Genomic DNA, 45,318 nt, shown 5'->3' with positions numbered 1-45,318 from the left:
GCAAAAATAAATATGTAGAAAAGCGCTACATCTTTCTTATCTGGACCCGGGCGGCCGCCGCGCGGTTCGACTCCCGGCGGCTCCACCAGAAGAGTGTCTAAAGCCCTCAATTACACTGTAGTTGGGGGTTTATTTTTTTCTAAGGTTGAATAAAGTGCCCCGTAAACTGGCGCGCTTGCATGTCATGTAGCTACGGTCCTGACGTATGCGGGAGGACGGAGAACGCCAACATAATTGTCACAGGTTCGGAACGGCCCCACGCTGGGCGACCCACGCTGGGCGACCCACGCTGGTAACCTGCAACAGGCAGAGACTGCCCTTGGCAAGCCAGGCAAAACTAATTATGCAACATTGTTGCGAGTATAAGAAACGATTCCCTATCTTTGATAAAACACTGTAATAGCAGGAATATGCGGGATCGTTTTTTTTCACTTCATCTGGATTCGGCCGGATTTTTTGCCTCCATTGTCTGTGCACTGCATTGTGCGTTTCTTCCGCTGCTGCTGCTGGCCCTGCCCCATGCTTCTCTTCCGCTTCTGCACACGCCAGCGGCTGAATTTTTAATGATCGGGGCTAGCTTTGGTCTGTCTTTGGCGGCGCTTTCCAGCGGCTTTGGAAAACATAAGCGCAAGCGGGTACTGCTTGCTATGCTGGCAGGTTTCAGCATTATCCTGCTTGGTATCACTACTGCCCTGCCCCAGGGGGCAGAAATTCTGGCTACCAGCAGTGGGGCTTTGCTGGTATCGCTGGGCCATTACCTAAACTGGTACTATACGCATAGAAAGTAACCAGTAGCACTAGTCCGTTGGCTTTTTTCGCAGCAGGCGGCCGATCACAGTGGCTTTTCTTCCCCCTTCAAACTGCACCAGCATGGTGCCGTTGCGGCCCCTGATGCATTTGCCATCGGGTCGCTCTACGGCGGTGCAGGCTTTTCCTTTTAGCGCCGGGTCGGTAAGCCGGTCGCCCAGGTAGGTGTAGTGTCTCATTGGGGGGTGGGAGAAAAGGGCATGCTAAGCAGGCTAGGGGCTGAAAGGTGCTGGCGCACATAGGGCAGGCCTATGGTAATACGTTCCTGGGGTACATCCAGCCGCAGACTGCCATGGAGGCGGTCCCAAAGGGTAAAGATCACCGAGTAATTGCTGTTGGTTTCCTGCTCTACCACCGAGTGATGAATGCCATGCATGCGTGGGGTCACAAACAGTCTGGCCAGCGACCTGTCCGTTTGTTCGGGCAGGCGCAGGTTACTATGATGAAAGCAGTTAGCGGCTTCAAAAGCAACTTCGTACAGCAGGGTGGCCCGGGGAGAGGCCCCTATCAGCAGCACCCAGGCCCCCTTGCCCGGCACAGAGGCCAGCAGCTCCCCTATATGAAAGCGCAAAGCGGTAGAAACATCCATGTCCAGATCAGCATGGTGCACCTGGTGGAAGCGCCAGAGCAGCGGCCAGCGGTGGTTAGCCCAATGCCAGAGGTAATTGCCCCAGTCCAGGGCCAGAAAGGCCAGCAGGGTAGTGGCCGCAGGGGGCAGGGGCAGCAGGCGCAGCACGCCCAGCCTTTTTTGCTCGCCCAGCCGGGCCGCCCTTACCATGGCCGGGATCAGGGCCAGACGCAGCACCGGCATGGCTGTGCTTACCACGGCGGCATTGGTACTTAATCGCTTCAGGAGCGGGAGCTGCTGCCGGCGCAGGGCATAGCGCTTTTCAAGCACAAAGAGCACCCCAATGGTAAGGGCAATGAGGGGCGTGCCCCTGAGGTCATACACGTTTCTGATCAGCTGGGAGATGGTGCCCGTCATGGGGATAAGAGGTTTAGAAGAAGGTTATAGGATGTTAAACTGCTCTTTCAGGCGTTCGTCCAGCTGATAGAGATCTTCCCGAAAGTTTAACCGGCCCTCAGTATCCTCAAAAGCAGTGAGATAAAAGATATAGACCGGTACTTTGTTCTTTAGCTGCACTACCTCCCGCCTGCCTCCCTCTAATTTGCTGCGTACCTGTTGGCGATTCAGCTGCGGCAGCAGCCAGTCGGCCATCCAGTCCGGCTCCTCAATTCGGATACAGCCATGGCTAAAGGCCCGCTCGGAGCGCTCAAACAGATGCTCCTGGGGGGTATCATGCAGGTAAATGGCAAAATCATTGGGGAACATGAATTTTACGCTTCCCAACGCATTCCAGGGTCCGGGCTTCTGGCGTATGCGGTACTCATCAAAATTTTCAAGGGCCTGCCGGGAGGGAACCACAGGCTTGCCGCCAGCATTCAGGAGCTCATACTTGTTTCGCTCCAGGTAGGAGGGGTTGTTTCTGGCTTTGGGGATAATCTCTTCCGTGGCAATGCTGGTGGGCACATTCCAGTAGGGAGAAAATACAACATGATCAATCTGGTCGCTAAAAATAGGGGTAGCGTTCATCTGCTTGCCCACTACCACTTTCATCTTCTTTATTTCCCGTCCCCCCTCATACACCCGCAGGCGGTATTCGGGGATGTTTACCAGCACATAGGTCTTGTCCATTTCGCCGGAGGCAAACCAGCGAATACGGTCCAGGTTTAGCATGAGCTGTTGCAGACGCTCTTCGGCAGGCACATTCATGGCCGCAATCATCTGGCTGGTGATCTCGGGCTGCACCGGCAGGCCGTTTCTGGCCTGGTAGCGGTTTACGGCATTTTCCAGGGCAGCATCGTAGTAGGTGCTGCTTTTTCCCTGTGCGGGGGCCGTTTCCAGGTCGCCGGTCAGGTGCAGGCGCTGGCGAATGGCTACCAGCCGCTGGCTGGAGTCGCCGGGGGCCAGTGCATTGCCCTCATCTATGCGGGGCCAGCCCCCTTCATTCACCAGGCGGGTATAGCGGTTCAGGTAGTGCTGCAGCTTTTCATACTGATCAAACTGCGGACGGAAATAGTCCAGCGAAGCATCTACATGGCCGGCAACGGCATCCTGCAGATGGGTGTAAAGGGTATCCGGTTCCAGGGGTTTGATGTGCCAGGAATTAAAAAAGTCACCGGGTTTTACCTTGCCGGTCGCAATCACATCGGCCAGCTTCAGGTAGGTGGCCGACAGCAGTATGTCCAGCTGCGCCCCTGTTTTAGGATTTTCTTGGTCGGAGGCCTGGCGAACAAGCAGGCGCAGGGAGTCAAGGGGGTACGAATTGGGGTTGAGGCCTTCCTGCTGTATGTTTTCTATACGCGTAACCAGTTCATCAGCTCGCTCAGGAGTCCAGGCCGGCTGAAAATTTCGCTCGCTGTAAAAGATGTGCAGATCTTGGGCAACGGCCCCTTCCTCAATTTTTGGCAGGTCAATCGCCAGCCCGCTTGAGTCCAGCCACTGGCGGATGTGCTGGCTGGCCTGCTCGGGAGCGTAGGCAAATTGCTGTTGCACCGGCTTGGGGGTCTCCGTTTGATCTGTGCTTCTTTCTCCGCTCTGCTCTTCGGTTTTGCGCTGGTCGGTACAGGCCATCAGCAGGGAGATCAGGGCTAAAAGGATGGTGTAGGATTTAAACTGTTTCTTCATAATTAATTCCAAAATCTGCCTATAAGCTGCCGGGCCGGGCTGTACTGTAGTAGCTGGTCAGCTCCGGGCTACAGGTTAATAGACTGCGGGATAGTTATTCTGGTCTACGCAGCCCTGGGGGGCAGGTTATAAAGCAAATCATGGGTTTTTAGAAGGAAAACACCTTTTTGCCCTGCCGGGCTGGGGAGGCGTAGCTGAAGAGGAGAGGGCTAACTGCCTCGCTGTACAAAGCAATCTGGGCATGGGGTGTAGAAGGTCTGCGGGAAATTCCACACTTTTCAGCAGATTTTTTCCCCATCTGTAGAAGATTTCTACATGTAAGAATTGCGTGCGTAAATGAAAAAAATGCGTTTAGGGCCTATTCAGCCCTGTTTTCAGGTTTTTATCCTTTTGGCACGGTCTTTTCCTATTGTCTGCATAGAACAGCAATGTTCAGTTAATTTTTGAACCCATTTTTTTTAAGTAAAACCAATATGAAAAAGACAGCATTAACATTTGTTGCAGTTGCTTTTGGAACCTGTGTGGCATTTGCCCAGACTACTCCTGTTGAAGAGAAAAAAACCACTGAAACCCAGCAGGGTGTTACTATAGATAGAATGTCTAATGAGTCCGAAGAGGACGCCATGATGGGCCGCCGTGTGATCCAAAAAGAGCAGCTTCCTGCCGCTATCCTGGAAAAACTGGAAGCCGATGAGTTTGAAGACTGGAAAATTGCTTCTGTAACTGTACTGGACGGCAACGCTATTCAGCGTCTGTCGAATACCGAAGGTGTAGAAGGTGAAGTAGCTACCGAAGGCCAGGTTGGTACAGAGGGTGAAGCCACCGTACCTGCTACTGAAGGCGAGCTGACTACCGAGAGTGGTGTGCAGTATGAGATTGTCCTGATCCCAGAAGATGTAAAGGACGAGGCTAAGGAAGCCAAAGAAGATATCAATGACGAGATCGAAGATGCCGTAGAAGACGGTGAACTGACCGAAGGCGAAGCTGGTGTAAAAGTACCCGGCATCGTAGTGCGCTTCGATGAGCAAGGCAACCTGCTTTCTCGTACTGAGCAAAGTGAAATAGAAATCAACAAGCATAAAAAAGACAAAGCTGATTATTAATCAGCCCCTTGTCTGGTAAAGAGCAAATCGCAGATCGCTCAATGTCGGCACCTGAGGGCTCACCCCCCTATTTTTTACAGGTAATCGAAATTTTTTAACCTACGTATTTTCGACCAGAAGCAACGGGGCACAGGATTTGTGCCCCGTTTTTTTATTTTCTGCCTAATTTTGTACCTTGATCAATTAACGACTTTTTTTGCCTAGAATGAGCCACATTCTCGTTGTCGACGATGACCCCATGTTCCGCCTGATGCTGCGGACCTTTTTGAATAAAAATAAATTTGCCGTAACAGAGGCCTCTACCGGAAAAGAAGGCATTAAGCAAATCCGCGAAGGCGCTTTTGATATTCTGCTGACCGACCTGCGACTGCCCGACCATGATGGCATAGAGCTGCTGGGCGAATCCCGCCGCCTGCATCCCACTACCCCGGTAATTCTCATGACCAGCTTTGGCGATGTGAAAACAGCCGTGCGCGCCATTAAGCTGGGGGCTTATGAATATGTGACCAAGCCTGTAAATCCGGATGAGATCCTGATGACCATACAGGCCGCCCTGAAGAATGCCCGGGAAGATGCCGCCCCAGCCGGTGATGAGCTGGAGTTTGTGCAGGGCCAGTCCGATGCCGCCGATCGCATCCGGGAGTTTATTGAGCTGGTGGGTCCTACCCGCATGTCGGTGCTCATACAGGGCGAAAGCGGTACCGGCAAGGAATACATTGCCAAGATGATCCATCTGCAAAGCAAGCGCAGCCAGCGCCCCTTTGTAGCGGTAGATTGCGGTACCCTTACCAAAGACCTGGCCGCCAGCGAACTGTTTGGCCACCTGAAGGGCTCCTTTACGGGCGCCTATGCCGATAAAAAGGGGCAGTTTCAGGAGGCCCATACGGGCACGCTTTTTCTGGATGAAGTTGGCAACCTGCCCTATGAGGTGCAGGTAAAGCTGCTGCGGGCCCTGCAGGAGCGCACCGTGCGCCAGCTGGGCAGCAATACCGATCAGGAGGTGGATGTGCGCATTATTGCCGCCACCAACGAACACCTGCTGCAGGCAGTAGAAGACGGGCGTTTTCGGGAAGATCTTTACCACCGGCTAAACGAGTTTGCCATAGGCGCTCCGGCCCTGCGGGAGCGTACCGAAGACATTGAGCTTTTTGCCCGCCACTTCTTAAAAAGTGCCAACCGGGAGCTGGAAAAGGAAATAACTGGTTTCGATACCGAGGTGATTGCCCTGTTTCAGAACTACAGCTGGCCGGGCAACCTGCGGGAATTAAAGAATATTGTGAAGCGTGCCGTACTGCTGGCCCGCAACGGACGCATTACGCTGGACCAGCTGCCCGAAGAACTGGTGCGGGTAGCCCAGGTGCCGCAGCAGCGCCAGGCCGTAAGCAGTACCCCCTCTGGCAGCCCTACGGTAGATCTTAAGGCCATTGCCGAACAAAACGAGCGGGAAATGATACGTCGAGCGCTGCAACAGGCTAATTTCAACAAGTCCAAAGCCGCCCGCCTGCTGAACATCGACCGCAAAACCCTCTATAACAAGCTAAAGCTGTACGGCATGGAAGCCTAGGCTGATGAGCCTGGCACTCAGTTGGTGCTGGGCTCAGCCTCTTTCAGCGCCTCTGCCACAAAGGCCGTTACCAGCACAATTTCCTGCTGCAGGGCGGCTATCCAGTCGCTGCAGGGGGCCGTGGCGCTTGCCTCAGTTTCCAGCCTGCGCAGGAGCAGGGCGGCTTTTTCGGCCTTCAACTGTTTAAAGGAGGGGTACATCTTGTGTGCCAGCTCCCGAAGCTCCTGCCAGTTTTGCTGCTGCAGGTACTGCTCCAGCAGCTGCACGTGCTGGCGTCCACTACTCAGAAAGGTTTCCAGCATCAGGCGCAGGGCGGCGGGATCACCAGCGGCATACTGCTCATATACCTGCAGGCTATAGCCATTGAGGGCAGGTGCGGCCTTGGGCCCTTTCAGGGGCATGGCCTCCCGCTGGGGAGGCAGGGGGCTCCGCAGAGGGGCTTTTTCCGGGCTTGGGGCGGCGGACTCCTGGTCGGTGTCGGCTTCCCACACACTGCCCATCAGCTGCAGCAGCTCTTCTTCTTTAAAGGGTTTTAGCAGGCAGGCGGTCATGCCTTCGGCTACATATCGGTCCAGGTCGGCCTTCATGGCATTGGCTGTAACGGCTATAACGGGAATCTGCTGATTTTCGCCCTCCAGCTGCCGGATCTGCCCCAGCAGCTGCAGGCCGCTCATGCCCGGCATGTTCATGTCGGTAAGCACCAATTGGTATTTTTTCAGGCGTAGCTTGTCCAGGGCATCCTGGCCGCTGGCCGCATTATCGGTTGGGATTTTTCCATTTGCGCAGGATGGTCTGCAGCAGCAGTACGTTGAGCGAATCATCATCTACCACCAGCACCCGTTTGTGCTGCCACTGCTGGGGCACATGCACCGGACGGCTCTGCTGCTTCTCAACCGGCTTGCCCTTTTGGTAGGGGATGGTGATGTAGAATACGGTGCCCCGGCCTTCGCGGGTCCGAACGCTGATCTCGCCGCCCTGCAGCTGTACCAGCTTTTTGGTAATGGCCAGCCCCAGGCCACTGCCCCCATAGCGGCGGGTAATGGAGGCATCGGCCTGGGTAAAGCTGTCAAAGATGCTGTTGACCTTATCGGCCGGAATGCCAATGCCCGAGTCAAGTACGGTAAGGTCTACCAGGTACTTGCCAAAGCCATTGTCGCGCACCCGGCAGCGCATTTTTACCTCGCCGGCATCGGTAAATTTAATGGCATTCCCCATCAGGTTATACAAGATCTGCTGCAGCCGGAAGGGGTCGCCCTTCAGGTAGGCCGGGGCAATGGGGAAATCGGTGCTGAAGTGCAGGGATTTGGCCTCGGCGCGCCCCTCCAGCAGGCTGGCCGTGTGGTGCAGAATGTCCAGCAGGTCAAAATCCACCTTCTCAAATCGTACCTGCCCGGCCTCTATCTTGCTCATGTCCAGAATGTCATTGACGGTGGAGAGCAGAAAATCAGACGAGAAACGGATGGCATCGATCTGTTCCTTTTGCTGGGGCTTCAGGTCTTGCTGCTGCAGCTGTTCTGAAAAGCCCACAATGGCATTGAGGGGGGTGCGGATCTCGTGACTCATGTTGGCCAGGAACTGCTCCTTTACATGACGGAGCTTCTCGGCCTTGTGGCGGGCTTTTTCGAGCTGGAGCTTATAGAAATTGCTGCGGCTGATATCGCGGATGATCAGCAATACAAAGATAAAGCTGGTGAGCAGGCCGGTACAGCTGATCAGAAATATGATGAGCGAGGCATCATCTACCATGCGACGCGCTTTTAAGATACGGCCGGTGGTTACGGCGGCTTCTTCCTGCTCCATCAGGCGAATCATGCGCCTGATCTGCTCCATGATCTCCTGGTCATTTGCCAGTAGGGTAAGCTCCTGCTGGCTAAGTTGCCGGCGGTTGCTGCTTTCTTCCTGCTGTAGTTCGCGCAGAATCTTGCGCATGTCGCTTACCAGCGAGTCGGCCACGGGCTGGGTCAGCACTACGGTATCTACAAATACCTCCCGGGTTGTGGCTACCAGGCTGCTATCTGGCGTAGTGATCACAGGTGATTTTTTGTCCTTGCCAAAGAGCTTGTTCAGAAAGCCCTTGCGCTCTACGGGTTCCATGCGCACATGGGGGGCAGGGGGCAGGTCCCGGCGTACCTCGGTCTCGGTTTTTTGCAGGGCCTTGTTTACCCGAATGGGGCTGGAGGTGGTTTGGTCCAGCCGCTTGAGGGCCTTATCGGTAAAGGTTTGCTGGTCCAGTTGGGCCTTTAGCTCCATGAACTCGTTGAGGCCGGCAATTTTGTTGGTGATAAGGGTATAGAGGGTATCCAGCTGGCGCTTGCCCCGCTCGCCCTGGGTTAGGTATTGCAGGGTGTCAAACTGATGCAGGATCTCGTTGGTATTCTTTTCGTAGCTGGATAAAAAACTCTCGTTCTGGCTAAGCGAATAGGCCCGCAGGTGGCTTTCGGCTTCGGCCAGGCTGGTAAGCAGGTGGCTCAGGTGGGCAGGCCGCGGATTGGGCTCTGCCAGCATTTCGGCCGAGTCGGAAATTTGCCGGAAGCTGGTAATGGCAAAATACAGGGCCACCACCAGGCCAACCGTCAGCAGGCCAAAGGCGACAAACACCTTTATCTTGGTCGAGTTCGTTAATCTGCGCAGAATAGCCAATGATTTTTTTCTGTAACGGAAAAAGAGGTAAAAACATTCACCGGGGCAGCACAAGGCTGCTGCCTATGCCCTTAACAGGCAACCAGCGGCGGCTGTTAGGGAAAAAAGAGGGCAGCCCTACGCCGCCCTCTGCTGATTTGTGCGGGCTACCCCTTAGCGGCCATACAGGGCTTTTCCGGCCTGCTCATACTTATCGCCACTGCGCCAGAAGGGGGCCTGTTGGCTATTGGCCACTTTTTCGGCGGCCAGTACAAAGGCCCGGGTGTAGCGGCTTACATACTGGTAATTAATGGTTTCGGCTTCATCGGCCGGCTGGTGATAGTACTTCGAAACTTCTGCATCAAAGGCCGTAAGCCCCTGCGAAAAGGTTGGGGCAGGGATGCCGGCCTTGGCAAAATGCACATTATCGGAACGGTCAAACAGATTCATCTGCGGAACTGGGTCCTTAATGGCTTCCAGCCCAAAAGCCTGGGCGGCGGCCATCAGATCGTCTTCAGCTTCGGTACGCTCCAGGCCTATGACGGTAACTTTGGTAGTGTCGTTGTAGCCGGCTCCATCTATGTTCAGGTTGTACACGATCTGCCGCAGGGGTACAGGGGGGTGCTCTACAAACCAGCGGCTACCCAGCAGGCCTTTTTCTTCGGCCGTCCAGGCGGCAATGATAACGGAGCGTTTAGGGGGATTCTGGGCAAAATAGCGGGCGGCCATCATCAGGGCGGTGGTGCCAATGGCATTGTCCCGGGCGCCGTTGTAAATGCTGTCGCCCTCTATGGGCTGGCCTATGCCCACATGGTCGTAATGGGCTGAGAGTAACACATATTCCTGTTTTAGCTCAGGATCGGTCCCTTCTATTAGAGCCACTACATTGGGGCTGTTGATGGCCCGATCGCTCCGGCCACTGATGGTTCCGCTTACAGTTGGCTGTTTGCTCTTGCGCAGGCGTTCCATCAGGTTGCCGGAGGCATCATTAACCCAGAAGATCGGGAGGCCTGCGGGACCCAGGGCGGCTCTATCGGCAAGGGGCTGCAGCTGAGTGCCTGTGAGGTAGCGGCTCATCTGGTCCCAGGGCAGCTGTGTGCTTGTGTAGAGTTCTATCAGGCCCAGAGCGCCCATTTCCTGCAGCTGCTTCTGCTTTTCAAAACTGGCAAAAAATACTTCCCTTGAGGTAGATTGGGGGCTTTTGCCGGCCCGGGCCAGCACCCATTTTCCTTTTACCTGATCGGCTTTCAGCTCGGCCTCGGTGCCATAATCAAGCAGCAGCACAGGCCCCTGCTGCAGCGGACCATTGGCTCCATCCCGCATCAGGAAACCTTCATTGAGGGCAAAACGCTGGGTGCCGATGGTAAGCTGGCCTTGCTGCGGTGATTTTGTTTGCCGGAAAGGCACCTGCTGAAAATAGCCCTCCAGCCCCGGTAGGGGCTGCAGACCATACGAGCGGAAGTATTCTGCCATATAACGGGCGGCTACCTCCAGTCCGGGAGTGCCTACATCACGCCCGGCCAGCTCATCAGCCGCCAGAAAGCGGATGTGCCGCTCTACTTCGGCCTGGTCAATGGTGCTGCGGATAAGGTCGCTGCTGGATACGGGAGCGGCGGGAGCTTCGGTGATGGTCTGCTGCACCGGTGCGGTAGCACAGCCGGCCATCAGCAGGCCAATAAGAAAGAGGGGGTTGTTTTTCATGTGTGGGGTAGGCGTTGGGCAGCGGGTGCCCTTAAATGGTTTCGGGTAAGGTGTAGGTGCGGCCGGCATTTACCTGCTTCAGGTAGGGCATCAGGGGTTCAAAATAATTGAGCATGGCCTTGGCGCTCAGGTCTTCGCCGGTGGTTTCGCGCAGCAGGCTGCGCCAGTCCCGGGTAGCGCCCGGCGAGAGCAGGTCTTTCAGAAACTGGCCCACCTGCTTATTGCCGTAGTAATTGGTGCTGCGCGGGTCCTGCTTTAGAATATCCCGGGCAATGTGCTCATGCATCTGAAAGAGCAGGGCGTAGCTGATGGCATAGTCATAGTACTGGGCGGCATCATCATTGATATGGGTTTTGGAGGCGGCATCGGTATACTCCTCGCCCCTATCGGCAGGGGGTACCATGCCCTGGTAGGTACGGGCAAGCTCCCACCAGCGCTGGTTCAGCTGGTTTTCGGATAGCTGGGCGGCATAAAGGTCATGCTCAAACTCGGTCATTACCCCGGCTGCAAAGGGGATAAACACAATGTAGTTCAGGGCTTCTTTCAGCAGGGTCTGGGTCTGGTCGGTCTCTACTCCGGCATCAATAAGGCCCAGGCCGGCCAAAAAGGGCTTCTGCATGGAGGCCAGCCCCAGCATGCTCCCTACAGCCTCATGAAAGGCCCGGTTGGCGCCGGAGCGCAGCAGGGGGGGCACCTCGGGATTGGTATAGCTGATGTAGTAGTAGATATGCCCCAGCTCGTGGTGGGTGGTTTCGTACCACTCTTCGTTGGGGATTACACTTTGCAGGCAGCGTACATCCTGCTCCAGGTCCATATGCCAGGCCGAGGCATGGTTGTTTTTTTGTAGGGGGCATCGGCCGGGGCGGGGTATAGGCTGCTTCTTTCCCAGAAGCTCTGCGGCAGGGGGTTAAAGCCCAGGCTTACATAAAAGCGCTCGGCCTGCTGCATGATCCATTCGGGTCCTTTTTGCTCCAGCACCGGTCCCAGGTCCAGGCCTTCCACATTCACCATGGGGCTCCAGTCCTGGCCCCAGCGGTTGGGCAGCCAGTGGGCGGGAAGCATGTCGGGCACTTCCTGCTGGCCATAGCGGCTGGCCAGCTCGTAGCGGGCATAGGTGTGCAGTTCCCGGTACAGGGGCCAGATGTCGCGGATCAGCTGCCGGTTGAGCTCCATCATTTCCTGGGTGGTCATGCCATAGTCGCTAACCTGGTAGGCAAAGTAATTGTCGTAACCCAGGGCCTGTACGGTTTCATTGCGCAGGCGGCGCAGGTTCAGCAGGCCCTGCCGCAAGTCGCGCCCCACTTCTTTGGAGGCGGTCCAGGCATTCAGGCGGCTGTCCAGGTTCATGGTGCCCTTCAGGATATTATCGATATCGTTGGTGCTTACCGAGCGGTTATCCACCTTAAAATCGTAGCCAAAAAGCAGCTGGGTCTGGGCCGCTTCGGCCTTGATGCGCTCGCTCACCAGGGCCTCTACCGTAGCCGGGTTGTTGGCGGCATTGTAGAGGATCACCTCCAGCTGTTTTACCTGCAGGGGGAGCAGCTCGGCGCGGTTTTCCAGCAGCGTTTGGGCGGCTTCTATATTTTCCTGGCTGCCGGTAAAGCGGGCCAGGGCTTCGTTGGCCTGCTGCACCTGCCAGGCATTGGTGGTATCGCCGGGCACTATGCGGGTATTGGCGGCCCACTCGGCCTGGGCAGAAGCGTAGTAGAGGCTTTTGTACTGGCTGGTATACTCGCTGAGAAAGCGCTGGGCCTGCAGTTGGGCCTCATTTTCGTCGGTACTGGTTTCGGCCGGGCGCTGGGAGCAGGCCAGCAGCAGGCAGCTTGCCAGCAGGAGGTAGAAATGCTTCATGGCAGTAAAAAAATAGGGTTAACACAATGGGGGAAAGCAAACGGCGCAGCACATACAAAAAATGTAGGACAGCTGGCTTAAAAGGGCATTTGCTGCTTTCTGGGGGATAATGTAAAAATAAAAAAGGGGAGAATGAAATTTTTGCCCATCAACGGCCAAAAAGAGCCCTATTGGCGGGTGGTGTAGGTAATGGTAAGGGCAGGGCGCAGGCCGGCATCGGCAGCATCGCTGGAGGCAAACACCATGCTGCGGTAGTGGGTCTCGTTGCTTAGCTGTAGCATAAACCCAAAAGATTGGTCGCTATGCTGCAGGGCATCCTGCATCAGGGCAGTTACATCTACGGTATAATCCTGCTCGCCATGCTCGCTCAGCGGCAGGCTTACCTGGTGCAGGGGGGTGGTGGCCGGCTGGGTATTCCAGGTAACGTCTTGCTCCTCCCAGGGCTCTATAATGCGGCTGATCAGGGCCTGGTTGAGGCCATTGTGGCCGGGGTTGCGGTTGGCTACATGATGGTGCAGCTGCAGGCTGGCCTTTTCAATGCGGGCATCTCTGCCAAGCGCAGAAAGATCAAAGGAAAACAAGCTGCGCATGATGGTGGGCTGCTCCTGAAAGGTCCAGGCGCTGGCCAGCAGCTGGGGGTGGTAGGGGTAGCTTTGGTCAGGCAGGTAGTTCCAGATGACCGCATCCTTACCGCGGGCAGCATCGGGTTGTAGCTCCAATACCCGCTGCACCCGCTCCAGTTTTGGTAGCCACAGGTACCAGATGCCTGCCGATAGGCTGAGAAGGCCCGCCAGGGCCAGAAGTGGGAGGGTAGCTTTCATCGATATACAAACGCCACTGCCAAATCTGTTGTAAAATAAAGGATAAGTTTAGGCAGGAGATGCCTGTTTCTGTAAACCAGCACATCTCGGTCAAATGTACAACAAAAGCAAAAGGGTGCAGGGCTATGGCCATAAAAACATGAAAAAAAGTGCCTTGTGGTAGCTGAGCATCAGGCAGGCTCGCAGGCCAACCCCGTCCTGAAACTAGGCGGAGGCCTGTGCTGCCGCGCGGCAGGCTGCTATCCGCCCGGGCCAATTACACTTCGGGTCAGGTAAGGCAGGCTCCCTGCGGGCATGTCAGTCATTATCTGCACCAGGATTGGGACCCGTAACACCTGGCAGGCCGATGCGTTATACTACTGAGTTAATTTTATACACGTCAGCAGATACGTATGGGGTTTGAAATGCCAAAGCGTGTGTATACTTCCCAGGGGAAGGAGCGCACGGTAGGATTTGAGTTGGAGTATGGCAATGTACCCCTGGATAAAGTAGCCACGCTTATTCAGCAGCTCTTTGGGGGTACTATTCGCTGGGAAAATCGCTTTTCGGCACTGGTGGAAGATACCCGTCTGGGCACCTTTACGCTGATGTTTGATGCCCGCCTGCTGCATGAAAAAACTTATCAGAAGCCCCTCAAAAAGCTAAACATTGATATCAGTACCATACAGCTGGGCGATTCCAATCTGGAGATTGAGGTAGAAAACGTACTGGCCAGCATGGCCAGCATGCTGGTGCCCTACGAGATAGGCACGCCGCCAGTGCCCATTACCCGCCTGCATGAGCTGGAGGCGCTGCGGGAAGCCCTTTTTAAAAATAATGCCAAGGGGACTAAGGCTTTTCCCACCAATGCTTTTGCCACCCATATCAACCCTGAAATGCCCGATCATGAGCCCGGCACACTGCTGCGCTACCTGCAGGCTTTTCAGCTGCTCTACCCCTGGATGCTGCGCAGCATGGAAATAGACCTGGCCCGGCGCATATCTCCCTACATTGACCCCTTTCCTACGGAGTACACCCACAAGCTGCTGCAGCCCGGCTACCAGCCCAGCCTGGATCAGCTGATCGATGATTATCACCAGGATAACCCCGACCGCAACCGCCCGCTGGACCTCTACCCCCTGTTTGCCTGGCTGCGCAGGGAAAAGGTGGCCACCTTTGAGGATATTGGCAAGGTAAAGCCCCGGCCTACCCTGCATTTTCGCCTGCCCAACAGCCAGATGGAAGAGGCCGACTGGTCGCTGGAAAAGGTGTGGAACAGCTGGGTAAAGGTGGAAAATCTGGCGGCAGATCCCCAAAAGCTGGCCTCCCTGAGCCAGGAGTACCTGCGCATGCGCAAAAATGTAGTATTAGGATTTAAACAGAAATGGGCCGATCATACGGAGAAATGGGTATAAGAAAAATAATTGCCATTAACCGAAGCACTCCTACCATCGGCATCACCGGGCCTGATCGGGGGGGAACTACGGCCTGGCTCTTTACCGCCCTGGCCATTCGGCTGGCAGGGGGCAGGCCGGTGCGCATTACCCCTTCCCGCCCCCGCACGGCCGATGGCCTGCAGGGGCTGGTAATTGGCGGCGGGGCCGATGTAGACCCCGATGCCTACCAGCAGGAGCATGTGCTGGAAGAATACCTGAACCGCAGCCTGCGCCACCCGCGCAAAAACCTGCTGCAGCGCCTGGCAAGCCTAACCCGCCTGGCCTATTACCCCTTTTTATTCTTTGTGCGCAAGCTGCTGAGCCGCCCGCGTCAGTTTGGCCTGGATCGCCGGCGAGATCACCTGGAGTTTCAGCTGATCGATCAGGCCGTGCGCAAGGGATTGCCCATTCTGGGCATCTGCCGCGGCTCGCAGCTACTGAATGTATATTTTCGGGGCACCCTGCATCAGGATATCAATGCGTTTTACTGTGAGGAGCCCAATCCCTCCAGTGTGTTTCCGGTAAAGCGGGTCTATATACGGGAGGGGAGCAAGCTGGGCCATATTCTGGGCGTACGGCAGATCAAGGTAAATGCCCTGCACAACCAGGCTGTAAAAGAACCCGGCCAGGGGGTGCAGATTGTCGCCCGGGAGGCCAACCAGGTGGTGCAGGGTATCGAGCTGCCCGAGGCCCCCTTTGTGGTGGGGGTGCAGTGGCATCCCGAATACCTGCCCCAGCGCCAGCGGCAGCGCCAGATCTTTTCGGCCCTGGTGCAGGCGGCCGCCCGGGTACATGCCCAGATTGAAGCGCCCGATATGCAGGAGGCACTGGCGCAGCCCGTAGCCCGGGCCGTACTGGAACTGGAGGAGCAGGAGCATGCCTCCCGCCACCGGCCCAAATAGGGGCAAAAAGAGCTCAAAAGTGGTGGAGAGGCGAATTTTTCGCTATCTTAAGCAGCGGCTTAGCCGCCTTACCTTTTTTGATCATTATGAAGATGTTACATTTTTGCCTGCCAGTAGTGGCGGGTTTAACAGCCTGTACCCAATTAGGAATGGAATCAGCCCAAGCCCCTTCTGATCAGCTTTTATATCAGTCCGAAACCTTTGCCGTGTATGCCGACCGGGTTACCCAAAACCTCTACGAAGCGGCAGCCCTAAGCCCCACGGCCCTGATCTCTAACTACCAGAGCCCGGCCAATGACCAATTCAGCCGGGGAATTGATTTCAAGTTCAGCCTCAATGGCAAAGACAACGAGCTGCCCGTGGGGGTCAACCATTTTCTGGTGCTCTATCCCGAGGGAGATGAGGGGATTGTGAGTCCGCTGATCACCTTTGGGCAGACCTATACCGATACCCGGCCGGTACCTGCAGATGATTTTCTGGAGCAGAATGTGCGTTTCCGTATCCGGCTGGACATGCGCCCGGTGCTGGAGGCCTTTGCCCGCCAGGGCTACTACCAGGATTACCGGGGCGAGCGCATCTACCAGAGCGATTTCAGGGGGGTGTATGTAGCCGGCAATGCCGAGCCCCTGAGCTGGGATTTTGAGAACCTGCCCTCCCGGGAAGGCATGCAGCTGCAGGACCCCGATGGCGATGGCATCTATGAAACCACCCTGGTGCTGAACCCCTACAATCCCGAAAACTTTACGGCCAATCGCTGGGAGCTGACCGAAGATATTTCGGCCTACCCCCAGTACCGCTCCAGCCAGCTGCTGGTAGATGCGCTCTATGCCATGTCGCTGGAAGAAATGAAGCTTGATGTGCGCCCGGACCAGACCTTTATGGCCGGCGAAAAATGGAACGGAGTCTGGACGCGCGATATCAGCTACAGCATTGTGCTGGCGCTGGCGGCCATAGAGCCTCAGATCTCCAAGAATAGCCTGATGGCCAAGGTAAAGGATGGGCGCATCATTCAGGATACAGGCACGGGAGGCTCCTGGCCCGTATCGACCGACCGCACCACCTGGGCGCTGGCGGCCTGGGAGGTGTATGCTGTAACCGGTGATCAGCAGTGGCTGCGGCAGGCCTATGATATTATTAAAAAATCGGCCGAAGAAGATCTGCAGGTAGCCTTTAATGAGCAAACGGGCTTGTTTAAGGGAGAGTCCAGCTTTCTGGACTGGCGCAAGCAGAGCTACCCCCAGTGGATGGGCCCGGTACCCATTTACCTGAGCGAAACCCTGGGCACCAATGTAGTGCATTACGAGACCTACCAGATCCTGGGCCGCATGGCGCAGCTACTGGGCGAGCCGGCCGAGCGCTGGCAGCAGGTGGCCCAGCGCGTAAAACAGGGCCTCAACAAACACCTCTGGCAGCCCGACCGGGGCTTCTATGGCCAGTACCTCTACGGCAATGCCTATCTGGCCCTGTCGCCACGGGCCGAGGCCCTGGGCGAAGCGCTGGCGGTGCTCTATGGGGTGGCCGATGCCGGCCAGGTGCAGCAAGTGATCAGCCGCACGCCCATGACCGCCTTTGGGGCTACCTCCATTTATCCGCAGATCCCCAATGTACCACCTTACCACAATGAAGGCATCTGGCCCTTTGTGCAGGCCTACTGGAACTGGGCGGCTGCCCGGGCAGGCAATGAGCAGGCGCTGCTGCATGGCCTGGCAGCCACCTACCGCTCTGCAGCCCTCTTCCTGACCAATAAAGAAAATTTTGTTGCCAGTACCGGTGATTTTAACGGTACGGAGATCAACTCAGACCGCCAGCTCTGGAGCGTAGCCGGCAACCTGGCCATGGTATACCGGGTGTTCTTTGGCATGCAGTTTGAGCCGGGGGGCATCCGCTTCAGCCCTAGTGTGCCGGAGGTGTACGGGGGGCAGCGCAGCCTTACGAATTTCCGCTACCGCAATGCGGTGCTGCAGCTGGAGCTCAGCGGCTGGGGTAATCAGATTGAGCAAATGGAACTGGATGGCCGGGTGCTGGATGAGCCCTTTATACCGGCCGATCTGCAGGGCGAGCATCGGGTGCTGATCCGCCTGAGCAACAGCCCCTATCCCCAAAAGCCCTATGCCGTAGTGGACAATCATTTTTCGCTGCCGGCGCCTGAGGTGCAGTTTACACAGCAAGCGCTGCGCTGGCAACCGGTAGCGGGAGCTGTGCAGTACCAAATCTGGCAAAATGGCAGCCTGGCAGCCGAAAGTGCCGATACGCAGTACCCCCTTGGCAATGGGCTAGCCGCTTATGCCGAATACATGGTGGCGGCCGTAGATGAGGCCGGCTGGCCTTCCTTCTTCAGCGAACCGGTGCAGGTGGTAGACCCGGCCCGGGTGCAGCTGATAGAGGCCGAGCAACTGGCGCCGGCAGCCAGCCTGCAGTATGAAGGCTATAGCGGAAAGGGATTTGTAGAGCTCAGCCGCCAGCAGAATACCCATATCAGCTTTAGGGTACAGGTACCCCAGGCGGGCGAGTACCTGCTGGATGTGCGCTTCAGCAACGGCAGTGGCCCGGTCAATACCGATAATAAAGCTGCCATTCGCAGCTTGTATGTGGGGGAGGCCTATGCCGGGCCGGTAGTAATGCCTCAGCTGGGTACCGAGGAGTGGTCTAACTGGGGGCGCAGCAACCCGCTTCGGCTGCAGCTGCAGCAGGGCGAAAACCAGCTGCAGCTGCGCTTTATGCCCTGGAATGAAAACATGAACTCAGAGGTAAACCGGGCCATGCTGGATCAGATCCGGCTCATTCGGCTGTAGGAGCAGGGAGTAGACAGGCTACCGTGCAGAATTAGCTTACGGGCCTTCACCCTTTACGACTTTACCGATTTGTAAAAGCCCTGCTACCTTAGCTCACCGAGGGAGTGGGGCTTTGTTCATCTACCCATTTTTGCAGCTGGCCGGTAATTTCTTCCAGGCAATGTACCAGTCCCTCGGCCATGCTCCAGCCTTCGGGCGTTTGCAGCTCACTGAGCTCCATGAGCTCCAGCCTGCGTATGCTGCTATGCTGGCAGCGTACCTCAAATAGATCGATGTTGGGCTTCAGCCTGTGGGCTATATCCCGCACCCGGGGGGCATCGCCCTGCTGCAGGGCATCCTTGAAGGCAATGCGCTGCTCTTCGCAGGTCTTGATAAAGAGGCGCACCATGCGGTCTACAAACTCCTGGTTGTTATTGCTTTGCCGGTATAGCTTGTTGAGGCTAAAGCGCACGGCAGCTGTTTCGGCCGGCTGCGGCAGCGGCAAAGGCAGCGGGGGGGGCGCCAGCGGAGCTTTGGCCTGCGGCAGGTACTTGAGCACTTTGCGGTACAGATCTTCCGGTTCAAAGGGTTTGCTGATGTAGTCGGTCATGCCGGCGTCAATTACCTGCTGGCGGATGCCGGGCCGGGCATTGGCCGTAAGGGCTATTACGGGCAGATCTGCAAGGGCCAGGTCTTTTCGGATGCGTTTTACCGTTTGCATGCCATCCAGTTCGGGCATATGCAGGTCCATCAGCACCAGGTCATAGTGCTGCTTTTGCAGCTTTTCCAGCGCCTGCAGGCCATTGTCGGCCACATCGGGGGTTACTCCCCAGGCTTCAAAAAACTGCACCAGCACCAGCATGTTCAGGGGGTTATCTTCTACCAGCAGCAGCGAGGCCTGCTGTATGCGCTGGCTTGGGGGTTCCTTAAAGGCCAGGTAGGGTATTTCCATGGCTTCTTCGGCTGCCGGCAGGGCAAAGCGCAGGGCAAAGTAAAAGGTGCTCCCTTCTCCCTGCTGGCTTTCTACAGTAATCTGACTGCCCAGCAGCTCCAGCAGGCGTTTTACAATGGCCAGGCCCAGGCCGGTGCCGCCGTACTTGGTGCTGCTGCTGGGGTGGGCCTGTGTAAAGGTATCAAAGATCTGCTCCAGGGAGTCGGCTGGTATGCCAATGCCGGTATCACTTACTGAAAAGGCCAGCTGCACCTCCTGCTCCTGTAGTTCCTGCAGCTGCACACGTAGCGTAACCGTACCCTTGGGGGTGAATTTTATGGCATTATCCAGCAGGTTGTTCAGGATCTGGGTAAGGCGGGTAGCATCGCCGGTTACCCGGGCGGGCACCCCTTCCTCTATCTGCAGCTGCAGGCTGATATTGCGCTCGTCGGCCTTCAGGCTCAGGGCTTTTTGCAGGCCATGGCACAGCTTGTGCAGGTCAAAGGCTGTTTGCTCCAGGGCAATCTTGCCAGCTTCTATCTTGTTAAAATCAAGAATATCATTGATGAGCGACAGCAGGTTCTCGCCTGAGAAGATAAGCAGCCGCAGGTTGTCTTCCTGGTCTGGCCGCGGCTTCTGGCGAATGAGCAGCTGCGAGATGCCCAGCATGGCATTGAGGGGCGTGCGGATCTCGTGGCTCATGATGGAGAGAAACTGGGCTTTGGCCTGCGAGGCTTTTTCGGCGCCATCGCGGGCCTTGATGAGCTTTTCGTTGGTTAGCTGCTGATCGGTTACATCGGCCAGGGTACCGCTAAGGCCGACAGCCTGCCCCCATTTATTTTCGATCAGGCGCGCAAAAAACTCCAGGTAGCGGACGCCGCCCCCTTTTACACGTATGCGCAACACCTGCCGGCAGAAGTCAATCTTATGCTCATGAAGCAGCTGGCGCAGGGCCACAAACTCGGCCCGGTCCTGGGCCAGGATGTAGCTGCTCAGGGGCTGGCCCAGGCACTCTTCCGGACTATAGCCGGTAATCTCCTGCCAGGCCGGGTTCAGAAAGATCAGGCAGTTGTTCTCATCGGTCTGAAAGATCACTTCACTGAGGTTATCTACCAGTGAGCGGTATTTTTCTTCACTCTGCAACAGGCGGTATTCGGCCTGCTGCCGCTCAAAGATGTTGCCCAGCAGGTTAGAGAAGGTGTCCAGCAGGTCAATATCGGTGGCTTCCCACTGGCGCTGCTGCAGGCAGTCATCAAGGCCTACAAAACCGGCCAGTTCATCCTGCAGGTACAGCGGCATGATGATGAGCGAACGGCTCGATTGTTTCAGCAGATGGGTTTTGAGCGCCTGTGGCAGTTCCTCGGCATTGGGGTAGACCAAGCCTTCTTTTTTGAGCTGTTTGCGGAAGTGCGGCAAAACCGAATAGGGGATGTTCTGCAGATAGTCGATCTGCGGGCTAATGCCTGTATTGCACCATTCAAAGGTGTTAGAGGTAAATACCCCATCGGAAGAGTTTTCAAAAATGTAAACCCGGCTGGCCTCTATATGCTGCCCAATAAGCTGCAGCGCTTCCTGAATGGGTTTTTCAAAATCTTCCGATACCGAGTTAAAACTCAGTGATATTTTGTTCAGGATCTTGAGCTGATCAATTGTGCTGAAGAGTTTCTGCTCGGCTTGTACACGCTGGGTTACATCGGAGCTGGCTCCTACCAGGCGTATCAGTTCCCCCTGCTGGTTATACACCAGCCTGCAGCGGACCATGACGTGCCGCCACTGGCCAGTGCGATGCTTCATCCGACACTCGTAGCTTAGGTTGGTGGGCTGGGAAGCAACACTTCCCCACACCAGGGTTTTGATACGTTGCTTGTCCTCGGGGTGGGCCGGAGCCGTAAAGTTCTCAAAGGTATTTTCCAGCTCATGATCCTGATAGCCAATGAGAGCCTTCCATTGGGGAGAGAGGTATACCTCGTTGGTAAGCAGGTTCCAGTCCCAGATGCCTTCATTCATGCCATGCATGGCCAGGGTAAAGCGTTCTTCGCTCTTCTGCAACTGGTCTTCGGTGCGGCGTAGTTCGGTTACGTCAAGCGAAGTGCCAAACACCCGCTCGGGCTCGCCGCTGGCGCCATTTTCTACCTTTACGGTGGTGTGCAGGTGCCGAATGGCGCCATCGGGCCGCACAATGCGCAGCTCAAAGCTGGAATAGCCCTGGCTAAGCGACTGTTGAATGCCCTCCTGGGCCAGGCAAAGATCATCGGGGTGGATGTAGGAAAAAAAATCACCCCCGGCCGGCGGGGAAGCCTGCGGATCAAGGCCAAACTGCCGAAAGAGCTGGGGCGACCACTGCAGGCTTAAGTCAGCCATACTAAGCTCCCAGCGGCCCAGATTGCCCAGTTCCTGCGCCTCCAGCAGGGCTTCTTCGCTTTTGCGCAGCCGCTCCTCTATCTGCTCGTGTGCCGAAATGTCCTCTCGTAATACGGAATTTTCCCGAGCCTGCTCTGCCATCTCCTGTTGCAGCGCCTGCTGTACCCGGGCCAGCTCGGCAGCGGTTTGGGCGGCCAGGCGCTCCGCCTCCCGGCGGGCCTGCTGCTCCTGCTCAAGGGCGTGTGTAAGCTGTTCTAGGTCGGTCATGGCAAAGGGGGTTAGAGCGGCATATAAGGGGTGGTCGGGTAGTTAGAGGCTGTTGTCCTGCAGCATGCGGTAAATGGTAGACTTGCCAACATCCAGCTTTTTGGCTACCAGCACCACATTTCGGTCATACTTCTCCAGATATCGCTTAATGATCTGGTGCGTATATTCCTTCAGGGTCATGTCTTCGGAGAGCATTACATCCACCGGCGAGTTGTGCATCAGCTGTAGGTGCTCACTCTCCAGCGTATCGCCATCGGCCATCACACAGGCCAGTTCTATAACGGCTTTCAGCTCCCGAACATTCCCCGGCCAGGCATAGGCCAGCAAATTACGCTGTGCCTCGGCGCTTAGTTTCAGCTGCTCCCGGTGATTTTCCCGGCAGTATTCCTTCATAAAATGCCGGGCCAGCAAAATAATGTCGGTAGAGCGCTCCCGCAGGGGGGGTAGCTGTATGGGCAGGCCCAGCAGGCGGTAGTAGAGGTCTTCCCGAAAGGTGCCGGCCCGCACCTCTTCATTCAGGTTTTTGTGCGTAGCCACAATCAGGCGCACATCTATGGAAATGGGCTTGTTGCTGCCCACCCGCTTGATCTCCATTTCCTGCAGGGCCCGCAGCAGCTTGGCCTGCATGCCGGGGTCCATATCGGCTACTTCGTCCAGAAAAAGGGTGCCGCCGCTGGCCTCCTCAAACATGCCAATGCGCTTGAAATCGGCGCCGGTAAAAGAGCCCTTCTCATGGCCAAACAGCTCGCTTTCGATCAGCTCTTTGGGAATGGCCGTAATGTTGATGGCCACAAAGGGGCGGTTGCGGCGGGGGGAGTTGTAGTGAATGGCCTTGGCCACCAGCTCCTTGCCGGTGCCGGTTTCGCCGCTGATGGAGACAGTAATTTTGCTGGCGGCCGCTTTCTCAATGATGGAAAAGGTTTTGCGAATGGGGGGGCTGTTGCCAATAATGGCACTTTCAATGCTGTACTTGCGCCCAACTTCTTCCTGCAGGTGGCTGATGGTCTTTTGCATGCCCTCCTGCTGGCGCAGGTTGTTCAGGCAGATCCAGAGCCGCTCCCGGGTATCATCGTCCTTTACAATATAGTCGGTGGCGCCCAGTTTGAGCAGGGCAATGGCGGTTTGTATGTTTTCCTGCCCGGAGATCACCACCACCCGGATATCGGGATTGGCCGTTTTGATCTTGCGCAGCACCTCCTCGCCGCTCAGGTCGGGCAGGGAATAGTCCAGGCAGATAACGGAGGGGTTCATGTAGAGATGGTTCAGGCAGTCCCGGCCGGTCTCGAACCGATGAAGCTCATCATCGGGGTTCTGAGACAGATGGTATGCCAGCAGCTCCCCATAAAAGGGGTCATCTTCTACAATAAATATCCGCATATTCCCAAATATACTATTTTTCCAATTTTGGGAATAGCATTAAGCGTCGCCGCGGGGAGGATAATTTTCGTCGATAAAATAGTCGAAGGTCTGCAGCAGGTCTTTTATATGCGGCCGGCCAAAGGGGGTGCTCTGCACAATAATGCTGTATAGCCGGTTATCGGGCCGTACAGTCAGGATGGCTGGCTCAAAGAAAAGCTCCGGTTCGTGGGGTTTCAGGCCTCTGGAAATATAGAGACCCAGCTGGCGGGCCTGCTCGATCGGGAAATCGTAGCCAAGGGGCAGGGCACCGGTAAACCATTCATTTTGCGATTGCAGGGCCTTTTGGCGGCTGTTGACACTGAGTGCGATCACCTCAATGCCCCGCTGGGAAAATTCCGGAAGCAGGGTGCTGAGGGTGTGCAGGTAGTGGCGGCAAATGGGGCAATGGTGGCCTCTGTAAAAAACCAGGAGGCTGAACTCTTTGGGGGTTTGCCGGTGCAGACTCCAGTGGCCTCCCTGCAGGAGGGGTACTTCAATAGGGGGAACGGGCTGGTTTGGCTTGAGCATGAAAAACGTGGAGGGTTAAAAAATTATTCAGCTAACTGTTTGACTTTCACTAATTTTAACGTAAATTTCTTCAAAAGAGATGATTGGAGACGGCCAGGCCGTTGGAGGGGAGTCCGCATCCGTGTTGGCACCCACTCGCCAATTTACCAAGAGCTGCTTTAGGCAGCTCTTGGTGTGTAAGGGGGGTGGCCAGGGGTCAGAGCAGGCTATCCAGTGAGGCAAACAGGCTATCGCGCAGCGCCCCTTCCGCTTCCTGCTGGCGGTAATGGAGCAGGGCACACTCTTTGCTCTTGGCTTCCACCATCACGTCAAAATCGTAGCCGTAATCGGGTATGCGGTGCTCTATGAGGTCGGCATGCGCCCGCAGCAGCTTTTTCTCCTCCAGCGATTTTGGCTCGGAATAGTGCACCACCGGCAAAATACCCTCGGGCCAGGTGCTCAGCGCCAGCGCCAGCGCTTCGGCCTCGGGTATGCCCCCGCTATGGCAGTAGTGGTGGTGAAAATCAAAGACCAGCGGAATGCCAATCTGCCGATAAATGCCCTGGTACAGATCGCCGGTATGGTACATGCCGGCTTTATCATCATTTTCTACCGTAAGGCGGGCCCTGCTGCCGTCTGACAGCCGGCTGAAATTGCGGCAAAAGGTAGCCAGCGCCTCCTCTTTGCGCCCCTGCAGCGTGGTGCCCACATGAATGTTGATCTTGTAAAAGGGGCTGCGGTCCAGTCCCATCAGGTCCATGATCTGGCTGTGCTGATCCAGCTCCTTGAGGGTTTTTGCCACCACCCCCTCATTTTCAGAGGCCAGCACATTGAACGGACCGGGATGGAAGGAGATGCGGTGGTTGTACTGCTGCACGGTACTGCCTATGGTCTGCAGCAGGTCTGCAAGTGAGGCAAAGCCGGGGAGCTCCTCCAGTGAATACTCGCTCATCCAGGGAAACATATCGCTGCTCATGCGGTAGAAGCGAATGCCATGCTGCTGGTTCCAGTCTACAATGCGGGCCAGGTCCTGCAGGTTCAGGCGAATGAGCTCGGCGGCATAGGCCGGACCCTTCTCCAGAAAGGTTTTGCGGATCATGCCGCGGTTTACAGAAATTTTTTGATCTGAGAGGGTCTGGTTGATGCAGGCGTAGCCTATTCGGTGTATCATGCAGGTTGATAATCAGATAGTTAGAGCGTTTGCTTATGCTGGCCCTATTTTTTCTAAAAAAATAAGAGCATAGCGTAACCTTGGGGCAAACAGCAGAGTATAATAGGACGTGCTTCAACGGTAGCCTAACTAGGTTTGGCAGCTGAAGAAGAAGAAGATTTTTTAAGCTTAACCGATTTTTTTTAAGCTCTGTTTACTTGCTTTATTTTTTAAGCACCATTTTTTTACCGAAAGCAATTTATTTTTTTAGCTGAACTGGAGTGTTTAGTAGTGTGCGTTGGTTACTAAATACAAAGCTTTTTAGTCTTGATGCCCCTCTCCTTAACCGGAAAGGGGCTTTTTTTGCTCCCTCACCTATGCATAGGCAACTGCCTGCAGCCAGAGCAAAACCCTTTGCCCTGCTGCAGGTTAAAAAAGGGTACTAAACCCCATAGAGCCTATGAAACGACACATGGAGCGCACCGTAGGGAAACATGACCCCCTGGCGGGTGCCCTTAAAAAAATATCGTATGGTTTTCATATCCTGACCACCCGCAAAAAGCCGATGAAATGCCCAGCCGGCAGGACGATTACTATGCCGCCGGCCTGGTAAGCTGGGTAACACAGTGCTCGTTTGATCCGCCCATGGTGCTGGTTGCCGTGCAGGCCAGCAGCGACCTGAACGAGACCATTGCCAAAAGCCGCGTATTTGCGCTTAACATTCTGGGCAAGGCCGATTTGCCCATGGTGAGCCCCTTTGCCAAGGAGAGTGTGATAGAGCCGGGCCGCATCAATGGCTATGCTTTTGAAGAAGGGCCCAAAACCGGTGTGCCGGTGTTTCGTTCCGTGCCGGCCTTTCTGGAGTGCCGGGTAAAGGAAGTCATCCATTCCGAGGCCGATCATGTACTGATCCTGGGCGAGGTGGTACATGCCGAAGATATAAATCCCGAGGCCGAGCCGCTGGTAGAATGGGAAACCATTTACCACTACGGCGGCTAACCCACAACCCAAGCCCAAAAAACGAGCAAGGCCTGGTCTGGAACTTGGTTCCGGGCCAGGCCTTGTTTTGTATTGCCAGGGGGGATTGCCTAGGACCTGTGCAGCAGCATGCGCTTGAGCAGCCGGTCCAGGGCCGTCAGGAGTATAGTGCCGATGGAGAGAGCCGCCAGGCCCGGTAGCAGCGCAGGTGAGCTCTCCAGGGCCTGCTGGCCTGTACCCAGCCATTGCAGCAACAGCTGCTGCCAGCCAGCCGGCGGACCTGCCGCAGGAGCACTGCCGCCAAACAAAATGGTAAGGCCGCTGCCCACAATCAGCAGCGCCAGCAGCAGGCCGGCCACCTGGGGTGCCAGCAGGGGGCGCTTAAGGGCCTCTGGCAGGGGCTGGTGCTGGGGCAGGCTTTCCATAATAAAGGCTGAAAAACCATCAGGGGCTTCCTTCTGGCTGCCGAGCCAGAGCTGGCGCAATTTTTCGTCTTCTTCGGGTGTCATAAGGCTTCTTTGGCTTCCTGATTTACAATACCACTTAAGAGCGTATACAATTTTTTACGGGCCCGGTGCATGCGCACCTTGGCCAGGTTCTTATCCAGGCCGCTGATGTCGGCCACCTCATCCATGCTTACCTCCTCCAGGTAATAGAGTGAGATCAGCAGGCGATCGGTTTCCTCCAGCTGGGCAAGGGCAGCGTGCAGGTAGCGGCTGCGCTCCTCCTGCTGCAGGCTGGCCGGCGTATTATCACCGGAGCCCTCGCTGGCCATGTGGCGGGCCTCCTCCAGGGGGGCGCTACGCTTCTTGCGGCGGGTTCTGGCCAGGGCCTCGTTGGTGGCAATGCGGTACATCCAGGTAGAGAATTTGCTGTCTTCCCGAAACGTACCCAGTGCCTGGTAGGCTTTGATAAAAGCTTCCTGGGCGGCATCCTTGGCTTCATCCTCATCCAGCAGCACCTTAAAGCACAGGTTATAGACCATATCCTGGTAACGCTCTACCAGCGCCCGATACACTTCGGGCTTACCGGCCCGCACCATACGTATAAGCAATTTATCGGTCATACCTGCAGTGCTTTGATGCCCGCGCCAGGGCTCTGGTTACAGGAATATAAAAAAAAGTTTCTATCTTTTAAAGCAGCCCCCTGCCGGTTGGTGATCTGCCCCCTGCGGCTCAGGAAGTAGTGGGGTCTGGATCAGGGTGTTAGGAGCAAGGGTCGGTAGAAAAAGTAAGCTGTCCGCTGCCTGCTGGAAGCCCTGCTGCGGACTGGGAGAGGGGGGGCTATCAAAAAAGTGTGTATCTCCTTGTAACCGGGGGGCATGGCTGCGCATCCTATTGGCAGAAACTTAAAAACTCAAGAAATCATGGAAGATCAATTTGTATTCCTCGTGCCCATTACCATGTTTGTGGCGATAGCTGTAGTATTTTATTCTGCCATTCAGGCCCGTAACCGGGAGCGCATGGCCATGATCGAAAAAGGCTACGACGCCAGCCTGCTGGAGGGCAACCCCAACAACCGCACCGGCAAATTTGGCGCTCTTAAAGTAGGCATGGCCGCCGTAGGCATTGGCCTGGGCTTTCTGGTGGCAGGCATCCTGGACATGGCCACCCAGATGAACAGCGAAACGGCCTATTTCTCCATGATCACCATTTTTGGTGGCCTGGGCCTTATTGCCTACTATATGCTGGTGCGCCGCAAGGAAGCCTAATTCTCCCTCTCCCTACAGAAACATTAAGGCAGGCAAACTGATTGTAATCAGGAGCCTGCCTTTTTTACTGTATGAGCAAACCCATTATTCTGGCCCTGGACGACGATGAACAAGTGCTGCAGTCGGTGGCGCGCGATCTGCGTAAGCCCTATGGGAAAGAATACCGCATTTTAAGCACCACCTCAGCCAGCGAGGCCCTGGAGGCTCTGGAAGAACTAAAGCAAAAGGGCACTCCCGTAGCCCTGTTTGTCATAGACCAGCGCATGCCCGAGATGCAGGGGGTTGATTTTTTAAAAAAAGCCCGCCAGCACTATCCCGATGCCAAGCGGGTGCTGCTGACGGCCTATTCCGATACCGATGCCGCCATTCAGGCCATCAACGAGGTACAACTGGACTACTATTTCACAAAACCCTGGGATCCGCCCGAAGAAAAACTCTACCCGGTGCTGGATGGCCTGCTGGCCGACTGGCAGGCGGGCTACCGCCCCCCCTATAAGGGTATTCGCATCATTGGCTATCAATACTCCCCCAAATCGCATCAGCTGAAAGATTTTATGGCCGGCAACCTGCTGCCCTACCAGTGGCTGGACCTGGAGAAAAGCCCAGAGGCCCGGCAGCTGGTAGAGCAATGGGGCTGCTCTCCCAAAGAGCTGCCGCTGCTGCTTTTTGAAGATGGGCAGGGCCTGTGCAATCCCGATATTAAAGAAGTGGCCGAAAAAGTAGGTCTGCAGCTACAGGCTTCTGCCAGCTTTTATGATGTGGTGATCATAGGGGGTGGGCCGGCCGGGCTGGCCGCCGCTGTTTATGGCGCCTCGGAAGGCATGCGCACCCTGCTGGTTGAAAAAAAGCCCCCGGCGGGCAGGCCGGCACCAGCAGCCGCATTGAAAATTACCTGGGCTTTCCCAACGGGCTCAGCGGCTCGGAGCTTACCCGAAGGGCTGTGGCGCAGGCCAGCCGCTTTGGTGCCGAGCTGCTCTCTCCGCAGGAAGTAACCAATATAGAAGTGCAGAAGGGGGGTTATAAGCTGCTTACCCTTTCCGATGGCAGCCAGCTTAGTACCCGCAGCATCATCATTACCACAGGGGTGGATTATAAGCGGCTCAACATCGACAGCCTGGATAATTTTACCGGGGCGGGGGTATATTACGGCGCTGCCACTACCGAGGGCCGTACCTGCCAGAAGCTGAAGGTGTTTATAGTGGGCGGGGGCAACTCTGCCGGACAGGCCGCTACCTACCTCTCGCAGTTTGCCCGCCAGGTGGTGATCCTGAACCGGGAAAAATCCCTGGAAGTGAGCATGTCGCAGTACCTCATTGAGCAGCTGGAGGCGCTGGAGAATGTGGCAGTTTATAACCAGACCGAGATTGTAGAGGCCCTGGGCGAGGAACGGCTGGAAAAGCTGCTGCTCAAAAACAATACTACGGGTGAAGAATGGCAGGAAGAAGAGGTAGGCGCCCTCTTTATATTTATCGGTGCCCGGCCCCATACCGACTGGCTCCCCATCAATATCCTGAAAAATAAGGAGGGCTATATAGAAACCGGCCGGGAGCTTACCCGCTATGACGATTACAGCAAGTTCTGGAACAAAGAGCGGGAGCCCTACCTGCTGGAAACCTGCAGCCCGGGCATTTTTGCAGCCGGCGATGTGCGGGCCGGCGCCATGAACCGTGTAGCCTCTGCCGTGGGGGAGGGAGCCATGGCCATAAAATTTGTGCACCAATATTTGAGCGAACACTAGGCCGGCACGCACCAATCCGGCAGTTGTTTCGTTCTGGTACAGTACTTGCAGGGATCAGGCAGGCGTTCCAACCCGGGCCTGGTGCCCAACGTCTCCGTTCAAATTAAAACAGCTACGTATGAAAAGATTTATGTTGAGCATGGCCGCCGGCCTGTTGCTGTCGCTGGGTGCCCAGGCACAGGTAGGGCAAAAATTTCCCGAGCTTAAAGGCGAAACCGTAAGCGGAAAGTCGCTGCGCCTGCCCCAGGATGTAAAAGGCAAGTTTACGCTTTTGGGCCTGGCCTTCTCTAAAAAGAGCGATGATGCCCTGCAAACCTGGTTTCAGCCAACCTATGACCGCTTTATGGTTGATAAGGAAAGTGCCGGCCTTTTTGCCGATTTTGTGTATGATGTAAATGTTTATTTTGTGCCCATGTTTACCGGGGCCAACAAAGCCGCTGCCGGCCCTGCCCGCAAGAGCATGCTTAAAAATGTAGATGCCGAATTGCACCCCCATGTGCTCTTTTACATTGGTGAGCTGGCCCCCTACCGGGATCAGCTGGGGCTGGTAGAAAAGGACGAACCCTACTTTTTTGTATTGGACGAAAGCGGGAAAATTGTCTATGCTACCTCCGGCGCCTATTCTGAGCAGAAAATGGATCAGGTAGAGGAAATTTTGAGTGAAGAATAAAGCTATTTGGTATATATACTAGCAGGCAATTTAGGCCACTGCAACACAGAAGAAAGAAGATGAAGGGACGCGTTGTACACTTGTTTTTGGCGGCAGCCCTGCTGTTTTTGGGGCATGCTGCCACGGCCCAGCACCAACCGCTGGATCCGCAAAAGTTTAATGCAAAACTGCTGGAAAAGCTTATTCTGCAGCGGATAGACAGCCTGCGGAAGGCTCATAAAAAGCCGGCTTTTGCGCAGGATGCCATTCTGCAGAAAGCCGCTGCCGACCATGCCACCTTCCTGGCTAAAAAAGGGGAGCTTACCCACTTTCAGGAAAAGGGCAAGCGCTACAACCCGCAGGACCGTGTACTCTTTTATGGAGGCAAGGGCTACTATGCCGGCGAAAATGCCGCCGAGCATCCCGTGCAGGTATTGCTGCATAAATTGCCCGGACAGCGGTTTGACAGGGTAAAAACCTATCAGCAGTCGGCCGAGCTCTTTGTGCTGCAGTGGGCCACCTCCAAGCCACACATGGAAAACCTGATGCGCACTGAATATGCCCTCACCGGCCTGGCCGTGTCGCTGGATAAGAAGAGCGGACGCATCTATGCCGTGCAGGTATTTTCGCCCAGGCCGGAGGCCCAGTAAGACGGCGCCTGTTCCAGTATAGCACTATTGAAAAAGCCCCCCTGTTTAAAACAAAGCAGGGGGGCTTTTTTGTCTTTAAGGAAAAGGCATTTGCTGAGTGGCTATAAAAGGAAAAGCTATACTTCCTGCCAGGGGCATTCCGTATAGCTTTCCTCTCTCTCCTCAACCAAAGATTTTTATATCCCTTGATCTACTTCTTATAACGCAAAGCCTTTAGGTAGGTTCGTTTTGGAATAAAAAATTTAAAATTTTTTACCGTATATAAATTATAGGGAAACCGTTAAATTTAGCTTTGCATTTTTCTGCGATACGCATGACTACAAAACCGTTTAAAATATTTGCTACCAGTTCGGCCCTATCCTTAGGCACCGCCATAGCCCGGGAACTGGGACAGCAGCTGGGCAACCTGCATTGCGAGACCTTTTCGGATGGCGAAAAATTTGTGAGCTTCGGCGAAAGCATCCGGGGCCGTATTGTATTTCTGGTGGCCCAGATCAACATGCCCTACGAAAATCTCTTTGAGCTTTTTCTGGCCATTGATGCGGCCCGCCGGGCATCGGCCGAGCAGGTGATTGCCGTTCTGCCCTACCTGCCCCACAGCCGGCAGGAGCGTAAGGGCAGCATGCGCACTGCCATTGCCTCCCGCCTGGTGGCCGACCTGATGCAGCAGGCCGGCGCCGACCGGGTAATTACCCTGGACCTGCATACCGGCTCCATCGAAGGCTTCTTTAAGATTCCCGTAGACCACCTCTTTATGGGGCAGATCTACATTCAGCACCTGGAAAGCCTTGCGCTGCCCAACCTCTGCCTCTGCAGCCCCGACTTTGGCGGCCTAAAACGCATCAAGCTTTACAAGCAGCAGCTCAACTGCGATATGGCCGTAATCCACAAGGAGCGGCTTATCCCCAACCAGGTAAGCCATATGGAGATCATAGGCGATGTAGCGGGCAAGCATGTGGTGATAGTAGATGACCTTATTGATACGGCCGGCACTATCTGTACCGCCGCCGACCTGATCATGGAAAAGGGCGCCGCCTCCGTACGGGCCTATTGTACGCATGCCATCTTTAGCAGCAATGCCATTCAGCGCATCAACGATTCTGCCCTGGAAAAGGTGTATGTAAGCGATACGGTCAACTACATCAAGACCGACGGAAAAATAGAAGTTGTCAGCTGCAGCCCCCTGATTGCCGAGGTGATCCGCCGCATGCTGGAAAATGGCAGCCTGATGGAAATTGCCAATTTTGGGGTGTAGGCCATGGGTGGTGCATGGCCTGGCATAGCCTGAAGCAGGAAGCAGCAGGAAATACGGTTAAATGCCAAAAAAGCATAGCCCTGCAGACCATGCTGTTCATATGCCGCCCCCTTGGGGCTTGGATTCCCATTAAGGATTTGCCTGAGCCCCAAAGGGGCGGCGTAATTTTAGCGTAGCCAGAAGGGCTGCGCGATCCAGCCCATGCTATTCATATTCCACCCCTTTAGGGCTCCTGTTCCGATTAGGGGTTTACCCAAGCCCCAAAGGGGCGGCATATTTCTAGCGTAGCCTGAAGGGCTACGCGCGCCATGGCTACGCTTTGATAGCCATCACTCCCCCAACACCCGGCTCAGATACGCCTTCAGGTAGTCGCTATCCGGCCGCCAGTCAAATTCCCGCTGGCCAATTTTTACGCCCTCTGGGCCGGGCTGCAGGGTATAGACAAATACAAACTGCCCACGGCCATCCTGCCAGCCATTGAACTGGCCAAAGCGCTGATCGTTGATGAGCAGTCCGTTTTGCTGGCTGCTGTCCTGCTCTACGGTATAGTAGCCCTTGGTGACATAGAGTAATTTCTGCAGCTCCTCCTCCTGCCGGTAGGGGTCCAGCAAGTCCTCCTGCCGGGGCAGGTAGGTAAAGTCTATGGAGGTGTTGCTGTCAAAAATGGAGTAAAAACCATTATAAAATCCTCCATCGGCCTCGGCCGTAGCGGACCAGAACAGGATGTTGAAAGGGGTAGCCTTTACAATCATACGCTCGGCCTGCACCCCCTGGGCCTCCAGGCTGCGCTCAAACACCCCTGCGGCCAGCTGCTGAAAAACCAGTGACAGCAGCAGGTAGCCTGAGCTGATGCCAATGCCCCACCAGCAAAGCCTGCGGCGCATGCTGCTCTGCCTGGGATAGAAGGCAGCCGCCAGCAAGAGCAGCAGAAAGGGGAGGGTGTAGAGGGGGTCAATCACAAAGATGTTGTAAAAAGCTACCCCATAGCGGCTAAAGGGCCAAAACAGCTGCGTGCCCCAGGAGGTAAAGGAGTCCAGCAGGGCATGGGTGGTAAAACCCAGAAAAAAGAGCCAGAACCAGCGTTGCCAGCTTATTCTCCCTTGCCAGCGATGGAGCGCCAGCGCCAGTAGGGGGGCAAAAAGTAAGGCAAACAGGAGGCTGTGCGAAAAGCTTCGGTGAAAGGTAAGTTCCCCTACGGTATCAAGAAAGGGGTTGGCCAGCACATCCAAATCAGGGATGGTACCGGCCACAGCGCCCCAGAAAAGGGCCCGGTTGCCCAGCTGTTTGCCAGCTACGGCCTCGCCTACGGCAGCGCCAAGTACAATTTGTGTTAACGAATCCAAAGAGGGTAGGGGGTGTCAGGTATGGGGTTTGAGATATCAGGTATCAGGCCGCCGCATGTTAGGTGGCGGTGTAACAGGGCTCGCCTACCTCTCATGGGCTCACCTCGCTGTAAAGCGGGCTGGCGAATGGGGCTGGCTGTTGTGCGGTATAAATATGTGTGCCGCCAGGGGGATGCAATGGCGGCACACAAAAATAGGCTTACTTGCTCATTAGTTGGCTATCGAGTATCTGGCTGTCCAGCAGGTAGATCATGGCCGTCATGGCGGCGGCGCCCAGTTCCAGCTCCCGGCGGTTTACTTTCTCAAAGGTATCTTCCCGGGTGTGGTGGAGGTCAAAGTAGCGCTGCGAGTCGGGCCGGTAGCCGATCAGCAGAGTGCCCTGCGGCTTGAGCGGACCAATATCGGCACCACCACCCCCTCTGGAGAAATCCCGCAGCTGGTAGGGGTGCAGCAGTTCCTTATAGGCAGCAATGGAGGCGATGGCCTCATCACTGCCATCAATGGTAAAGCCCAGGGGGGTAAAGCCACCCGTATCCGATTCCATGGCGGCCACATGCTCCTCGCCCTTGCGCGGGCTTCGGCCGCATAGGTGTTGCCGCCCCTTAGTCCGTTTTCTTCATTCATGAACAATACCGCCCGCAGGGTATAGCGGGGTGTGTAGCCAATGGCCTTCAGGATGCGCAGCACTTCAATGGCCTGCACACAGCCGGCGCCGTCATCATGGGCGCCTTCGCCTACATCCCAGGAGTCCAGGTGCCCCCCTACGGTGATGTACTTGTTGGGAAATTCGCTGCCCCGCAGCTCGCCAATTACATTGTAGGAGATCTTATCGGGCAGGGTACGGCAGTGGGTCTCCAGGTACAGGCGCTGGGGTTTACCCGTCTTAAGGGCCTGGCTGAGCATGTTGGCATCCAGGGTGCTGATGGCCAGCGCCGGGATGGGGCTAACCCCCTCCTCAAAGCGGGTAGTGCCGGTATGGGGCACATGGTCCAGAGCAGTGGTCATGGAGCGCACTACAGCGCCCAGGGCGCCCAGTTTGGCAGCCCGGCTGGGGCCATTTACCCGGTAGCCGGCTGCATCGCCATAGGCCCGGCTGGTGCTAATGAAATCGGGCCGCATGGCATAGTTGAAAAATACGATCTTGTTGGCTACGCCGGCCCGGCCCAGGGCCTCCAGTTCCTCAAAGCTGCGCACCTCTACCACCTGGGCCTGCACCCCTTTGGGGCCAGTACCGGCGCTGCCGCCCAGAGCCAGGGCCTGCAGGGGTTTGCCGCCTCGGGAGCTGCCCTCTGGCCGCAGGATCACCTGCTCAGGCTTGCCCCGCTCCCAGTGGGGTACCGTTACTTCTTGTAGCCAGACCGTATCAAAGCCGTAGTGCATCATTTGCTGCCGTCCCCAGGCTACCGCCCGCTCGGCACCGGCCGAGCCGCTCAGGCGGTGACCAACGTCTTTGGTAAGCTGGCGCAGCAGCTCATAGCTGTGGCCCTGTACCAGGGCAGAGTCATAAATCTGCCGGATGGTGGCCGCACTGTCGGGCTGTTGGGCTGGTACCTGCGCTGCTGAGGGGCTGGTGAGAAATAGAAAAATCAGAAAAACGGGAGCAAATTGCAGAATTTGTGGACGGGTATAGTTCATTTATAGGAAAATTTTGTAATATTCGGACGTTGAAAGGCGCTGAGCCCCCCTGGCTTCAGTTGAGCTTCATTACTTTCCACTTTAGCCGTAAGAAAGTATTTTTTGGATAATTTTCAATGGGTAAGGTCGTTCTTGTTGGAGTAAGCCGCCTACTATCTATGTGTTATGTTAATATATCGATGATCCTCTTTTGAATAAAAAAGAGAAAGTATTGCATGTTTGTAGTAACATTTCTACTACATTTTAAGTATCTGGATATATTCTTGGCTTATTGGATGGAACAGCCTGTTGTGTATGAATGAAGAAATAGTATATATAGAAAATATGAACTCACCGCGGGATATTCTGCTGGTGAGCCAGGCCCTGGAGCTGCTCGGATTACGGGTAAAAGAAGTTGAACTCGGAGCGGCCTCCTACTACAATCCAGGAGGGGTGATCAAAAAGGCTACCATTGATAAAGCGCTGGAAGAAATGGGATTTAGCCTGATGGATAGCGAAGCCAAACTGTTTTCTGAACAGGTGCGCAGCCTGGTATCGGTCTATATTGATAACTGCCTGCGGCAGCAGCAGGAAACCAGCTTTGAGACCTTTCTGGAAGATGCGCTTAAAACCCCCTACCTGCTTATTTGTCAGCGGTACCTGTCTATTACCGGCCAGCGGCTCTCCATCTTCCTGAGACGCATGAAAGTAGAGCGCGCCAAAATTCTGCTGATTAATTCTAACTTTAGCCAGGAAGAGATTGCCCTGAAACTGGGCTTCAAAACTGTAAAAGGATTATCCCGCATGTTCAGAGAAGTTACAGGACAATCCATGTCGGTCTACACCGGCCGGGAACTGTATGCTGCTCTGCCAAAAGTTGTATGAAACCCCTCTATGTACCCTTGCTGCTTGGGCTGTTAGCCCCTGCTGTGCTTATATCCTGTGGGGGCAATGAAGCTCCGCAGGAAGAGGCCGTAGCCCTGGCGCCCCCGCCTCCGGCACCGGCGGTAGACAGTGCCCAGCTGCGCTTTGTCGAGCAGCAGGAACTGCTGGCGCAGGGACAGGCCTCCGCCGATCAGGCGATCAAGCAGTTGCGTCAGCTAAGCGGTATGCTGCAGGATAGTATTGCCAATACCGAGCTGCCCGCCCAGCTGCAGGAAGAATTTATCTGGGCTTACCGCAACCGCCTCCATGAAGTAGGCCAGGCCCGCCAGGCCCTTGAAAACTGGAAACAGCGGCAGCAGTACTATCCGGCCGATTCCCTTCCTACAGCAGAAAAAGTGGAGATTGTGCAGCGGGAGCTGGACGATCTGGAAGCCCTGCTGCTTCAGGCACGGGTAGCCCGGCGCGAAGCCCGCGAATCACTGGAAGAAGCCACTCAGGCCGTGCAGCCCGTAGAAGAAGAAGAGCAGCAGGCCCAGCAACAGCAATAGCCGGCAGCCCATCGGCAGGCCGCCCTGCCGCCGATAAGGAGTGCACGAGAGCAGATGCTGCCTGCTACCCTACAGCAAACATTTCGAGCATGTACGCATCAACAGCCTCTGCCCATACGCCAGAGGCTTTTTTGGTTTAGGGCTGGCAGCCCTGCAGCGCAGCTTCTACCTCCGGAATGCCCACATAACCCTCCTGGTTGGTCCAGGTATTGAGTATATAGGTGGCAATTTCGGCGATCTCCAGCGGGCGCAGCTGGGGATTGGGGGGCATAATGCCGCTGTATTCCCGGCCATTGACCACCACGGTTCCCTGCATGCCATGGCGGATCACACAAATAACCGCCTGCTTGTTCTGCAGAAAATCGGCTCCGTCCAGGGGGGGGATCAGCTGGGCCATGCCGGCGCCATCGTTCTGGTGGCAGCCCATGCAGTGCTGCTTGTAGAGAATGCGGCCCTGCACCCAGTACTGGCGAAAACGCTGCTCTTCGCTGCGCCCAATGCCCTCGGGCAGGTTGGGTCCGCTGGCGCGCTGCTCCTCCCGGCCCTCTTTGCCGGAGCAGCCCATCGTAATCAGGCACAGGAGCAACAGCAGGCCTATGCCCAGGTGGTGTAGCGTACTCATTGGCCGGCAGGGGGTAAGAGTTTTTGAATGTCCAGCATCAGCTGGTCTACCCGGGCCGGGTCGGTACCATCGTATACCCCCCTGATGCGGCCCTGCTGATCTACCAGCACAAAGGCGCCGCTGTGCAGCACGCCACCGGGCGCTTTTTGGTCTTGTTTGGCCGTTACAAAGTACTGCTGCTGCCCCAGTTCATATACATCTGTTTCGCCGCCGGTCAGAAAATGCCAGCTGCCCCCATCGGGCACCCCCAGGCCCCGCGCATACTGCTTCAGCACGGGCTGGGTATCAAACTCGGGGTCCAGGCTGTGGGAGAGGATCATAAAATCGGGATGCTGGCCAAAGCGCTCCCACACCCGCAGCATCTGTTTGGCCATTTCTATGCAAATGCTGGGGCAGGAGGTAAAGAAAAAATCGGCTACATAAACCTTGCCGGCCACCGTCTGGTCGCTGATACGGGCCGAATCCTGGTTATAGAAGGCAAAGTTGCGAATGCTGTGGTAGACCGTATCGGTTCCCTGGGTGCTGCGCTCGCCCCAGATGGGCAGCTCCTGATCGGACTGCCGGTTGCAGCCGGCCATTGCCCCCAGCAGCAGAAGTAGTGCAAGTAATTTTTTCATCCTTTTGATTCTCTCAGGTTCTTATACAGGCGGATGGCCAGCATCAGGAGTATGGTAAAGACCAGCAGCCCCAGCAGCCCCCACAACACACTTACCATGCTTTTAAGCACCACCAGAAAAACGATGGCAAAGAGCAAAATAGTGGCTACCTCATTCCAGAAACGTAATTTTTGGCTGGTCCATACCCCCTGGCCCTGCTGCAGGCGCACAAACATGGCATGGCAGGCAAACTGGTAGCCATACAGGGCAACCACAAAGCCGATCTTGATCCATAGCCAGCCGGGCATGTTCTGGTAATAGGCCGAGCTGAAGATAAGGCTGGGGCCCAGCAGCAGCGTCAGAATAGCCGAGGGCCAGGTAATGCCCCACCACAGCAGGCGGGTCCAGCGCAGCAGGTTCTGCAGAAGAATACTGCGGGCCGGCTCGGCCTCTTTTTCCTGCACCTCCATGGTGTAGATAAACAGGCGGGGTGCATAAAAAAGGCCGGCAAACCAGGTAACAATAAAAATGATGTGCAGGGCTTTGAGGTAAAGAAATGCCATGGCGCAAAGGTACAACCGAAACCGCCCCGAACAAATACAGGAGCAACTGCCCGCACCCCAGGAGGGGCGTTCTTTTTGTATATCCTGTTTCTGCTAAGGGAGTATGCCTCTTTTCAGGGCGCAGCAGACGGCCAGACTTGACATCCTTGCGCAGGTGTTTTAATTTTTGGCGGTGATTGGTATCAGCCGCGGGCCGCTGAGCGTTACCCATTCAGCTACCTGTTCCTAAACTATAGGCAGTTAAGAAAAAGCACCATGCGAACCTCTGCGATCTCTTATACTCCCCTTTGGCGCCGGACTGGCCGGTGCTGCCGTATACCTCCATTTTATGGCTGCCAGCCCCCTGGCCCCCTTTACCGAAGGGGAGTACCGGGCCGATGCCGCCCCCCTGCCTGTGCAGCAGGCCAACTGGCAACTGCCCCGGGCCGGGGCCGAAGGGGTATCGTTTATTGAAGCTGCTCGCCGCAGCACCCCCTCGGTGGTCTTCATTAAGGCCCTGGCGGGCGATGAGTATGCTCCTACCAGCTATTTTGACCTGCTCTTTGGCCGGCGCAGCGGCCCCATGGCGGCCTCGGGTTCGGGGGTGATCTATGCCGAAGATGGCTACATCATTACCAACAACCATGTGGTGGAGGGGGCCAAAACCGTAGAGGTGGTGCACCAGCGCCGCACCTACAAAGCCGCTGTGGTGGGAACCGACCCGGCCACCGACCTGGCCGTGCTTAAGATTGAGGCCAATGGGCTGCCGGCTATCAACCTGGGCCGTTCGGCGGCCGTAGAGGTAGGCGAGTGGGCGCTGGCCGTAGGCAACCCCTTTAACCTTACCTCTACCGTTACGGCTGGTATTGTATCGGCCAAGGGGCGGGAGATCAGCTTTGGCAAGGGCTTGTTTCCGCTGGAGAGCTTTATCCAGACCGATGCGGCCATTAATCCCGGCAACAGCGGCGGGGCGCTGGTGAACAGCCGCGGCGAGCTGATCGGCATCAATACCGCCATCCTGAGCCAGACAGGCTCCTATGCCGGTTATGGCTTTGCCGTGCCGGTAGATGTGGTGCGCAAGGTGGCCGAAGACCTCATCCAATACGGCGAGGTGCAGAAGGCCTTTGTAGGCGCCGAGGTGATTGACCTGGACCTGAACAAAGCCCGGGAGCTGAATGTAAAGGCCGATAGAGGGGTAGTGGTGAGCCATGTGGCGCAGGATGGGGCCGCTGCCCGGGCTGGCCTGAAGCCGGGTGATGTGATCGTTCGGGTAAACGACATTCCGGTAGAGAGCCGCGGCCAGTTTGATGAGCTGGTGAGCTACTACAGCCCCGGAGACCGTATAACATTGGGCTATATCAGGCGCAACCAGCCGCAGCAGACCCAGCTTACCCTTACCAACCGCGAGGGCAACACCTCGGTGCTGCGGCGCGAGGTATTTACCTCCCAGACGCTGGGCGCCGATCTGGAGAAGATCAGCAAGGTAGAGCGCGATGTGCTCAACATTCCGCAGGGGGTGCGCGTCACCAATATCCGCCGGGGCTTTATGCGCCGCCTGGGGCTGGAGGATGGCTTTGTGATCACCAGCATAAACGAAACCCCCATTGACGATCCCGAAAAACTGGTGCAGGTGCTCTCCCGCCTCAAGGGCCGGGTAATCATTGAGGGTGTCAACACCAAAGGGGTGAAGGGGTATTATCAGTATTATTTCTGAGCCTCTGCGGTACAAGCTGCTTGCTGCCCAAGGCCAGGCATAACTTTGTGGTGCGATGAGGTGTTATGGCTATCTGGGACGTGTGGAGAATCATGCCCGCCTGAAGCCTGAGGCATTGCCCCAATCCCCTGCACAAAACCGGATAGCGATGAAACCAGCACACTACCTACTCAGCCTTGGACTGCTCCTGTTTGGCTGCCGGGGTACCGAGCAGCCGCAGGGGGAAGCAGCAGAGCTGCCCCGGCCCAACATTATTTTTATCATGACGGATGATCATGCCATGCAGGCCATCAGCGCCTACGGCCATCCGATCAGCCAGCTGGCGCCCACGCCCAACCTGGATCGGATTGCCCGGGAGGGGGTGCTGTTCCGGAACAACTTCTGCACCAACTCCATCTGCGGCCCCAGCCGGGGCAGTGATTCTGACGGGCAAGCATAGCCACATTAACGGCTTTCGGATGAACGGGGAGGTGTTTGACGGCTCCCAGACCACCTTTCCCAAACTGCTGCGGCAGGCCGGCTACACCACCGCCCTCATTGGCAAATGGCACCTGCACGGTCTGCCCCAGGGCTTCGATTACTGGAAGATTCTCAACGATCAGGGCAATTACTACAATCCCCACTTTATCCAGCTCGGGGATACCGCCGGCATAGACCGTGCCTATGTGGATCAAACCCCTCACTGGGCCCTGAACATGGCCGATACCGCCATTGTAGAGGGTTACGCCACCGACCTGATCACCGATGAAGCCCTGGCCTACCTGGACCAGGTAAAGGACAGCACCACCCCTTTTATGGTGATGATCCACCACAAAGCCCCCCACCGCAACTGGATGCCCGCCCTGCGGCACCTGAACCTCTACGATTCGGTTAGCTTTCCGCTGCCCGACAGCTATTTTTCTACCCACGAGGGGCAGCTGGCCGCCCAGCAACAGCAGCAGACCATTTATGTGGATATGTACGAGGGCCATGATCTGAAGATGACCGTGGCCAAGGGCAGCAGTGAGCTGGCCCACAACCCCTGGAAAACCGATTTTGAGCGCATGACCCCCGCCCAGCGGGCTGCCTGGGATAAGGCCTATCAGGCCAAAAACGATGCCATGCATGAAGCCAACCTGACCGGCCGGGAGCTGGCCATCTGGAAGGGCCAGCGCTACCTGCAGGATTACCTGGCCACCGTAGCGGCGGTAGATGAAGGGGTGGGCCGCATTCTGGACTACCTGCAGCAAAACGGGCTGGCCGACAATACCCTGCTGGTATATACCTCCGATCAGGGCTTTTACCTGGGCGAAAAGGGCTGGTTTGACAAGCGCTTTATGTATGAAGAATCGCTGCGCATGCCGCTGCTGATGATGTACCCGGCTGGCATCAAACGGGGGTCAGTGGTAGAGGCTCTTACCCAGAACCTCGATTTTGCCCCCACCTTTCTGGACTATGCCCGGGTGCCTATCCCCCAAAACATGCAGGGGCAATCCCTTCGCCCGCTGCTGGAGACCAGTTCATCGCCGGATGCCTTCCGGCAGGCCATCTACTACCATTATTACGATTATCCGGCCTTTCACATGGTCAAGAAACAGTATGGGGTGCGCACCAGCCGTTACAAGCTTATTCACTTCTATGATGATATTGATGCCTGGGAACTCTACGACCTTGAGAAAGACCCGCACGAATTGACAAATCTCATCAACGCACCGGCCTACCAGCCCATTCGCCAAAAGCTGCTACTCACCCTGGATTCGCTGCAACAGGCCTATGGAGTAACGGAAAAGGAATTTGAGCGGGCCAGCCGGGAAGCCATTGAGCAGCAGCAGGAGAATTTCCGCAAGCTGCGGGGCCCAAAGCCCGATTTTCATCATTAGGTGCAAAACTGATCAAAGAGCGCTTCTGCCGTTGATCTTCGCAGGGGTCTGCCACTTTGCGGCTTGTACTAAGTTATATACAGCGTTATATACAGCCTGTATTCCTGATCAACGTCCTGTTAAAAAGTATGTGTATGCTGGTGATTAACTATTGTCTGTTGCTGCTCCCCCTGCTTCTGAGTACTACTATTGTACCGGCAGCTGCCCAATCCGCTGCCGAACCCCTGCGGGTAATGTCGTACAACCTGCGGCTGGATATTGCCAGCGACGGGCCCGACCGCTGGCCCCTGCGCAGGGAGCGGGTGGCAGGCCTGATCCGCTACCACCAGCCCCAGCTGCTGGGGGTACAGGAGGCGCTGCGCCACCAGTTGCAGGACCTGCAGGAAGCCCTGCCCCACTACAAATGGTATGGCAGGGGGCGCGATGACGGCGCTGAAGGGGGTGAATTTTCGGCCATTCTCTATGATACCCGCCGCTTTAACCTGCTGGATTCGGGCACCTTCTGGCTTTCGCCTACGCCCAATACCCCCGGCAAGGGCTGGGATGCGGCCTACCCGCGCATCTGCAGCTGGGCCCGGTTTAGGGACCGGCAAAGCGGGCGGGAGCTCTACCATTTCAATACCCACTTTGATCATGTGGGGGTAGAGGCCCGGGAACAAAGCGCCCGCCTGCTGGCCCGTAAGATAAGCGAGATTGCCGCTAGCCATCCGGCCATCCTTAGCGGCGATTTCAATACCACGGCCGACACAAAGGCCTATGCCAACCTGCTGGCCGGTGGCCTGCTGCAGGAGGCCCGCAGCCTTTCCAGAACACCCCCTTACGGACCCGAAGGCTCCTTTAGCACCTTTGATGTTGCCAATGAGCTGGGAAAGCTTATAGATTTTATTTTTGTGAGCAACGCTTTTTCCGTACAGCAGCATGCCATTCTTACCGATGCGCAGGGGGGTAAATACCCCTCTGATCACCTGCCGGTACTGGCGGTACTGGAGTGGCGCCTGCCATGATGTTTCTACAATGGGGCCTGGCCGCCTGCCCGCAAGCAGCACGCTTATCAGTCCTGTAGTCAGCATTAATAAGCAGGCGGAGTAGGGCAGAAAACACACGGCCCGGCCTAAAAAGGCGGGAAAGGTATATTAGCCGGCCCCGGGCTTGTTCAGCCCCGCAGCAGGGGATATATTCGCACTTTGGCGCAGCATGGGGCAGAAAACACGTAACCTCCAGTACTTTTTAACCGGTGAGAACTTTACCGATGCCCTGCGGGTAACGGGTGGCATTCTGCTGCCCCCTCTGGTACTTTCTCAGCTGGGCTACCTGCAGCTGGGGGTGCTGGCGGCCATTGGCGCCCTGTCGGTGAGCATCCCTGATATTCCCGGCCCAGCCGTACACAAGCGCAACGGCATGCTGTGGGCTTGTGCGGCCATATTTGTGGTGGCCATGCTTACCGGATTTGCCCGCCTGCACCCCCTGCTGCTGGGGGCCGAGCTGCTGCTGCTGAGCTTTCTGCTTTCCATGTTTCCGGTATATGGCAACCGGGCGGCGGCAGTGGGCAGTGCGGCCCTGCTGGTAATGATCATGGTGATGGATGAGCCCCGCACAGCCGCCGAAGTACCCCTTATCAGCACCTGTATCTTGCTGGGTGGGGTGTGGTACATGAGCCTGAGCCTGCTGTTTTACCGTCTGCGGCCCTACCGTCCGGTGCAGCAGGCGCTGGGCGAGTGTGTGCATGCCGTAGCCCGCTTTCTGCAGCTGAAAGCCACATTTTATGCCCCCGGTACCAATCTGGAGACTGCTTTTAGTCAGCTGGTGGCCCAGCAGGTGCTGGTCAATGAGAAACAGGAAGCCGTACGGGAGCTGCTGTTCAAGAGCCGGCTGCTGGTAAAGGAATCTACCACCACCAGCCGGCGCCTGCTGCTCACTTTTGTAGATCTGGTAGATCTCTACGAGCAGGTAACCATGATTCATTATGATTACGGTTCGCTGCGGAAACGCTTTGGCAGTAGCGGCATTTTGGCCGAGATTGGCAGCCAGATAGAGCGGCTGGCCGATGTGCTGGACCAGCTGGGCTATGCCATCCAGGCCGGCGCCCAGCCGCTGCCGCTGCCCGATCTGCTGCAGCAGTTGGAAGGGGTAAAGGAAAAAATAGACCAGGTAGCCCTGGCGCATCCTCAGGAAAGTATTCTGGCCCTGAAGAAGGTACTGGTTAACCTGCGCGCCATCAGCCAGCGGATAGGTGATATGCACCAGTACTACAGAACCGAGAGCCTGCCGCAACCATCCCCCCGGCCACAGGTCAACTACAGCAGTTTTGTGCACAGCCAGCCCTTTAGCCGCAGCCTGCTGCTGGATAACCTCAGCCCCCGCTCGGCTATCTTCAAGCATGCCGTGCGGGTGGCAGTTGCCTGTCTGCTGGGGTACATCAGCACCCGGCTGCTGCCCTATGGCGAGCACAGCTACTGGGTGCTGCTCACAACGGTGGTTATTCTCAAGCCGGCCTTCAGCCTTAGCAAGCAGCGCAATTATCATCGCCTGCTGGGTACCCTCATCGGCGGGGGCATAGGCTTTTGTCTGCTGCTGTTGCTGAATGAGCCCACCATCCTCTTTGCCCTGCTGGTGGTGCTCATGATTGGTACATTTAGCTTTATCCGTACCAACTACATCATCAGTGTGATCTTTATGACCCCCTTTGTGCTCATTATTTTTTCCTTTCTGGGGGCCAATAATCTGGTGCTGGTGCAGGAGCGGATGCTGGATACGCTGGTAGGCTCAGCCATAGCGCTGGCAGTAAGCTATCTGGTGTTTCCCAGCTGGGAGTCGCAACAGCTGCGCCCACTCATGCAGCAGGTGCTGGAGGCCAATATGCTTTACCTGCAGAAACTGGCCAGCCGCCTGCAGGGCCAGGCCGTAGGGGAAGAGGATTACAAACTGGCCCGCAAAGAAGTGTATGTACGATCGGCCAACCTTTCGGCGGCCTTTCAGCGCATGCTCTCCGAGCCCCGCAGCAAGCAGCGCAACAGCAGGGAGGTGCATCGCTTTGTGGTGCTTAACCATATCCTGTCGGCCAGCATTGCCACCCTGGCTGCCGCCTGGCAACGGCCCGAGCAGGGGGTAGGTCCGGACAGTGGGCGCCTCCTGCGCCGCTCCCTGGCCCAGCTGAAGGAAACCTGCGCCAGACTGGGGCCTGCCGCCGGGGGGTATGCGGTACAGGAGGGAGGTGCAGAAGGCCTGATGCATCCGGAGGCAATAGCAGAGGGCCGGCCGGAAAATCGCCCGGATGATAAGGCTGCCCTAAGCCCCGACGAGCGCCTGCTGCAGGAACAGCTGGAATTTTTGTATAAGATCAGTACCGATATCCGCAAAAGTACCGAGGGCATTCTGGCCTGAGCCTCGCTTTGTGCTCGTAGGGTCAAACCCTGGGGCGGGGTTTGCTTGTTAGGGTATAAACGCCTATTGCCATGCCACTGAGTGAAGGAATTCTGGCCCAGCTACGCAAAACCTATGAGCCCTCTGCCATGGTGCATCAGCACTACAGGGGCAAAGACCTTGCCTTTAAAACAGATGCACGGGGCAATCCTGTGCTGCTCTTTATAGGCCGGCTTGATGAGCAGGGCACTGTAAAGGGAGAGCGCTATGCCCGTACCCTTACGCAGGATGCGGCAGGCAACATCATCAAAGATCACTGGGAGCGCAAAGGCAAAGCAAGTTAGTTTGTACAAACAAGAAACATGAGTCATCCCGAATTTTGAAAGGATGAAATTTG

Annotated in this window: 39 protein-coding genes and 1 pseudogene; 20 read left to right on the top strand and 20 right to left on the bottom strand. The window is 56.1% G+C overall.

Annotated elements, in window-relative coordinates; translation table 11 throughout:
• Window positions 1-410: 410 nt before the first annotated feature.
• Entirely contained in the window at window positions 411-788 is a 378-nt protein-coding gene (locus ADICEAN_RS06525; protein ID WP_009194772.1) for a MerC domain-containing protein, read from the top strand.
• Window positions 789-797: 9 nt separating this feature from the next.
• On the opposite strand, the gene ADICEAN_RS06520 is transcribed toward ADICEAN_RS06525, so the two are convergent.
• From ADICEAN_RS06520 to ADICEAN_RS06510, 3 genes are read right to left on the bottom strand one after another with little or no spacing between them, the layout of a single operon-like run.
• Window positions 798-986: a hypothetical protein gene (locus tag ADICEAN_RS06520; RefSeq protein WP_009194771.1), complete on the bottom strand. Its 189-nt coding sequence runs from the start codon at window positions 984-986 to the stop codon at window positions 798-800.
• Window positions 983-1,792 (bottom strand): sterol desaturase family protein, encoded by an 810-nt coding sequence (locus ADICEAN_RS06515; protein ID WP_009194770.1) that lies wholly within the window; start codon window positions 1,790-1,792, stop codon window positions 983-985. The genes ADICEAN_RS06520 and ADICEAN_RS06515 overlap by 4 nt, the downstream gene beginning before the upstream one ends.
• 24 nt (window positions 1,793-1,816) lie before the next feature.
• Window positions 1,817-3,496, bottom strand: coding sequence for a L,D-transpeptidase family protein (locus ADICEAN_RS06510; protein WP_009194769.1), 1,680 nt, complete (start codon window positions 3,494-3,496; stop codon window positions 1,817-1,819).
• Window positions 3,497-3,969: 473 nt separating this feature from the next.
• Between ADICEAN_RS06510 and ADICEAN_RS06505 the strand changes: the two genes are divergently transcribed.
• The gene (locus ADICEAN_RS06505; RefSeq protein WP_009194768.1) at window positions 3,970-4,599 is read left to right on the top strand and encodes a hypothetical protein; all 630 of its coding nucleotides are present in this window, start codon (window positions 3,970-3,972) and stop codon (window positions 4,597-4,599) included.
• Window positions 4,600-4,804: 205 nt separating this feature from the next.
• Window positions 4,805-6,163 carry a sigma-54-dependent transcriptional regulator gene (locus ADICEAN_RS06500; RefSeq protein WP_009194767.1) on the top strand — a complete coding sequence of 453 codons (1,359 nt, stop codon included), beginning with the start codon at window positions 4,805-4,807 and terminating at the stop codon, window positions 6,161-6,163.
• A gap of 17 nt (window positions 6,164-6,180) precedes the next feature.
• Here ADICEAN_RS06500 and ADICEAN_RS06495 read toward each other — a convergent pair whose 3' ends face one another.
• From ADICEAN_RS06495 to ADICEAN_RS06475, 6 genes are all read right to left on the bottom strand, one after another.
• Complete coding sequence (locus ADICEAN_RS06495; protein WP_083879687.1) at window positions 6,181-6,987, bottom strand: response regulator; 807 nt, start codon at window positions 6,985-6,987, stop codon at window positions 6,181-6,183.
• Window positions 6,920-8,761, bottom strand: coding sequence for a sensor histidine kinase (locus tag ADICEAN_RS06490; protein WP_161622670.1), 1,842 nt, complete (start codon window positions 8,759-8,761; stop codon window positions 6,920-6,922). Before ADICEAN_RS06490 ends, ADICEAN_RS06495 begins: the two co-directional genes overlap by 68 nt.
• Window positions 8,762-8,956: 195 nt before the next feature.
• Complete coding sequence (locus tag ADICEAN_RS06485; RefSeq protein ID WP_009194764.1) at window positions 8,957-10,483, bottom strand: M28 family peptidase; 1,527 nt, start codon at window positions 10,481-10,483, stop codon at window positions 8,957-8,959.
• 31 nt (window positions 10,484-10,514) lie between these two features.
• Window positions 10,515-11,297 (bottom strand): M2 family metallopeptidase, encoded by a 783-nt coding sequence (locus ADICEAN_RS23525; RefSeq protein WP_009194763.1) that lies wholly within the window; start codon window positions 11,295-11,297, stop codon window positions 10,515-10,517.
• The gene (locus ADICEAN_RS23520; protein WP_009194762.1) at window positions 11,258-12,334 is read right to left on the bottom strand and encodes a M2 family metallopeptidase; all 1,077 of its coding nucleotides are present in this window, start codon (window positions 12,332-12,334) and stop codon (window positions 11,258-11,260) included. The genes ADICEAN_RS23525 and ADICEAN_RS23520 overlap by 40 nt, the downstream gene beginning before the upstream one ends.
• 167 nt (window positions 12,335-12,501) lie before the next feature.
• On the bottom strand, window positions 12,502-13,155 hold the full coding sequence (locus ADICEAN_RS06475) for a DNRLRE domain-containing protein (protein ID WP_009194761.1): 654 nt from the start codon (window positions 13,153-13,155) through the stop codon (window positions 12,502-12,504).
• A 416-nt stretch (window positions 13,156-13,571) separates the two neighbouring features.
• On the opposite strand from ADICEAN_RS06475, the gene ADICEAN_RS06470 reads away from it, so the two are divergent.
• The 3 genes from ADICEAN_RS06470 to ADICEAN_RS06460 all read left to right on the top strand — a co-directional run bounded on the left by ADICEAN_RS06470 (window position 13,572) and on the right by ADICEAN_RS06460 (window position 18,264).
• A complete protein-coding gene (locus ADICEAN_RS06470) occupies window positions 13,572-14,549 on the top strand; it encodes an amidoligase family protein (protein WP_236612874.1) in 978 nt (325 codons plus the stop codon).
• Window positions 14,540-15,472, top strand: coding sequence for a gamma-glutamyl-gamma-aminobutyrate hydrolase family protein (locus ADICEAN_RS06465; protein ID WP_009194759.1), 933 nt, complete (start codon window positions 14,540-14,542; stop codon window positions 15,470-15,472). Before ADICEAN_RS06470 ends, ADICEAN_RS06465 begins: the two co-directional genes overlap by 10 nt.
• 149 nt (window positions 15,473-15,621) lie before the next feature.
• Complete coding sequence (locus ADICEAN_RS06460) at window positions 15,622-18,264, top strand: alpha-L-rhamnosidase-related protein (protein WP_236612873.1); 2,643 nt, start codon at window positions 15,622-15,624, stop codon at window positions 18,262-18,264.
• A gap of 88 nt (window positions 18,265-18,352) precedes the next feature.
• On the opposite strand, the gene ADICEAN_RS20990 is transcribed toward ADICEAN_RS06460, so the two are convergent.
• The 4 genes from ADICEAN_RS20990 to uvsE all read right to left on the bottom strand — a co-directional run bounded on the left by ADICEAN_RS20990 (window position 18,353) and on the right by uvsE (window position 24,878).
• Window positions 18,353-21,802, bottom strand: a complete 3,450-nt coding sequence (locus ADICEAN_RS20990) for a PAS domain-containing hybrid sensor histidine kinase/response regulator (protein ID WP_009194757.1) — start codon at window positions 21,800-21,802, stop codon at window positions 18,353-18,355.
• Window positions 21,803-21,844: 42 nt separating this feature from the next.
• Complete coding sequence (locus ADICEAN_RS06450; RefSeq protein WP_009194756.1) at window positions 21,845-23,179, bottom strand: sigma-54-dependent transcriptional regulator; 1,335 nt, start codon at window positions 23,177-23,179, stop codon at window positions 21,845-21,847.
• 39 nt (window positions 23,180-23,218) lie between these two features.
• Window positions 23,219-23,728: a redoxin domain-containing protein gene (locus ADICEAN_RS06445; RefSeq protein ID WP_009194755.1), complete on the bottom strand. Its 510-nt coding sequence runs from the start codon at window positions 23,726-23,728 to the stop codon at window positions 23,219-23,221.
• Window positions 23,729-23,924: 196 nt separating this feature from the next.
• Window positions 23,925-24,878 (bottom strand): UV DNA damage repair endonuclease UvsE, encoded by a 954-nt coding sequence (uvsE, locus tag ADICEAN_RS06440; RefSeq protein ID WP_009194754.1) that lies wholly within the window; start codon window positions 24,876-24,878, stop codon window positions 23,925-23,927.
• Window positions 24,879-25,427: 549 nt separating this feature from the next.
• On the opposite strand from uvsE, the gene ADICEAN_RS06435 reads away from it, so the two are divergent.
• Entirely contained in the window at window positions 25,428-25,856 is a 429-nt protein-coding gene (locus ADICEAN_RS06435; protein WP_009194753.1) for a flavin reductase family protein, read from the top strand.
• 89 nt (window positions 25,857-25,945) lie between these two features.
• On the opposite strand, the gene ADICEAN_RS06430 is transcribed toward ADICEAN_RS06435, so the two are convergent.
• Complete coding sequence (locus ADICEAN_RS06430; RefSeq protein ID WP_009194752.1) at window positions 25,946-26,344, bottom strand: hypothetical protein; 399 nt, start codon at window positions 26,342-26,344, stop codon at window positions 25,946-25,948.
• A complete protein-coding gene (locus tag ADICEAN_RS06425; protein WP_009194751.1) occupies window positions 26,341-26,901 on the bottom strand; it encodes an RNA polymerase sigma factor in 561 nt (186 codons plus the stop codon). The genes ADICEAN_RS06430 and ADICEAN_RS06425 overlap by 4 nt, the downstream gene beginning before the upstream one ends.
• Window positions 26,902-27,201: 300 nt before the next feature.
• Here ADICEAN_RS06425 and ADICEAN_RS06420 point away from each other — a divergent pair, with 300 nt between their 5' ends.
• The 5 genes and pseudogenes from ADICEAN_RS06420 (at window position 27,202) to ADICEAN_RS06400 (ending at window position 31,838) form a co-directional block, all read left to right on the top strand.
• Window positions 27,202-27,546 (top strand): DUF6249 domain-containing protein, encoded by a 345-nt coding sequence (locus ADICEAN_RS06420; RefSeq protein ID WP_009194750.1) that lies wholly within the window; start codon window positions 27,202-27,204, stop codon window positions 27,544-27,546.
• Window positions 27,547-27,617: 71 nt separating this feature from the next.
• Window positions 27,618-29,284, top strand: a pseudogene (locus tag ADICEAN_RS23845) (FAD-dependent oxidoreductase).
• 118 nt (window positions 29,285-29,402) lie between these two features.
• Window positions 29,403-29,954 (top strand): hypothetical protein, encoded by a 552-nt coding sequence (locus ADICEAN_RS06410; protein ID WP_040396395.1) that lies wholly within the window; start codon window positions 29,403-29,405, stop codon window positions 29,952-29,954.
• A gap of 59 nt (window positions 29,955-30,013) precedes the next feature.
• On the top strand, window positions 30,014-30,583 hold the full coding sequence (locus ADICEAN_RS06405) for a CAP domain-containing protein (protein ID WP_009194746.1): 570 nt from the start codon (window positions 30,014-30,016) through the stop codon (window positions 30,581-30,583).
• Between the two features lie 313 nt (window positions 30,584-30,896).
• On the top strand, window positions 30,897-31,838 hold the full coding sequence (locus tag ADICEAN_RS06400; RefSeq protein ID WP_009194745.1) for a ribose-phosphate diphosphokinase: 942 nt from the start codon (window positions 30,897-30,899) through the stop codon (window positions 31,836-31,838).
• A 329-nt stretch (window positions 31,839-32,167) separates the two neighbouring features.
• Here the strand turns inward: ADICEAN_RS06400 and ADICEAN_RS06395 are convergent, their stop codons facing one another.
• Both ADICEAN_RS06395 and ADICEAN_RS06390 read right to left on the bottom strand, forming a co-directional pair.
• On the bottom strand, window positions 32,168-33,181 hold the full coding sequence (locus ADICEAN_RS06395; protein WP_009194744.1) for a metal-dependent hydrolase: 1,014 nt from the start codon (window positions 33,179-33,181) through the stop codon (window positions 32,168-32,170).
• A gap of 366 nt (window positions 33,182-33,547) precedes the next feature.
• Complete coding sequence (locus ADICEAN_RS06390) at window positions 33,548-34,816, bottom strand: M28 family peptidase (protein WP_009194743.1); 1,269 nt, start codon at window positions 34,814-34,816, stop codon at window positions 33,548-33,550.
• Between the two features lie 294 nt (window positions 34,817-35,110).
• On the opposite strand from ADICEAN_RS06390, the gene ADICEAN_RS06385 reads away from it, so the two are divergent.
• Window positions 35,111-35,680: a helix-turn-helix domain-containing protein gene (locus ADICEAN_RS06385; RefSeq protein ID WP_009194742.1), complete on the top strand. Its 570-nt coding sequence runs from the start codon at window positions 35,111-35,113 to the stop codon at window positions 35,678-35,680.
• Window positions 35,677-36,228, top strand: coding sequence for a hypothetical protein (locus ADICEAN_RS06380; protein WP_009194741.1), 552 nt, complete (start codon window positions 35,677-35,679; stop codon window positions 36,226-36,228). The genes ADICEAN_RS06385 and ADICEAN_RS06380 overlap by 4 nt, the downstream gene beginning before the upstream one ends.
• A 136-nt stretch (window positions 36,229-36,364) precedes the next feature.
• Here ADICEAN_RS06380 and ADICEAN_RS06375 read toward each other — a convergent pair whose 3' ends face one another.
• From ADICEAN_RS06375 to ADICEAN_RS06365, 3 genes are read right to left on the bottom strand one after another with little or no spacing between them, the layout of a single operon-like run.
• Window positions 36,365-36,850 (bottom strand): c-type cytochrome, encoded by a 486-nt coding sequence (locus tag ADICEAN_RS06375; RefSeq protein WP_009194740.1) that lies wholly within the window; start codon window positions 36,848-36,850, stop codon window positions 36,365-36,367.
• Window positions 36,847-37,467 (bottom strand): SCO family protein, encoded by a 621-nt coding sequence (locus ADICEAN_RS06370; RefSeq protein ID WP_040396394.1) that lies wholly within the window; start codon window positions 37,465-37,467, stop codon window positions 36,847-36,849. Before ADICEAN_RS06370 ends, ADICEAN_RS06375 begins: the two co-directional genes overlap by 4 nt.
• On the bottom strand, window positions 37,464-38,009 hold the full coding sequence (locus ADICEAN_RS06365) for a CopD family protein (protein WP_009194738.1): 546 nt from the start codon (window positions 38,007-38,009) through the stop codon (window positions 37,464-37,466). Before ADICEAN_RS06365 ends, ADICEAN_RS06370 begins: the two co-directional genes overlap by 4 nt.
• Before the next feature lie 328 nt (window positions 38,010-38,337).
• Here ADICEAN_RS06365 and ADICEAN_RS06360 point away from each other — a divergent pair, with 328 nt between their 5' ends.
• The 6 genes from ADICEAN_RS06360 to ADICEAN_RS06340 all read left to right on the top strand — a co-directional run bounded on the left by ADICEAN_RS06360 (window position 38,338) and on the right by ADICEAN_RS06340 (window position 45,265).
• Entirely contained in the window at window positions 38,338-39,702 is a 1,365-nt protein-coding gene (locus ADICEAN_RS06360; protein WP_009194737.1) for a trypsin-like peptidase domain-containing protein, read from the top strand.
• A 148-nt stretch (window positions 39,703-39,850) separates the two neighbouring features.
• On the top strand, window positions 39,851-40,141 hold the full coding sequence (locus ADICEAN_RS22980; RefSeq protein WP_201766018.1) for a sulfatase-like hydrolase/transferase: 291 nt from the start codon (window positions 39,851-39,853) through the stop codon (window positions 40,139-40,141).
• A gap of 19 nt (window positions 40,142-40,160) precedes the next feature.
• Window positions 40,161-41,561, top strand: a complete 1,401-nt coding sequence (locus tag ADICEAN_RS06355; RefSeq protein WP_394330745.1) for a sulfatase/phosphatase domain-containing protein — start codon at window positions 40,161-40,163, stop codon at window positions 41,559-41,561.
• 134 nt (window positions 41,562-41,695) lie between these two features.
• On the top strand, window positions 41,696-42,565 hold the full coding sequence (locus ADICEAN_RS06350) for an endonuclease/exonuclease/phosphatase family protein (RefSeq protein WP_009194734.1): 870 nt from the start codon (window positions 41,696-41,698) through the stop codon (window positions 42,563-42,565).
• 190 nt (window positions 42,566-42,755) lie between these two features.
• Entirely contained in the window at window positions 42,756-44,942 is a 2,187-nt protein-coding gene (locus ADICEAN_RS06345; protein WP_009194733.1) for an FUSC family protein, read from the top strand.
• Window positions 44,943-45,013: 71 nt separating this feature from the next.
• Window positions 45,014-45,265: a hypothetical protein gene (locus ADICEAN_RS06340; protein ID WP_009194732.1), complete on the top strand. Its 252-nt coding sequence runs from the start codon at window positions 45,014-45,016 to the stop codon at window positions 45,263-45,265.
• The last annotated feature ends 53 nt before the right edge of the window (window positions 45,266-45,318 follow it).

Origin of the sequence: Cesiribacter andamanensis AMV16 (genome assembly GCF_000348925.1) — a bacterium.
Lineage (GTDB): Bacteria > Bacteroidota > Bacteroidia > Cytophagales > Cyclobacteriaceae > Cesiribacter > Cesiribacter andamanensis.
Note: the sequence above shows the minus strand (reverse complement) of the source record. Positions and strands in the feature narration are given on the sequence as shown.

Coding starts and splice junctions, on each gene's coding strand:
- ADICEAN_RS06525 (WP_009194772.1), top strand. CDS start 411: ATGCGGGATCGTTTTTTTTCACTTCATCTGGATTCGGCCGGATTTTTT.
- ADICEAN_RS06520 (WP_009194771.1), bottom strand. CDS start 986: ATGAGACACTACACCTACCTGGGCGACCGGCTTACCGACCCGGCGCTA.
- ADICEAN_RS06515 (WP_009194770.1), bottom strand. CDS start 1,792: ATGACGGGCACCATCTCCCAGCTGATCAGAAACGTGTATGACCTCAGG.
- ADICEAN_RS06510 (WP_009194769.1), bottom strand. CDS start 3,496: ATGAAGAAACAGTTTAAATCCTACACCATCCTTTTAGCCCTGATCTCC.
- ADICEAN_RS06505 (WP_009194768.1), top strand. CDS start 3,970: ATGAAAAAGACAGCATTAACATTTGTTGCAGTTGCTTTTGGAACCTGT.
- ADICEAN_RS06500 (WP_009194767.1), top strand. CDS start 4,805: ATGAGCCACATTCTCGTTGTCGACGATGACCCCATGTTCCGCCTGATG.
- ADICEAN_RS06495 (WP_083879687.1), bottom strand. CDS start 6,987: ATGATGATTCGCTCAACGTACTGCTGCTGCAGACCATCCTGCGCAAAT.
- ADICEAN_RS06485 (WP_009194764.1), bottom strand. CDS start 10,483: ATGAAAAACAACCCCCTCTTTCTTATTGGCCTGCTGATGGCCGGCTGT.
- ADICEAN_RS23525 (WP_009194763.1), bottom strand. CDS start 11,297: ATGGACCTGGAGCAGGATGTACGCTGCCTGCAAAGTGTAATCCCCAAC.
- ADICEAN_RS23520 (WP_009194762.1), bottom strand. CDS start 12,334: ATGAAGCATTTCTACCTCCTGCTGGCAAGCTGCCTGCTGCTGGCCTGC.
- ADICEAN_RS06475 (WP_009194761.1), bottom strand. CDS start 13,155: ATGAAAGCTACCCTCCCACTTCTGGCCCTGGCGGGCCTTCTCAGCCTA.
- ADICEAN_RS06465 (WP_009194759.1), top strand. CDS start 14,540: ATGGGTATAAGAAAAATAATTGCCATTAACCGAAGCACTCCTACCATC.
- ADICEAN_RS06460 (WP_236612873.1), top strand. CDS start 15,622: ATGGAATCAGCCCAAGCCCCTTCTGATCAGCTTTTATATCAGTCCGAA.
- ADICEAN_RS20990 (WP_009194757.1), bottom strand. CDS start 21,802: ATGACCGACCTAGAACAGCTTACACACGCCCTTGAGCAGGAGCAGCAG.
- ADICEAN_RS06450 (WP_009194756.1), bottom strand. CDS start 23,179: ATGCGGATATTTATTGTAGAAGATGACCCCTTTTATGGGGAGCTGCTG.
- ADICEAN_RS06445 (WP_009194755.1), bottom strand. CDS start 23,728: ATGCTCAAGCCAAACCAGCCCGTTCCCCCTATTGAAGTACCCCTCCTG.
- uvsE (WP_009194754.1), bottom strand. CDS start 24,878: ATGATACACCGAATAGGCTACGCCTGCATCAACCAGACCCTCTCAGAT.
- ADICEAN_RS06435 (WP_009194753.1), top strand. CDS start 25,428: ATGCCCAGCCGGCAGGACGATTACTATGCCGCCGGCCTGGTAAGCTGG.
- ADICEAN_RS06430 (WP_009194752.1), bottom strand. CDS start 26,344: ATGACACCCGAAGAAGACGAAAAATTGCGCCAGCTCTGGCTCGGCAGC.
- ADICEAN_RS06425 (WP_009194751.1), bottom strand. CDS start 26,901: ATGACCGATAAATTGCTTATACGTATGGTGCGGGCCGGTAAGCCCGAA.
- ADICEAN_RS06420 (WP_009194750.1), top strand. CDS start 27,202: ATGGAAGATCAATTTGTATTCCTCGTGCCCATTACCATGTTTGTGGCG.
- ADICEAN_RS06410 (WP_040396395.1), top strand. CDS start 29,403: ATGAAAAGATTTATGTTGAGCATGGCCGCCGGCCTGTTGCTGTCGCTG.
- ADICEAN_RS06405 (WP_009194746.1), top strand. CDS start 30,014: ATGAAGGGACGCGTTGTACACTTGTTTTTGGCGGCAGCCCTGCTGTTT.
- ADICEAN_RS06400 (WP_009194745.1), top strand. CDS start 30,897: ATGACTACAAAACCGTTTAAAATATTTGCTACCAGTTCGGCCCTATCC.
- ADICEAN_RS06390 (WP_009194743.1), bottom strand. CDS start 34,816: ATGAACTATACCCGTCCACAAATTCTGCAATTTGCTCCCGTTTTTCTG.
- ADICEAN_RS06385 (WP_009194742.1), top strand. CDS start 35,111: ATGAATGAAGAAATAGTATATATAGAAAATATGAACTCACCGCGGGAT.
- ADICEAN_RS06380 (WP_009194741.1), top strand. CDS start 35,677: ATGAAACCCCTCTATGTACCCTTGCTGCTTGGGCTGTTAGCCCCTGCT.
- ADICEAN_RS06375 (WP_009194740.1), bottom strand. CDS start 36,850: ATGAGTACGCTACACCACCTGGGCATAGGCCTGCTGTTGCTCCTGTGC.
- ADICEAN_RS06370 (WP_040396394.1), bottom strand. CDS start 37,467: ATGAAAAAATTACTTGCACTACTTCTGCTGCTGGGGGCAATGGCCGGC.
- ADICEAN_RS06365 (WP_009194738.1), bottom strand. CDS start 38,009: ATGGCATTTCTTTACCTCAAAGCCCTGCACATCATTTTTATTGTTACC.
- ADICEAN_RS06360 (WP_009194737.1), top strand. CDS start 38,338: ATGGCTGCCAGCCCCCTGGCCCCCTTTACCGAAGGGGAGTACCGGGCC.
- ADICEAN_RS22980 (WP_201766018.1), top strand. CDS start 39,851: ATGAAACCAGCACACTACCTACTCAGCCTTGGACTGCTCCTGTTTGGC.
- ADICEAN_RS06355 (WP_394330745.1), top strand. CDS start 40,161: ATGAACGGGGAGGTGTTTGACGGCTCCCAGACCACCTTTCCCAAACTG.
- ADICEAN_RS06350 (WP_009194734.1), top strand. CDS start 41,696: ATGCTGGTGATTAACTATTGTCTGTTGCTGCTCCCCCTGCTTCTGAGT.
- ADICEAN_RS06345 (WP_009194733.1), top strand. CDS start 42,756: ATGGGGCAGAAAACACGTAACCTCCAGTACTTTTTAACCGGTGAGAAC.
- ADICEAN_RS06340 (WP_009194732.1), top strand. CDS start 45,014: ATGCCACTGAGTGAAGGAATTCTGGCCCAGCTACGCAAAACCTATGAG.